Source organism: Helicobacter equorum, from assembly GCF_900198655.1.
Classification (GTDB): Bacteria; Campylobacterota; Campylobacteria; order Campylobacterales; family Helicobacteraceae; genus Helicobacter_F; species Helicobacter_F equorum.
On record NZ_FZPO01000001.1, the window covers coordinates 1 to 57,671 of the forward strand.

Below are 57,671 nucleotides of genomic sequence, written 5' to 3' on the forward strand. Positions count from 1 at the left end.
CGCTTATCGGCATTCATATTTACTTCTTCGGGAAACCAAGTATTTGCAAGCATTTTCTTCCATAATGTATATGCCCATTGATATTTGATTTTGTTAAGATCAAACATACTTGTTGGGTTACCACCAAAGATTTTACGATCATTGACACTTTCTATACTATCGGGATTATAAATCTTTTTGCGAAAAACTTCTTTTTCCATTGTAACTTCCTATATATCTTCTTGAGTATCCTTAATACTTTCAAGCACCAATAATAAAAGTGATACGGCATTTGCCACCACTGCGCCAAGCACTATAGCATATGCTAAATGTAAAGATTCAAACACTTGCAAGATTATAAACCCTGCTACAAGATGCATCACACCAACAAGCAATGTCGCTAGAATCTCTGCTGATAATGAGTGTTTTACCCCAATTCGTAAAGTCACACAGACAAAATTTACAGAAGTTGCCAAAAACAAAATTACCACATTATTTTCATACAAAAACGCCACACTAAGCGTCAAACCTAGCATACTAAAAAAAACAGAAAATACTCTACCCCAATTCATATAAGCCTCCTTTTATACTACACCTTTCTCATACATAGCGCGTAGGCGTTTTTTATTCTCTTGTTTTTTGAGTTTTTTCATTTCTTTTTGATAATACTCCTCGAGGTTAAAGCCAAATATCAAAGCTAAGCGTGGTGCAACAAACATAGAGCTATATGTGCCTATTATCACACCAGCGAGCATAGGCAAAGAAAATCCTCTAATGATTTCACCACCAAAGAGATATAATGTCAAAACCACAAAAAACACAGTAAGTGAAGTAAGCAAGGTGCGCGATAATGTGCGTGAGAGCGCCTCATTAATAACATATTTCATATCATTCACGCGTTTTGCAAGCATTTGTTCTCGGATTCTATCAAAAATAATAATTGTATCATTGATCGAATAACCTATTAATGTCAAAAGCGCTGCTAATACTTCGAGATTAAAATCAATATCAGCAAGAATCACGACAGCTGATGCCAAAATCACATCATGCATTAACGCCACAATTCCAGCCAAAGCAAAACGCCATTCATAGCGGAATGAAATATATATCATCATTGCAATAAAAGCAAGTGTAAGCGATAAGATTCCTTTGTATTTGAATTCATCGCCAACCTTAGCACCTATCTCATCATTACGCCGTATGCTAAACTCCCCTGTGGATTTAAGTATCTCTTGCACTATCTGCGAGGCAGAAGCTTTAGGATTCTCTACAAGAGGCAATTTTATCAGCACTTCATTGGGTGTACCAAACTCACTCACTTGAAAGCCCTTAAACTCTTCGTGTTGTGAGAGAATCTCTCGAATCTGTGGCAATGGTGCTTGGGAGATATTATTATATTGAATCTGCACAATGCTACCACCGGCAAAATCAATACCAAGCTTAAAATCTTTTGTGACTATCAAAACTACTGATCCCAAACATAAAATAGTAGAGATAATAAGCCCATAAAAGCTATATCTTGTAAAGTCATAAATTTTTGTCGTTTGAAAGACTTCCATAACGCTCCCCCTACTTTTTTGTGTGATTATTTTGTGGCTGTTTTGGATCTATACTACCATTTTTGATACCAAACCACAAAAAAGTATTATTTGTTTTAGCAAGCTTGGGTAAAAGAGCAACATAAATACCATGCGTACCAATAATTGCAGTAAGAATGGAGGCTATAATCCCCAAACTTAGGGTAATAGCAAAACCTTGTATTGCTCCTGTAGCATTTGCATACAGCAAAATTGCTATCAAAAATGTCGTAATATTTGAATCAAAGATAGCACGAGAAGCATTTGTATAACCTATCTCTATGGACTTTATGACATTATTGCCAAGTCTTAGAGCCTCTCTAATACGCTCATTAATAATGATATTTGCATCAACTGCCATACCCACGGTAAGCACGATCCCTGCCATACCCGGTAATGTAAGAGTTGCACCAAATAAAGACATAACAGCTACAATCAGCACAATGTTCACTAATAATGCACTCACAGCGATGATTCCAGCTATATTGTAATACAATACCATAAAAATGACTACCATTACAAAGCCACTCACAAGAGCAATAAGTGAAGCGCGAATACTATCTGATCCCAAACTTGGACCCACACCGCGCTTTTCTATCACTTCCATAGATGCAGGAAGAGCGCCACTTTTAAGTGTGATAGATAAATCAGCGGCACTATTTTTATCAAAATTTCCACTAATTTGCCCACTATCACTAATTCTAGCACGTACCACAGGTGCAGAATATACCTTATCATCAAGAACTATTGCCAATCTTTTGCCTATATTTTTAGCAGTAAAATTGCCAAATTGTTGTGCTCCATCAGAGTTAAGCATAAAATTTACAACATATTTGCCATTGTTGTCGCGCGCAGGGGAAGCGCTAGAAATTGAAGAACCATCTAAAATAGGAACTTTTTTGACAAGTAATAATGCACCTTCACCCTCATTAAAATCTTGAGCAAATGGCAAGATCACATCACCATAACTTTGTGCTTCACTCTCATTCATAAGATTCACTCTTGCATTGCGATCCTCATCTACTGCCATAAATTGTAAATGCGATGGCTTAGAAATAAGTTTGCGCAAACGCTCTTCTTCATCTGGCGTATTCTTGCCGGGCACTTCCACAAGGATATTATTCTTACCTCGCTTGGTTACGCTTGGTTCTTGCAAACCAAAAATATCCAAGCGTTTTCTAATAGTGCTTATGGCTTGATTGAGTGCATCTTCTTCAATCTTTGGAATTTCTTCTTGTGTGAAAGCAATGCTAAAAGTATTATTATCTTCTATAACGCTTATTCCATCAAATTTTGCTAGAATCTGATCTATTTGAAGTTTTTCTTTTCTATCAAACATCTCAAATATAATGTGATCATCTACAATCCTTACAGAATCTATCAAAATCTTTTTTTCATTGCTTTCATATGCAATGCTTGAAGCCAAAGAAGAAAGACGTGCCTTAATCGCTTCTTGGGTCTTAACCTCTAGTAAAAGATTAAGTCCTCCTTGCAAATCCAATCCCAAAGCAACCTTACGCCCTTGGATACCAAAAATGGAGGGAAGACTAAGAATAACTCCCAAAACCGCGACAAAAATAAATACCCATAAGCGATAATTAAAAGCCTTTTTCATCTAACAACTTTTACTTTGTCTCTTGCTCATCAAGCTTGTATGCAACAAACTCTTTAGAGAGTTTTACAATCGTGTCATCATTAAGTTTTACACTAAAAAAATTCTCCTCTGGCTTAACTACCTCAACTATTAAACCACCCGTTGTAATAATCTTATCTCCCTTTTTGAGATTAGTAATCATCTCTTGGTGTTTTTTACGTCTTGAGTTTTGCGGGCGAACAATAAGAAGATAAATCAGTGCAATAAAAAATAAAATTGGCGCCAATCCTATGAGTGTATCTTGCAAGCCACCTGCTTGTTGTGTTATTTGTCCTTGTTGTTCCATGACTATCCTTTATGTAGAATTTAAATTTTGAATATACTTGCACTTTATAGCTAAGTATTAGCCTGACGCTTCACAAATCCCAAAAAAGCCGCCCCCAAAATTCCTGCTACACTGGAGGCAAGCAAAATAGAAATTTTTGCGACATCTTGAGATTGTGCACTCTCAAATGCTAAATTAGAGACAAAAATAGACATCGTAAAACCTATGCCCCCTAGCATACCAGCACCCAAAATATGTCCCCAACTCACGCCTTGAGGTCTCGCTGCGATACCGATCTTTTCACACACAAAGGTAAAAAGTAATATCCCTAGAGGTTTTCCAACAACAAGCCCCAAAAATACGCCAAGCATAATATGATCGATACTCATATGTATCTCACCGCGTATATCCACACCGGCATTAGCAAATGCAAAAAGTGGCATTATCATATATGCACAAATTGGTTGCAAAGCATGTTCTAGACGCAAAAGCGGGTTTTGGACATCAAGCGAATCTTTTGCCAAAGTGCTTACAAGATGCACTTGTTCATTTGTAAGTAATGCATTTGTGCGATGATTCGTATCAAGATTTTTAAAATTCTGTGGTAATGCCTCAAGCAATGTAATAAAATCTTTGCTCTGAATCTTTGGCTGAATGGGAATACAAAATGCCAAAGCAACTGCAGCAATAGTCGCATGAATGCCACTATGATGCACACAAAACCACAATACCATACCAACGGCAAGATAGATTCCAAGGTGGCGCACACCTGTTTTATTGAGCACAATTAATACCCCTATAACACACGCAGCCCCAAGCAACCAACTCAAATGCAACCCATCTGCTGAAGGATATGCGGTTGCAATCACCACGATAGCTCCTAAATCATCTGCAACTGCAAGTGTTACCAAAAATACTTTTAAAGCCATTGGGACACGCTTACCTAGAAGCAAAATAACACCAAGTGCAAACGCAATATCTGTCGCCATAGGGATACCAAATCCATGCCAAGAAGCAGTGCCAACATTAAGAGCAAAGTATATAAGAGCTGGTACCACCATACCACCTAGTGCACCTATGACTGGAAACGCTGCTTTTTTAAATCCTGATAAATCCCCAAAAAGCACTTCACGCTTAATTTCTAAACCAACCATAAGAAAGAATATTGCCATTAGCACATCATTGATCCAATCATGAATCCTAAATCCATAAAAATGTGTACCAAAACTAAAGCCTAGATTCTCATGCCATAGCCAAAAATACCACTCTGATAATGGAGAGTTTGCAACTACCATTGCACATACAGCACAAAAAAACAACAAAATTCCACTAAAAGATTCTGCCTTGATAAATGTGGCAAAAACTTCCCTAAAACTATGCTTGGTAATGTCTTGGATATACTGATTTTGTGTATTCATGTGTTATTGACCTTAAACCACAACATACTTCAATGCTAAACAAGCAGGGATAGATTCCAATTCATGTAAGACTTCTTGAGACACATCATCATCTACAACTACCACTGCTAAAGCTTCTTTATCCTTGCGTGCTAAACGAAAATCTGCAATGTTAATTTTATGCTTAGCTAATGTATTTCCTACCATACCAATCACGCCAGGCACATCCGTGTTTCTAAAGAATATCATTTTGCCTCTTGGTTCAATATCAAGCACAAAACCATTAATCGTTGTAATACGCAAATATTTATCTTCAAAAACAGCGCCTTCAATACTAAAAGTGTCTTGTTGTGTGCTAAGTGTGATTTTTATATGGTTTTTATATGTGTAAGAAAGTTCTCGTCCCACAAATTTCACATCTAAGCCTCTCTCTTGAGCGACAAATGGTGCATTCACATAATTAATGTGATCTCCCAAACTCGCACTTAATGCACCAACTAGTGCAAAGGTTTTTAGTGAATCTCCATATCCACTTACCTCACCATAAGCAGTGATTTCTAGCGATTTAAAAACACCTTTATTGGCTTGTGCGCAAATAAAAGACAATTTTTGTGTAAGCTCAAGATATGGCTTAATGCTCGATGGTAAATCTACCTCTTTTATAGGGAGGTTTAGTGCGTTAGGGTAGCTAGATCCTCGTGCAGATTCTATGGCAGCTCGGGCAGCCTCTATGGCAATTTTTTCTTGGGATTCTAGAGTGTTGGCGCCTATATGCGGCGTTACATATACATTTGGAAGATCAAGGAGTTTATTATCAGTCGCTGGCTCCTTATTAAATACATCAATGCCAGCCCAGCGAATCTTGCCACTTCGTAATCCATCATACAAATCATCTTCGTTATACAATCCACCACGCGCGCAATTTATGAGGATCACACCATCTTTCATTTTAGCAATTTCTTTGGCAGTAATCATATTTTTGGTTTCGTTGTTTTTGGGAGTGTGAATCGTGATAATATCACATTGTAAAATATCCTCAAAATTTGTAGTATAACGCACCCCTGCATCAATCGCTTTAGATACATCGATATAAGGATCATAGGTGACAACATCCATCTCAAATGCCTTAGCTCTCTTGCCTACTCTACTTCCTATATTACCAAAACCAATAATTCCTAACGTCTTGTCTTTAAGCTCCGTGCCATACCAATCCTCACGCTTCCATTTACGATCATGCTTTAATTGTTGGTTTGCTCCGGGAAAATTTCTCACACTGCTCATAAGGTGTGTCATTGTAAGCTCAACTGCCGCAATAGTATTAGCAGTAGGAACATTCATCACAACAACACCTTTTTTACTACAAGCTGGGATATCAACATTATCAACACCAACACCCGCACGCACTATGCTCTTTAGATTTGGTGCATACTCCAAAAAAGTTTCATCAACATCGGTTGAACTTCGTGTAATCACCACATCCGCATCACCAAGAGATTGGCACAATACATCTTTCGGTAAGGATGCTAGATTCTCAAACATTATGTCATTTTGAGCTTGCAATAAATCTAAGCCACTCTGATGAATATGATCACATACCACAATCTTTAAAGCCATCTCACACTCCTTAAAAGAAAAATTGCGTTATTATATTATATAGTAACCTAGTTAAGAGTATACTGGATTCTATAGTATTGTAAATCTTGGAGAAATTTTTGCAATACTAATTCATCATCAATAAACACCATAAGATGTAACACCTCTCCACTTTTGTAATATGTGCTTTCAAGTTTATTTTGTTTTAAAACCTGCGCGATACAAAAATATTTATACTCATCTAAATCTTTAACTTCAATACTATGAACGATATTATCACGAGTATCTTTTCTAAAATCAAACTTAACAAAAAGCTCCGTTGTAGGATACTGAAAAGCATCACTTGATGATGTGGAAAGATCCCTAAGCCACATATCATCTTGCTTAATCTCTGTAGTTTGCATATTTTCTACCGCACTAGGAATACCGAAGGGTATTTGTGAAAGATCTCCGCTCTTTAAAACCCTCAATGCCACAATCACCAATATCCCAACAATAACGATAAAAATAAATATTGCGAGGAGTTTTTTCATAGCTCCCTATTCCTTCAGATACGATTTTGAACCTTGTCTCCTAGCGTCATTCTCTGCTCACTTGCCTCATTAAAGGCACGCAGACTCTCTTTTTCTTGTTGTTTTTGTAAACGTCTAATAGAAGCACGGATTCTATTAGCTCTCTCATCGATAGAAAAGACTACGCATTTCACACTATCCCCAACTTTTAGACTTTCTTTCATCTCTTGAGGAATATCTTCATTTTTGATCAGCACCTCATAACTATCTACTTTGATAAAGATTCCAAAGTCTTTAATTTCTGAAATCACACCCTCAACAATTTTATCTACATGATGTATCTTAGCAAAACCTGCTGCTGGTGAATCACTTAAAAGTTTTTTATTTAGTGAAATACGCTCATTTTGTGCGTCAATCTTAAGAATCTTGACTTCTACTTCATCGCCAACTTTAAAGACATCTTTGCACTTCACGCCCCTATCCCAAGCAATATCTTCATTATGCAACAATCCATCAACGACACCAAGATTCACAAAAGCACCAAAATCTGTAAGTGTAACGACCTTGCCTTTTAGCACATCGCCTTCTTTATGTACCTTGGTAAAAGCCACGAAAGGTTTATGTGTCAATTTCTTCAGTGAAACACGCAAACGACGATTTTTGCTATCAATCTCTATAATCTCTACATCAAGCTCTTGACCTACCTGCAGATAGTCGTTAGGGTGTTTGATATTTTTGTCCCAAGAAATCTCTGAAATATGCAAAAAGCCCTCTATGTCATTCCCCAGATCCACAAATGCGCCATATTCCTCTATATTACTCACTATCACTTTGATAGTATAACCCACTTCTAGCTCTTTTTCTACTTCTTTCCATGGATCCTCACTAAGCGCCTTAATAGACAAAGACAATCTATGTTTTTGTTCATCGTAACTTAAAACTTTTACTTTTATATGATCTCCAACCTTAAAGTTTTTTTGTGGATTCACCATGCCTCTGTGACTAATCTCTGTATGATGAACAAGTCCCTCAACACCATCAATATCCGTAAATATTCCAAATGTCGTAACTTTTTTGACTACGGCATCATAGATTCCACTACTAGCAAGGATTTTTTCTACGACTTCTTTTCTTGTACTTTTATCAATGTCAAAAAACCTCTTACGAGAAACAATGATTGTATTGTTTTGGGGATTGATATGTGTGATAGCGACCTTATAGGTTTTACCCTCCACTTTCAAACCCTCTTTGAAGGCAGATTCTCGGCGTGGCAAAAAAACATCGACGCCATCATAATCCATCACATAACCACCCTTATTTTTTCTGATAACCTTGGCATCAACAATCTTATCTTGGAAATTCCCGTGTAATTCCTCAATTTTTTGTCGAATCTTTTTCTCTCTTTGTGCTCTTGTATAAGAAACATTTGGTCGATTATCACTTCCGCTCGCATAAAGCTCAATATCATCACCTACGCTAAAAAGAAGCTTTCCCTCTTCATCTCTAATTTCACCCAAAGAGAGTATACTCTCAAACTTGCTATAAGGCAATGCTATCATCGCTAGATCCCTATCTTGATCTATTTGTATAATTTTTCCTATTTGCAAGCTACCACTTGTGCTATTTCTCTCACTTGCATCTAAGAGTTGTGCGAAATTTTCCTCTTCGCCAAAGTCCATATTGTCAAGATTCACTCTCATTCCAAAACACCCTTCTTTCTATTTTTAATTCCTGTATTGTAAGTTAGAAATGCTTAATTTTTCATAGCATAATGCTTAAAATCTTCTCTAAATGGAAAAATTATCTTTTTATACACACGCAAAAGTGCGATAAATAATGCCGTAATGATTGGTCCTAACACAATACCCCAAAATCCAAATGCACTCAAACCTGCCAAAATCGCAAAGAAAATAAGCATTTCATTAATCTGCAAAGAAGCTTTTAAAATTTTTGTTGTCATAAATTTAATAATAAGTGGCTTGATAAGATTATCAATAACAAAAGCGATAAAAATCATGCTATAAAGCGCGATAAACAACGCAACATTATATTCACCCAAATACAATTCATAACAAGCAAGTGGAAGCCAAACTAATGTCCCGCCTACAACTGGGATAAGCGAACAAAATCCATACAAGACTCCAAAAAAAAGACCATCGTAGCCAAAAAATGCAATTGCTACTCCAAAACTAAAACCTTGCAAAACAACATTTAAAACCGATGTATAACATACAACCTTTAGCACGCCAAGCACTTCATCAAAAATGCTTTGAACTTGCTGCTTCTCAAATGGAATAAGTGAAAGTATGTAATTATATAAACGCACCCCATAAAAATAAAAGAAAAACAAAAATACTACAATAAAGCCCGTATCAATGATGAATTCTAAACTTCTTCTCCCTACAATCGAGCTAAAATTTAAGATATACGAAAAAATTTCAGAACCAGAAATTTTACCTAATGCATCTTTAAGACGTGGTTGTAGATCAGGTATAGCACTACTCCACTCTAAAAGCTCATTTTTTAATGTATCGATAATGGTATTAAACCCTGCCAAATCTGCACCTTGTATGAGTGCAATGAGGGAATTAAACACAAATACAACAGGAACAATCAAAATTAACACCAAAATCACGGTGCTAAAAAACGCTGCTAACACTTCATATTTAAGATATTTTAAGAGCATATTTTTAAGTCCAAATGTTGCCATGCAAAGCAAAAGTGCAACCAAGAGATTCATCAAAAAAGCATTATAAAGATAGTAAATCCAATACAATGTAACACAAAATACCAACCAAAAAAAATAAATCCCCTTCATTATATTTCACACCACCCTATCCTCAAAAATTAGTTTGGAAAAACACCCTACCTAGCAGATAATTTTTTCCATCACTTGCAAAAATATAATCATCAAGTGTAATATTCGCATTATTTAGCATACCTATGAAACCACCGCCTAACCATACATCTGGTGCCAAGCTTAATTTAGCATTGGCTTCCCAATTTAAGATCTGCTTTGAGCCTATACTTGTATAGCGTACCGCAGATTCTAACACGACATGATTAGGAAATGTATATTCTAGCAAACCATAAAATGTATTGGCATCTGCATAAAATAAACCTTCTCTACGCTCAAAAACCGTGCTTTGTCCAAAGGCATCGATACCACTTGCGCCCTTTTCAGACACACTAATAATGCCTCCACCAAATTTAACACCTGCCCACTTAACGCCTCCCTCAACCCATATAAAGCCGCCATCGCCATCAGTGCGAGTTTGTTCAACAAATTGATTTCTACCCAAATAAGACATTAGATGAATATTTGCATAAAGCACAGAATCTGCTATAGATGGCTTTTCTACTTGAATCTTAACCCCAAAAGCACTAAATCGATTGGGTGCCATATAAAAATAAGGAAAAATTTTCATAGGAGATTGTGGAAGTATAACATTCAAGGATCCAAAAAACACACCCCATCTATTAAAAGGGTTGCGATAATCAGACATACGATAATGTGTCACATACGCATTTTTATTAACCCACATAAGATTAGCAAAGACACTAGATGAGAGTGCATAATCTACTCTTATCCCTTGATTATAATATTTAATCCATTCGGTATTCGCATAAAATCTTCCAGCTTCTAATCTCAGGCGATCGCTATTATTATAACGCACATAACCCTCTGTCCAAATGAAATTATCTTTTGTGGTATTAAAATCCCCCCTAGAATACTCATACATACGTGCAGCAAGCCAAAACGACCCGCCAAAACTAATACCGCTTCTACTCGTTGGTGTATCGTATCCTATCGATGCGTTAATATCAGCAAAATTTGATGTTCTGTGTGTCATGTTTTGAAAATACGATCCTAAATGTCCACGAGGTTTACCCATCAGAAAATATTCTTCTAATGTTACCGCCCATATATTCCCAATAAATACGACGCAGACCGCTATACACAATCTCAAACCAAATCCTTTTGTGTTTTTTCTTAGCTAGATTCAGCAAAAACGATTCCACTCTTAGATATATCACGATTTTGTTAGAATATTGTTAGTGTATATTACGCACCAAACCCCTTGCATAATCACATTTTTGGCATTTTGAATGATATGCTATACCTTGTCTAAATCCCTCTGTGATGGCATGATATAGCGGTGAATCTAAAATTTCCCTAAGGCTTTGTGTGTGCAAATCTCCAAGTTTAATCTCCCCAAAACAATCCATACAACAAGGCACAACCACACCATTACTCAAAATTCCTATCTGCTTTAAGCCACCATAGCAAAAAAGCCTTGTAAGAGATTCTATCCCTCCCTTAGAATCTTCTCTCCAGCGGTGATAGCGTGTGAATGTGCAAAAAACCTTATACCAAAGGCGATGTGCCTTGTGATTTCTAGTATCAAGCTCCTTGGCAAGATTTTTCATTATCTCATTGCCATTTTGCAAATATGTGATAAGCGTATGTTTATCTCTCTCTTGAGTGCGCAAATGCACAAATGTCTCGCTTTGAATCTGTCTGTGATACATGCAAAACTCCAAGATTCGCTCAATATGGTTTGTGTGAAATTTTTGTGGCGAATCTAAAAACGCACTCAAAGAAAATGCGATCTGATGCACAGGAGGCTTAAGTAGCAAATCCCAATTCCTAGAATCTAAAAATTTCCCGCTTGTAACAAGATCAACCAAAAGATTATAATGTACCAAAAGCTCAAGATATACATCAAGATTTTTTATGGCTAGTGGATCACCCAAAATATGCAAATGCACAAGTTTTGTCAAGGGTTTTGGTGTGGTGAGTTGCTGCAAAATTTCTCTAAAACACTCTACACTCATTATCCCTCGATAACTTGCTTGTTGACTATGAGGACAAAAACTACAACTAAGCCCACAAATATCGCTAAGCTCTATATATACCCTATCAAATTTCATAAAAACTTATACAAGCACAAGTGCTTTGTGTCCGGAACGCACAGCACTTTCTACAAATTTTGCTTTGTCATCTCTCACAAGTTTATTGGCAAGAGTTTTAAAATTTTTCTTACTCATAGACAAAAGTGAAATAATCTCTTGGGGAGAACTTTTAAAATCCAGTTCAACTCGCCCATTATGCGCTATCAATGCCTCAAGTAGTACAGATTCACTCTGTGCTACCGCGCTAAGATCAATCTTGCCATCTTGACGGATATTTTTGATATACACACTCACATTTTCACCTATATGAAGCGTATAAGCCACCTCATTTGCATACAAAAGTCCATAATGCAATACTTTTTGTCCAGAATCTAGCGCACCTACATCTACTGCACAGCCAAAGCCTAGCGGTGTGCGTTCAAAAACAAGTCCCGTAGCCTCGCTTCGTAGCAATCGCTTATCGCGACACGGACGCAAATACTCCCTCACACCAAGCTTACCTATCAACCTACCTTGCTTATCAAGCGTGAGAATTACGACAAGCTTTTTTCCTATCATCGTGCGTTTGGGAGCTTTGTGTGGGATAAAAAGATGCTTATCTATACCTAAATCTCCAAAATAACCATACTGATTGCTATCAACTATTTCTAACGCCCCAACCTCGCCAAGCAAAAGTTTTGGAATCTGTGTCGTAGCAACAATCCTATCTTCTGAATCAAATGCGACAAACACATGCACCCTATCGCCCACACACATCGCAGAATCCACAAATTTTTTGGGCAACAAAATCTCTGTGTCATTTCCCTGTAAAAATACACCGTATGGACTAAGGCGTGTGATGCTTAGATTCTGTAATGTCCCAACCATAGAGTGTTATACAATCTCCCTACCATTAATAATCATTCGCTTTGCTTCCTTGGCGTGCAAGATACACTGCAAGGCTTCTTGGCAAGAATGCTCAATATTTGGAATCTCAAACACAACCATATCTGCATTATATCCACGCTCTAAGATTCCACATTGTATGCCAAGCGCTTTTGCACCATTGCGCGTTGCCATTTGTAAAATCTGTGTGGCTAAGACATTGAGCTCTATATGCGGATAAGCAAAAAGCATAAAACGCATTTCTTCAAGAATATTTACATCAGCATTAGAACTCTTGCCATCTGTGCCTAAGGCAATATTTGGAAGAGTATGCGTTTGTGGCATTGTCTTTGTATCCATTTGAAGTGGAAAATATGTATTATTTAATAATCTATTAGAACGCGGACAAGTTACGACATTATAGGCATTCTCTCGCATTATCTCTAGCACATTTTTATCCGCAAAAAGACAATGTGTCAAAAGCACATGCCCCATATCTACAAATTGCTCCAAAAAGCTCTGGATTGTATAAAATGGCTTAGGGTTTGGGACACCAAATGTGTGTGCAAAAAAATTATAAAAATATCCGCTACCATTACACAGCCATTCCCACTCATGTTGAGATTCTAAAAAATGAGCACTGATTGGCGTTTGAAATTTTTTTGCCTCTTGTAAAACATATTTTGCATAGACATGATGCAAAGAGTATGGCGAATGCAATGCCACAGCCGGTATAAACCTTGTGTTTTTGTATTCCATACTTTGATACAAGCGTGCCTTAAAATTACTAAAAAGTGCATCAATAGCACTAGGATTACTTCCCATTGCTTCGCAAAAATACACCACGCGCAATGCAGACTTACTCAACGTTTCCATATCATAGCCATAGCTACTAATCGCCCCCACAAGCCCAACTCCACTGCGAAGTTGTAAATCTATGGCTTGGGATACGCTTTTAGTAATATCACTAAGCACATCATCGCGCTTTGCAATTACAGAATCTAGCCACTGCCCAAAATCCCCATACGCAAAGTTTGTCGTATTATTACTAAATTCAAAGTGTATATGTGCATTCACAAATGTAGGAAGCAACACACCATTATGCCAAAATTCCTTTTGTGCATTAGGATAGGTGCGTGTTAGATTCTCATAATCTCCTACTGCCAAAATTTTTGCACTCTGCAAATCTCCACTTTGTACACAATCTAGGTTTTCATACAACACACCGCCATCTTTGAGGATACAAAACCCCTCATCACAGATAAAAACCCTACTTGCTCCAATAATTTTTTGACTACGCACCATTATCCTTTAGATTCTGTTTAATCTTATCCGCAAAGGCTTTGAATACATTGTAATTTGTTTGTTCTTCTTGTATTGGTTTATTTTGAGAAATATTACGAGGAGCTATCGCATCAGTCTCCACATACACAATACTATCGTGCGAATCTTGCTTTGGTGTATTTTGAGCTTCAAAAACATTTACATCAAGCTTATTAAATGGAATCTCTATCCCATTAGATTCTAAATTGACCTTTAATGCCTCTAAAATATAGGCTTTTGTCTCAACAAGTCCATAATTTATATCCACCCAAAAACGCAATAAAAAATCTAATGAACTTGAACCCATATCTTGCATACCTACAAAATACCCGCGTCCCAAATCCACACACGCATTATGCTCTAACACATTAATAGCAATCATTTTGACGGTGTTTATATCGCTCCCGTATCCGACACCAAACACAATATCAACACGCCTTTGAGAAATATCAGTATGATTAATGACATTTGCTTGAGATATATTGCTATTAGGAAGTATGGCAAGCTTGCCATCTGGTAGGCGAATGGTAGTATTAAAGAGATTGATAGCCTCTACTTTACCAAGCAATGACCCAACCTCGATAGTATCACCATGCACAAAGGGACGTAAAATAATGAGAATAATCCCACTTGCTACAGAAGAAAGCGAATCTTTTAAGCCTAATGCGATAGCTATACCAGCTGTCCCAAGCACGGCAATAATCGAATGCGTTTGCACTCCGGCTGTCCCAAGTGCAGCAATAATAATAGCAACATTAATACCGATAAATGCTACTTGGGATAAAAAATTTGCCAACATTTTATCTTTAAGCTCTAAGGCTTTTTTAATCTTTTTTGCAACAAATCGCGAGAGATAATATCCCACTACAAGTAATATAAGAATCTTTAATGCAATAAGCCCAAAACTCTTCATAAAAGGTAATGTTTTATCCCAAAGCTCTATGATATCTTGCCACATACACTACTCTCCCCTTGCTTTGTGTGCGTTATGAAATCTCATATAATTGTGAATCTTTATACATCATAACAACTTTAGATTCTAAATCCACACCATAATATGGTGAGAAACTATCGCTAATGTGCGTATGCTGATCCAAATCCACAATCAAAAAATCCGCCCTCTTACCAACTTCAAGGCTACCACTATCCAACCCCAAAATCTGTGCTGGATTATAACTACAAAGTTTAGAAAGCATACTAAGACTAAGGTTATAAGGCTTAAAAATTTTGTCATAAGCAAGTGCAAAGCCATACGCCACACTATCAATCCCAAAACTTGCAAGCTCAAACACTTGATCTTTTTGGGAATTAAAGTTCGCACACTGCAAGCTTGTCAAAACATCAATATATCCCTCACATAGCAATTTTGCAAGTTCTTGGCGCATAGATTCACTAAGCAAAGGAGGATTGAGTTTTCCAGCCGTGTTATAATCATCACAAATTGTTTCATTAAGAATAAGATGATGTAAACTTACTTCAGTATAGGCTCTAAGCCCTTGTTGTTTATAAGTATGAATAATCTCAAGACAACGTGGCGATCCTATAGCACTAAAAAGCACATCAACATCTTGGGCTAAAAGCATTTCGCACATCTTTGCTACTTCAATGCTTTGAGCCTTATGATGCATTGTTGGCAATCCAAGTTTTGTGGCAAAAGCTCCTTGATTGATAACCCCTTGTGCCAAAGAGGTATTTTGTGCAAAACAAATAAGAGGAGTCTTAAGCATTTTGGCATATTGTGCAATACGCAAGATAAGATTCCCCTCAATATCGCTTTGAAAGTAAATTCCACGCGCCTTATTATCATAGAGCTTACCGATATCTGTGAGTTTTAATGTATCCTTATCCCAAAATACTGGCTTAATACTTGGTAGGATATGCACTTCAAGATCTGTATCAACACTCCTAACAAGCTCCACAATCGCCTCACTATCAATCACAGGCGCTGTATCAGGTAAAAGTAAAAGAGTGCCATAACCACCTCTTAGGGCTTTTTGGGATAGTGAAGTAAGTGTTTTTCTCGAAAGAACTCGCCCCTTAGGATAAACATTACAATCTATAAAACTTGGCATAAGCAACTTAAAATCTATATCAATAACCTCATGTGAATCCACATCACTCATCGCACACAAATCATCTGTAATTTGGGTTATAAAACCATTTTCGACCTTGATGCACATTAGGGTATGTTGTGTATAATCACACCCCATCGCATTAGCAAAAATCATCATCTACCTCCTAATTACAACACTATGTCTAGCTTCCCTTGCATAATCAACACGCCAACGCCAATTAGCAAAATACCACAACCAATCTCTATACCACGCATACATTTTTTTAGTTTCCTTAATACTTCAAACGCATGCTCAATAACCAAGCTTGTAAGCAAAAATGCCAAGCCTAAACCACTCGCATAACTTAGCATATACCACAAAGCCATATCACTTTTTAGTACACCAAGTGCCAAAATCGAACCCAGAATCGGTCCTGCGCAAGGCGTCCAACATGCGCTAAAGCTTACACCTAGCAAAAATGGTGCTAAAAATGCCCAAAATGGTGATAAAAAAGGCATAGATTCTAAATAACCAAAAGATAACTTTGGGGAGACTTTATACAGAAATTGTATCCGAAAAATCCCCAAAAAATGTAACCCAAATACAACCACAATGCCACCAGCGATATAACTAAACGCATCGCTTTTTAACCATTGTCCAAGCACACTACCAAAAAAAAGTCCCAAAATCACAAAAACACTACAAAACCCTAAAATAAAACTCAAAGTTTTTAGCACGATCTTGACACGATGACACATAAGAGTTTCTGACATATCCTCAAGTGCGATGCCACTTATATAAGAAATATAAGCCGGGATAAGTGGCAAAATACAAGGACTTAAAAATGTCAGAATCCCTGCCAAAAAACTTGCAACCAGTGGAGCAGAAGTAAAAATTGTGTTATAAAGTGTCTCTTCCATACGCATACGCCTAAACTTATGTCTTTTTGAGAATCTACAATACCTTGTTGGCAAATCAAGCAAAAATCAATCGAGGCATTATAATACACAATCACAAAATTAAGAGGTGTTTTTAGCGAATTTTGCTACAATAGCACGCATTATCTAACTTTTAAAGGCTTATGATGCAAACACAAGATGCCTCTATCAACACACAAGAAACAGCACAATCTCCACAAACCACGGAAGACTTTGAATCCTTTGGGTTGCGTCCATATCTTTTGCGTGGTATCAAAGAACTTGGCTTTAACACTCCTTCCCCTATTCAAGCCCAAAGTATTCCAATTGTGCTAAAGGGTAAAGATCTCATCGCCCAAGCCCAAACAGGCACAGGAAAAACAGCAGCCTTTGCGATCCCTATTCTTAACAAGATTCAACGCAATGATAAAATTGAAGCCCTCATCATCACACCCACACGAGAGCTTGCAATGCAAATTAGCGAGGAATTCCTCAAACTTGGTCGCTTTGCACGTATAAAAACGATTTGTATGTATGGCGGACAAAGTATCAAGCGCCAATGTGATTTACTCAAAAACAAACCAAAAATCATGATAGCTACACCAGGAAGATTGCTTGATCACTTGATGAATGGGCGTCTTAATGATTTTGCACCAAGAGTCGTGGTTTTAGATGAAAGTGATGAAATGCTTGATATGGGGTTTTTAGATGATATAGAATCTATTTTTACCTATCTACCAAACAATATTCAAACATTGCTTTTCTCCGCCACTATGCCTCAAGCTATTAAAGATTTAGCTATGCGAATCTTACACAATCCAGAATCTATCAAAATATCACCTATAGATATCACCAATCAAGACATTGATCAAAAATACTACATTATCAACGAAAATGAACGCGATGAAGCAATTTTGCGCCTCTTGGAAACAGAAAACCCCACAAAAAGCATTATATTCACACGCACCAAAAAAGAAGCCGGTATCCTCGCACAAAAACTCGCAAAGGCTAATTTTAACGCCGCTGCGCTACATGGTGATATGGAGCAACGAGATAGGCGTGATGTAATGGTGAGATTCCGTCAAAATACTATTGAAATTCTTGTAGCCACTGATGTTGCTTCTCGTGGGCTTGATATTAGTGATGTAACTCATGTATTTAACTACCATATACCGCTAAACCCAGAAAGCTATGTGCATCGCATAGGACGAACTGGTAGGGCGGGTAAAAAAGGGGTAGCTATCACGCTTGCTACACCTTTAGAGTTTAAAGAGATTCACAAAATCAAACAAAGTACCAAAGCCACGCTTGAGCTTTGCCATATAGAGGGTGAAGCGGACATAGATTCTGATACACTCTTAAGCAAGATAGCCACATTACAAACCACACAATTTGGACTTGAATATTTTGAGAATCTAAAAGAACACATAGATCCTACACAGCTTTGCATAAAACTACTTAGCCATTTTATTCAAACACAATGCACCAAAACCATAGGCTTAAGCAAAGAAGAAATTGCAAACCTACAAACACACCAAAATACAGAATCTCACACCAAACATCCGCGACAAAAGCAAAGCAACAACAAAAAACGATCCCCTAAATCACGATACAACAATGATAGCATCACGGATAATATTTGGGGTTAGCTTTTAAGCATGTAATTAATCTTTAAGCGATACAATACCACCCTAATTGTCGCGAGACAAAATCTTTAGCACTTGGAGTTAGGTATAATGAAGAAAGTTGTTTTTATCACAATGTTAGCGTGTGCATTTTCTCTAGCACTACTTGAGGCAAAAACGTATGCAACAGTCAATGGAAATCCAATCACAGAAAAAGATCTTGAGCCACTTAAACAAGCAAACCCTAGTCTGGATTTTGACAAACTTCCTGAGACAGAACGAGAGATGATTCTTAATGAACTTATTACACAAAAACTTATCCTTGATGCAGCAAAGGCAGAAAAGCTTGATACCACAAAAGAATACACAAGCACACTCGAAGCTTTTAAGAAAGATTTGCTTTTACGTGCTTGGCAACAAAAACAAATGCAAAGTGTCCAAATGCCAAATATCAGTGAAGAACAGATTCGGCAAATCTACCAACAAAATAAAGATAATTTCATCGACCAAGAAGGTAAAGCTCGCCATATTTTAGTCAACACCGAAGATGAAGCAAAAGCAATTATCTCTGAGCTCAATAAAGTGAAAGGTCGCGTAGAACCAAAATTTGTCGATCTAGCAAATCAAAAAACTATCGATCCAGCTAGCAAACAACAACAAAATGGTGGTGATTTGGGGACTTTTCATCGCTTTGCTATGATGCCAGAATTTTCTAAGGCTGCTTTTGATCTAAAACCCGGAACTTACACAAAAACTCCAGTAAAAACACAATTTGGCTACCATGTCATCTATCTTGAAAGCAAAACAGAACCAAAGGCTATTAGCTACGATCAAGCAAAACAAATGATTGCACAAAATATGCAAATGGAAGCTGTAAGACAAGCCATAGGATCAAAAGTCCAAGAATTACGCCAAAAAGCTAAGATACAAATTAACAAGTAAGGAAAAAGCATGCTAGTAAGCGGGAGTGAGATTTTATTAAAAGCCCATAAAGAGGGTTATGGTGTTGGGGCGTTTAATTTTGTGAATTTTGAAATGCTAAATGCGATCTTTAATGCGGCCAATGAAGCGCAAGCACCTATCATCGTGCAAGCAAGCGAAGGTGCTATCAAATATATGGGAATTGACATGGCAGTAGGACTTGTCAAAATCCTAAGTGCACGATATCCTCACATACCTGTCGCACTCAACCTTGATCATGGCACAAGTTTTGAATCTTGCAAAAAGGCTATAGATTCAGGATTTACATCAGTCATGATTGATGCTTCACATCATTGTTTTGAGGAAAATGTCACAATCACTAAAGAAGTAGTGGCATATGCCCATAGCAAAGGTGTGAGTGTGGAGGCAGAGCTTGGAAGACTTATGGGGATTGAAGACAATATTTCTGTGAGTGAGCAAGATGCAGTGCTTGTGAATCCCGATGAAGCACAAGAATTTGTCAAACAAACACAAGTAGATTATTTAGCACCAGCCATTGGCACAAGTCATGGTGCATTTAAATTCAAAGGTGAGCCAAAACTAGATTTTGCCAGACTACAAGAGGTAAAAAGACGCACAAATATTCCTCTCGTACTTCATGGCGCAAGTGCAATCCCTGAATATGTGCGCGAGAGTTTCTTAAGCACAAGTGGCGATCTCAAGGGTAGCAAAGGTGTACCATTTGAATTTTTACAAGAAGCTATAAAGGGTGGTATTAATAAAGTCAATACCGATACGGATTTGCGCATTGCATTTATGGCAGAAGTGCGCAAAATTGTTAACACCGATCCTACGCAATTTGACTTGCGCAAATTTTTCACTCCAGGTATGGAGGCCATGCAAAGAGTCATGGTTGAGCGTATGAAGATTCTAGGATCTGCACACAGAATCTAACCAACACTACAATATTCTTTAAGGAGTTGCAATGGCAATAAGCATGAGTGAATTAAAAAAGGGTTTAAAAATCGAGATTGATAAAATCCCATATCGAATTGTCGAATACCAACATGTAAAGCCCGGCAAAGGTGCGGCATTTGTGCGTGCAAAAATAAAATCATTTCTTGATGGTAAGGTTATAGAAAAAACTTTTCACGCGGGTGACAAATGCGATGAACCAAATCTTCAAGAAAAAACAATGCAATTCCTCTATCAAGATGGAGATTTGTTTCAATTTATGGACAATGAGACATATGAGCAAATCGCACTTACCCAAGATCAAGTAGGCGATGCAACAAAATGGATTATTGATGGCACAATTGTGCAAGTGCTTTTTCACAATGACAAGGCGATTTCTGTAGATGCACCACAAGTTGTTGAATTAAAAATCATTGAAACAGCACCTAACTTCAAAGGTGATACTTCAAGTGCTGGAAAAAAACCTGCTACACTTGAAACTGGTGCTGTCGTGCAAATACCCTTCCATGTGCTTGAGGGTGAGAGTATCCGTGTCAATACTGAAACCGGTGAATATGTAGAAAAAGCCAAATAACAAGGCAACGTCCTAGAATCTGAAAATAAGATTCTACAATATGGTTACTAATCTCACTATGAAGCTGTAGTCGTAGTCTATATATTAGGCATATCATCTATTTGCTTTGTATGCTCTTTATAATGTAATCTCATGAGTGGTTTTAAGTTTTATTGTTGGAAGTAATGCTTCTTTGCTTTAACTCAAACTTTTCTTTTTTCATTGAAACCACCTCTTAATCTATCTTAATAAAATAGTGTGAAATATAAAACATAGCAATTCAATGACATATTCCTAATATAAATCCAAGGTATGCGGTAATGATAGCAGGTTCTTCATTCTTGTTAAATTCTTTTAACTTTTTTTTAGAATCCTCATCTTATGTAAATTGTCGTTAAAAAATAATGCAAAAGAATGGGCATATCCTATCATCATATCTTTCAAAATTGTATAAGAAATGTCCCATACCATTAACTTTTGCATTTGCCGAATGTATTCCAATCTAAGCTATCTAAATCCGTATCAAAATACCTTAACACTTTATTATAATATTCCTCATCTATCTTACCACCACTAGCTTGATAAATCTCTTGGTCTAGCTGACATATTTCTTTAAACTTATAAAAGCTAGGCTCTAAGCTATGAGGCACAAACCATCTCCAAGCCCCGCATCCACTAAATACCACGCCTACAAATAAAACAGATATGCTTACATAAAGTATCTCATATTACCTCCTTAGATTTTATCTTGGAACAAACGATAAAAGCTTTGAATCTGCTTGTTATGTGTTAGCAAAGCTTTAGAGGATAGAATAATATAAAAACAATAAAACCGCACTAATGTTTATCCAAGAATATTTAGGGTTATGAGTAAGTACGCGATACTATATAATCTAAAATGTAGCAGCATGCAAAATATCAATTCAAAAAATCCTTATATTCCCCATTATGCACCATACCAACCGCTTAACTTTCCTTGATTTTGCAAAGAAATACAGAGATTTTCATAACTCATATTAGCTTGTTGTAAAATCCCTTTTAGGAGTTTGTATGAAGATTCCATACCGCCTTGTTTTTCTGCCTCTATGAGTTGCTTATACACACTATCTAATACTCTTACCCCCTCTTTGCTCGGACATCGTCTCACAGAATAATATCCCACCATTTTTCCATTTGGATCATATGAGGGCGTGATATTTGCAAAAACCCAATATGTTTGATTGTATCTACTTAGATTCTTCACAAATGCAAAAAATTCTCCCCCACTTTGAATCGTATCCCACAACAATTTAAAAGCTATACGAGGCATATCAGGATGTCGGATCAAGCTATGAGGTTTATATAAAAATTCCTTTTCGCTATATCCACTAAAGTACACAAAGTCATCATTTCCATAAATGATCTTGCCACTTAAATCTGTCTTAGAAGTAATTAATGAATCTACAGCCAAAAAAATCTCTGTCATACAATACCCCCAAATATGTAACAAAGTTTATAGCCTTATACAAGGTGTATCATTCCCCCACTGGTAACTCCAATATACTCTGAAGCGAATGTAAAGACTCCATATCCTTACCTTGATGCCACAAATTTAGAAAAATCTCTTTGCACATCGGACAAAAACGCAAAGGTGTATCTGTATACCAACCCACCACGCTATTCCCTCGATACACGCTAAACTCAAAAGCATTCCTCTTAGGAGCGATTAGCAACAAATGTGGGTTATGAGCATTATACAATCTTTGAAACTCTTCACACGCACAAAAATGCAACAATGGCGCACCATTGATACTAAAAGTATCATATGGAATGCAATTAAGATATGCTAGAGATTGCAAAAGTGCGCCATCTGGAAAGCATACATAATTCACGCCTGATTTTTGTTCTATGACACTTGTGTTTGCATAGATTCCTTGGGTTTGAAACATTTTCTTCAATTCACTAGCAAAGTCCTTAAATCTTAATAGACTCTTGATTGTTTGTTCAAACACGACACAAGCCAATATGCTATATTATTCATCACCTCCGCATTCACGCTCTACAATATCACAAAGTGCGTGTATCACGAGAATATGTATTTCTTGAATCCTTGCTGTATCATTACTTGGCACAATCATATTGACATCGCACAATGTCTTCATTGATCCGCCATCACGACCGCTTAGTGCGATAGTTGAGCAACCTAAAGATTTTGCGACATTTAATGCGTTAATAACATTTTTGGAATTTCCACTAGTTGAGATTCCAAAGACTACATCGCCCTTATGTGCAAGTGCCTCAACTTGACGAGAAAATGTAAATTCATATCCATAGTCATTGCCAATAGCTGTAAGCGCAGAGGTATCCACACTTAATGCAATAGCACCCAATGCTTTTCGCTCACGCTTATATCTACCAGTAAGTTCCGCAGCAAAATGCTGTGAATCTGCCGCACTTCCACCATTGCCACAAATAAGCACTTTATTGCCATTTTTGAGACACTCTGTGAGCATATGAGCACCTTGGACAATAGAATCTAGCATACATTTAAGCGCATGAGAACTCACTTCTATATGATTCAAAAACTCCGCTTGTATAAAATCTTTCATCGCATACTCCTTATTTTTTCCATAATGTTAGTGCTTGACTTACCTTCTACAAAATCTATAAGTCGCACATCTTTGACAAACTCACTCCCTACAATTTCCTTGCCCTCATAATCTGCACCCTTAACAAGCACATCTGGAGCAAGAAATGCGATAAGATCTCTAGGAGTATCCTCATCAAATATCACGACATAATCCACACACTCAAGCCCTGAAAGTAAAAAAGCCCTATCCTCTTGTGTATTAACCGGTCGCCCCTCACCTTTTAATCGCGTGATAGAATCATCACTATTAAGCCCTACAATCAAGATATCGCCCAATGCTCTTGCTTGGTTTAGATACTGCACATGTCCTCTATGCAAAATATCAAAACACCCATTTGTAAAGACAATACGCACCTTTTGGCTATTGTGACGCAAAGATTCTATCATATCACGCATTTGTATCTTGTCCAAAAGCTTACCGCTTCCGACATCTTGCCCATGTGTATGGATATGGCGATCTATCTCAATATGCGTTGCACTCGCACTTCCCACCTTTGCAACCACTACTGCTGCGGCACTATTGGCAAATTCACTTGCCTTATAAATATCTAACCCTGCACTAAGCGCAAAACCAAGGGCTGCTATCACGGTATCTCCAGCACCTGTTACATCATAAACTTCTTGTGCAAAAGTTGGTATCTTTTTACACACACAATCATCAAAGATTCCTATGCCATCTTCACTTAGTGTGATAAGAGAAATCTCTAATGCACACATTTCTTTTAATTTTTTGGCAGCTTGGAGTAATGTCTTATCATCATTAATTTCAATCCCTGTAGCGAGTGTTGCCTCTTTTTTGTTAGGTGTAAGCAGTGTCGCACCTTTATACTTGCTATAATCACAACCTTTAGGATCACAAAGGACAAATTTACGCTCACTACGCGCCAAAGAAATAATTTCTTGAGTAAAGGTATCACTCAAAAGCCCCTTGCCATAATCAGAGATAATCACACAATCCACTTGCGTAATCAATGCATTTAGATTTTCATAAATCTTTTGCAAAAGTTTAGAATCTACGCGCACCCTGCTCTCTCTATCTACGCGCAAAACTTGTTGATTAGAAATGACAACGCGACTTTTTTTTGTGCTAGGACGACTAGAATCTACAAAAATATATGTAATATCTGCACCCAATTCTTGTAAAGCACCAACAAGCCATCTCCCATCGGCATCATCACCCACCACACCACACACATATACTTGCGCGCCTAGTGCGAGGAGATTATTTGCGACATTGCACGCACCACCTAATCTATTGCTTTCACTTTTTACTTCCACAACCTGCACGGGAGCTTCAGGCGAAATTCTATTACAATCCCCCCAAATATAATGATCTATCATCAAATCCCCAATAACAAGAATCTTGGGAGATTTTTGCTCCAAACCAAACATAAGCTATACCTTTTTGTGCATTTGTGCGTTAAAAATACTTAAAATCTCTGGTATATAAGATTTAATCCCTTGCTCTAAGCTAAATCGTGGTGTATAAGAAAGAAACTCCTGACTTAGGGCAATATCTGCTTGTGTATGGTTTTGATAAAATGTATAAGGATTATCAATATATTCCACCTCAAAATCTCCAAGATGTCTCTTAAGCTCATTAATAATGTCATTAAAACTTCTTGCCCTACCAGAACCAACATTATACACTCCACTTGCACTAGCCTCAATAGCCTTGACATTTGCTTGAATCACATCTTTGATATATACAAAATCACGCAATTGCTCACCATATTTAAAAAGTCGCACTTTTTTATGCTCTAACGCTTGAAGCCCTAGCTGTAAAATCATTGATGCGGTTTTGCCTTTATAAAACTCTCGCTCACCATATACATTAAAATATCGCAATCCAATAAGCGGAATCTCTGAATCTTGCGCTAAAACTTGGCGCGTGAAAATGTCCATTTGGAGTTTAGAGTATCCATAAATATTCTCTGGCACTTCACCCACACCCACAATATTTGGTGCTGGAGAATTACCATAAGTCCCTGCCGATGAAGCATAAATAAGCATAGCGCCACTTTGTTTGGCGATCTCATAAAGCTTAACAAAAGCTTCAAAATTTGTCTCTAGCATAAGTTTTTGATCCATAGCCGTCGTATCAGAAATAGCCGCTTGATGAAAGATATAATCAAAATCACGACCCTTAAGCTTATCGAGATCTTTTATCAAATCCCCTACTATAACCTCTCCACGGAAATCAAGCAGATTCTTAAAATGCCCAAGGCTTGTAGGATTACCGCTTGGAAAATATGTGTCATCACGAAACTTATCAAACACACACACATTTGCCCTCGGATGATGTTTTTGAAAATACAATGCAAGATTACTACCAATAAACCCAGCACCACCAGTGATAAGAATATTTTTATCTACCAAATCATCATAAATGTATTTCATACTAGCTCCTTTCTTGATGTATGCTACAAGACCCTACAAACTCTCACATATTTCTTGAATCTGAGCAAGAGTTTGCACCTTATGCACAACACTTTGCACCAAATCCTGTGGTAAAGCATCATCGCATTGCAATAAAAACTTCTGCCCCACATTTGCATTATAAGCACATTGCACATCTGTAATTTTATCCCCTATAAAAAGAGAATTAGGCACATCTATGATAAAATCCTTACAAGCTTGTGTAATCATACCAATTTGTGGCTTACGACATTGACAATTGTCTTGTGGTGCATGCGGACAAAAATAAATCTTATCAAACTCAAAACCCACATACAATCGTAATTGCTCCTGCATAAAATCATGTAATATTGCAAGATCTTGCTGTGTGTAATATCCACGCGCAATTCCTGATTGATTGGTAACTACAACAAGTAAAAAATCACGGCGTTTAAAAAAACTCAAAAGCTCAAAAATACCATCATTAAACACAAAATCTTCTTGTTTATATACATAGCCATAATCGCGATTAATAACGCCATCGCGATCAAAAAACACACATTTTCTAGGCTTTGTCACCATCTATATCCTGTGATAATTTGGTAATCTTTAGCATTTTGATACGCGTATTATCCATTTGCACCACCTCAAATTCGCAATGAGAATGTGAATCTATGTATCTATCACCCACTTCTGGTAATCTACCCAAAAGCCCAAAAACATAACCACCGATTGTTACATGATCGTTAGTTTCCTCAATCACAATGCCCAGCATATCCTCGATACTCTCAATATCTATCTTGCCATCGACTTCATAAGAAGTTTCAGAAATCTGTCGGCAATCCACAATCTTAAGATCATGCTCATCATCAATATCGCCCATTACTTCCTCGATGATGTCCTCCATTGTAAGCAATCCTGCTGTGCCACCATATTCATCTACCACCAATGCAGTATGCACTTGCTGTTTTTTCATGGTAATAAGAATCTCGGATATATGCGCACTCTCTGGAACAATAATCATCTTACGCACAAGCTTTAGCATATCTTTTTGGCTATTATCTGTCGCATTTTTGAGTAAATCTCGAATATGCACCATTCCGATAATATTATCTTTAGAATCTCTGTAATACGGATAGCGTGTGTGATTTGTTTCAAGCACAATTTTCATATTTTCTTCATAACTATCCTCGGCACACAGACACACCATATCTTTTCGTGGAGTCATAATCTCTTTTGCCAAGATGTCAGAAAAATCCACCGCATTTTTTATAATCTCACCCTCTATAGAATCTATATAGCCTTCCTTGAGACTCTCTCCTACAATAATCTTTAATTCCTCATCAGAGTGTACTAATTCACTTTCTTTTGCAGGTTGAATCTTAATTAATCGTAAAAAAAATGCTGCAAGTAAATCAAAAAGATGAATAAAAGGATAAAAAGTAAGCCAAAAATAATGCAATGGTTTAGCAACCGCAAGCGCCATAGTCTCTGTTTTAGCTATCGCAACAGATTTTGGCACAAGCTCACCCAAGACCACATGCAAAAGCGTTACCACGACAAAAGCAATGATTGTAGAAATAATGGATACAAGTGTGTATTGATTACCAAAAATAGATTCAAATGCGTATAAAATCAAATGCCCAACACCATCTTTAGAAACCCAACCAAGAGCGAGAGAAGCAAGTGTAATCCCAAGTTGTGTAGCGCTTAAATATGTATCAAGAGATTGCGTAATTTTGAGTGCGAGATCTGCGTTTTTGACACCATTTTTGGAGAGTTCTTCAAGTTTTGTTCTCCTAACCTTAACAATCGCAAATTCACTAACCACAAAAAAAGCGTTCAAAAACACTAAAACTAACGCCAAGAGAAAGAAAAAACCCGAGTGATAAGGATCCAAAAACACTCCTTTAATTTTATTGAATTATTATTGTAGCAGGGCTTGTTTAAAAATTCCTAAAGCTCAAACCCTATCCACATAATCGCAGAATACGAAAGCGCCCCAAGCAATGCAGATGCAGGCACGGTAATAATCCATGAAGCAATGATGCGATTTATTGCACTCCGCTTGACAAGTTCATTTTTATAAGCCTTTTTAAGTGTCTTTTTTTCTTTTTTACTGAAATTGATGTTATCTTTAATTTCATTTCGTTTAAGAGATTCTAGAATCTGCCCCTTGCGTTTTATGCTTGCTTTGTTAAATTGCTCCAAAAATCTCTCTACTTCTACAGAATCTTTCCCTCTGTGCGCTTGAATGATTGTTTGTTGCATCTCATAATAGCGTCGTTTGAGATACTCTCGCAAAAACCCTACACCAAAAATCGCACCTATAGTTACGTGCGTAGAGCTTACAGGAAGTCCTAATTGTGAAGCTACAAGCACGGTTATTGCTGCACTCATTGCCACACAAAATGCGCGTATTTTGTCTAAATCTGTAATTTCATTGCCTACGGTGCGAATTAATCTAGGTCCATACAACGCCAAACCAATGGAGATTCCAAGCCCACCAATAAGCAAAATCCAAAATGGGACACCTGCTTTATTGCTAAGCACTTGATCGCTCATACTCACCAAAGTCTGATTAATAGCTGCCAATGGTCCCACGGCATTAGAGACATCATTCGCTCCATGTGCAAAACTTAGCATTGCAGCAGCAAAAATAAGAGGAATTGTAAAAAGTGTGCCTATATCTTCTTTGGTATTAGCAAGGCTTTGTGCCTTACGCACGATGAGTGGGCGAGTTACAAAAAATATCACTGCTGCTATAAGAAGTGAGACAATACAAGCGACACTAAAATTCATAGGAACAATACGCTTTAGCCCTTTAATGATGAGATATAATGTAAATGCCCATGACATCAAAAAAACCAAAAATGGCACAACAATTTTTGCAGCAGCGTTTTTATTTTCTTTATACGTGATAGTGCGTTTAATCACCACAAGAAAAATCACAGCAAAAAGCCCACCCATTACAGGTGATATAACCCAACTTGAGACAATTTTAGCTAATTCCATCCATTTGACTACTTCCATGCCACCTGCCACAACTCCAGCCCCTAGCACACCGCCTACAAGAGAATGTGTCGTAGAAACAGGTGCGCCTAGCAATGTAGCCAAATGCAACCATATCGCCGAAGACAGCAAAGCACCAAGCATAAGCACTACAAATACTTGAGAATCTCGCACGCTTTGAGGATCAATAATACCAGATTTAATTGTATCTACCACATCTGCTCCAGCCACAATAGCACCAAACGCCTCAAAAAAAGCAGCAATAAGTATCGCACCCAAAAGTGTAATAGCATTAGAACCAACTGCGGGACCAACATTGTTTGCCACATCATTAGCACCTATATTCATCGCCATATATGCCCCAATCACTGTCGCAAATGCCAAAAGCGTAATATGTTGCGTTGCACCAAAAACACTTGCTATGATACATACAACAATAAAAAACACAAGCACAATTGTAATCTTTAAACTATCTCTGATATTTCTTTGTGTAGCTTTTTCTATATGTTTTATGGTTTTTATATCCATGAATAAATAACCCCTTTTTGTGACTTGTAGCAATTTATAATCAAACAAAAAGCTACATCCGATTCTACAGAATTTTTTCAGAATCTACACTATAAAATACTAAGATACACTAAAGAGTAAAAATAAAAGTAACCTTTTGTAATATTATTTTATTTAGTTGCAAAATTTTTAGCAAAGTTTTAAAAAAATTTACTATATAATTGCGAGTACAAAGCTTTGAGCTATTCAAGCTTATATCGTAAATGACCACAACCCTTAACAAATCTTTAAGAAAGGACATACCCTAATGAAAGCACAAATCGTCAGCGATGAATTGTTACAAAAAGCACAAGAGCGACTCGAATATCTACAATCTCTCCCTGCTCATAACCAAGATAGAAATCTTATCCAAGAACTAGAATCTAAAGGATTCTCAAGAAGAGATTTTATGAAATGGGCAGGAATGATGACCGCAGCTCTCTCCTTACCAGCAAGCTTTACGCCACTAGCAGCAAAAGCCGCAGAAGTTGCCAACAGAATCCCTGTGGTATGGTTACATATGGCAGAATGCACCGGCTGTAGTGAAAGTCTTTTGCGAAGCGATGCACCAAGCATAGATTCTCTAATCTTTGATTATATTAGTCTTGATTATCACGAAACCGTGATGGCAGCAGCAGGACATCAAGCTAGTAAATCATTACATGATGCTGTGCATAAGGGTGGCTACATTCTTATGGTAGAAGGTGGCATACCTGAAGGGAAAAGTGAGTTTTATCTCACAATAGGAGCACAAGCTACAACAGGTGCGCAAGAGGCTAGAGAAGCAGCACAAAACGCAGTAGCAATTTTTGCCATTGGCACATGCTCTAGCTTTGGTGGTGTGCAAGCTGCATATCCAAATCCTACAAATGCCCAACCACTCTCAAAAATCACTAATAAACCTGTGATTAATGTCCCTGGTTGCCCACCGAGTGAAAAAAATATCGTGGGTAATGTTTTACATTATATTCTCTTTGGCACACTCCCAAGCCTTGATGCGTATAATCGCCCAACATGGGCTTATGGACTTAGAATCCATGACTTATGTGAAAGACGCGGACGATTTGATGCTGGACAATTTGTAGAATCTTTTGGCGATGAAGGTGCTCAAAAAGGTTATTGTTTGTATAAAGTGGGATGCAAAGGTCCTTATACATTCAATAACTGCTCCAAACTTCGCTTTAATCAGCACACAAGTTGGCCTATTCAAGCAGGACATGGTTGTATAGGTTGTAGTGAGCCAAATTTCTGGGATACAATGCGCCCATTTGAAGAGCCTATCGGTAATAGACTCTATGCTACGAGTTTTGATGGACTAGGAGCTGATAAAACAGCTAATAATATTGGTGGTGTAATCCTTGGTGTGGCGGCTGTAGGTATAGCTGCTCATGCTGTAGTTAGTGCCATAAAGAAAAAACAAGATTAATCTTTAGGAGAGAATGATGACAAAACGAATTGTAGTTGATCCAATCACAAGAATCGAAGGACACTTGAGAATAGAAGTCATTGTCGATGAAAACAATGTTATAAAAGATGCGTTTTCTAGCTCGACACTTTGGCGTGGGCTAGAAACAATCGTAAGAAATCGCGATCCAAGAGATGCTGGTTTTTTAATGCAAAGAATCTGCGGAGTTTGCACTTTCTCACATTATAAAGCTGGAATTGTTGCGGTAGAAAAAGCATTGGGTATCACACCTCCACTTAATGCTATTCTCACACGAACACTTATGAATATAGCACTCTTTTTGCACGATCATGCTGTGCATTTTTACACCCTACATGGATTGGATTGGTGTGACATTACATCAGCTCTCACAGCTAATGAAAAAAAGGCTTCAGAACTTGCTTTTAAATACACAAAAAATCCAATTTATACTGGGGAAGATGAACTAAAAGCCGTAAAAGAGCGCGTGAGCAATTTTGTCAAACAGGGTAGCTTAGGACCATTTGCGAATGCGTACTGGGGACACAAAACCTATAGATTCACACCAGAGCAAAACCTCATTGTGCTTTCGCACTATTTACGACTTTTGGAAGTCCAACGCGTAATCGCTCAAATGATGGCAATCTTTGGTGCTAAAAATCCACATCCACAAAGTCTCACCGTTGGTGGAGTAACTTGTATTATGGATATTACTGATCCATCTAGACTTGGTGAATGGCTCACAAAATATAAAGAGGTAGCGGATTTTGTTAATCGTGCTTATTGGGCAGACATCATTATGGCAGCAGAAGCCTACAAGGGTGAAGATTCTGTGCTTAAAGGTTGTGGTCTCACAAACTTCCTAAGCTTCCAAGAGATTCAAGTAGGACATGATGAGTGGCTACTAAGTAGCGGTATTGTCAAAAATGGCGATCTTAGCAAAGTTTATGAAGTAGATACTGACAAAATTACTGAGGATGCTACACACTCTTGGTATAAAGATAATGGTCCATTGCACCCATATGATGGTGAAACAAATCCGAGCTACACAGGATTTGTCGATGGCGTATCTATAGGAATTGATGGCAAAGAAATCAAAACTCCACTCATCAATGAAAATGGGAAATATTCTTGGATTAAATCTCCTCGCTATGATGGCGAACCTATGGAAGTGGGACCTCTAGCAAGCGTGGTTGTAGGATATGCAAAGAAAAATCCTTACATTACAGCTGTTGTTGATGAATTTCTAGCAAAAACTGGGCTTACTCCAGCTCATCTATTTAGCACATTAGGACGCACTGCCGCAAGAGCAATTGAATGCAAGGTTATTGCAGATTATGGTATTAAGGCATTTAATGCGCTTGTTGAAAATCTAAAAACCGATAAAAATACTTGTGCGCCTTATAGCATTGACAAAGAAAAAAGCTACAAAGGGCATTTTATTGGTAATGTTCCACGCGGTATGTTAAGCCACTGGGTAAGAATAGAAAATGGCGTGATCAAAAACTATCAAGCGGTAGTCCCAAGCACTTGGAATGCTGGACCAATCGATCAAAATGGTAAAAAAGGACCTTATGAGATGAGTCTTATTGGCACCAAGATTCAAGATCTTACGCAACCATTGGAAATTATTCGCCATATCCATTCATTTGACCCATGTATTGCATGTGCAGTGCATGTTATGGATACCAAAGGCAATAAACTTAGCGAGTACAAAGTTCAGCCTTCTGCTTCAGGATTGCGCTAGAAAGGAGACACTATGCTAGATACTATTTCTTTTGAAAAAAAAGAGTTTCATGTCCATAAAGAATTCTCGGGACTTGCGAGAATCTTTCATTGGATTAGAGCCTTTAGTATATTTTTACTCATTGCAACCGGGTTTTATATCGCATATCCATTTTTACATGCAGTGGGATCATATGAGGTGGTTACTATTGGTGATCCAGAAGTTGCATCAAATAATGTCAATGCATTTGTAGGCTATCTCAACGCTTATATGCGAAGTTTCCATATCATTTTGGGATTTTGTTTGATTGCTATCTCATTTTTTAGGGTGTATTTGTTTTTCTTTGACAAAGAATCTAAGCCTGAACGCACATCATTTCGACAGGCTATATCACCAAAATGTTGGATTGAGCAAATTAAAGTCTATCTTTTTATCGGTAAGCATCCTCATATTGATGGCGCATATAATCCTTTGCAATTTGCCACATATTTCTTACTCGCAATCCTTGTATTACTTATATCACTAAGTGGCGTGGTGTTGTTTTATAACTCCTATGATGACGGATTGGGCGCAGTATGCAAAATACTTTTTATGTGGTTTGAGAAAATGTGTGGAGGCTTATCAAATGTGCGTAACCTCCACCATATCCTTACTTGGGCATTTATGATATTTATTCCTATCCATATTTATATGGCGGTTTGGAATTCAATCAAATATCCGAATGGTGGTGTAGATGCGATTGTAAGTGGTATGCGTTATACCGATGATGTGAAAGTGTGAAAACTTGAAAATTCTCATACTTGGCATTGGTAATATTTTGTTTGGAGATGAAGGTATTGGCGTTCATCTCTCCAACTATCTAAAGGTGAATTATACCTTTACCCCTAGCGATCCATCTAACCCAGTAGAAGTAGAAATTGTCGATGGTGGGACTTTGGCACAGATGCTTATTCCACTTATTACCTCATATGATAAAGTCCTTATTCTTGATTGTGTAAGTGTAGATGGTGCGGAAATTGGGGATGTCTATGCCTTTGACTTTGATGATGTCCCAAATATCATTACTTGGGCAGGAAGCGCACACGAAGTCGAAATGCTCCAAACACTACGCCTCGTAGAAATCAATGGGGATTTGCCACCTGTTCATATCATTGGTATTGTGCCTGAAGTCATAGGTGAGGATACCGCCTTTGATCTAAGCCCCAATGTCAAAGAGGGTGCTAAACTTATGGAATCTCAAGCCATTGCTTATCTTGCAAAAAATGGAGTATGTGCTACCAAAACAAATCATCGTGATCTCCAAGAAATCGCTAACCTTTCTTTCCGCGGATTCTAAACTCTAAAACATTCTAGTAAGGTTATGTATGACACAATATTATGATTTCTCTTTTTCTTTACAACCACCTGTGTTTTCTCCTACACAAATCTTTTTTACACAAATTTTATCTACACAAGCACAGATTATCGCTCGCCAACATCTCGCAGATACAAGCCATACGCAATCCATAAATAAAGACACTACACAATCTCCTGAAAAAATCTATGCGTATGGATTTTATGCAAATCCAGATTTTACAAAAGATCCAAAACCAACATTACATTTTATCATACACACCAACCAAACACAAGCCCTCCTTGATTTTGCAGAATCTATTGCCACAACTCTACCACTTTCGCTTAGTTTTTCATTTATTGACTTGCAAGTGTGTGATTCACTGCAATCACACCAACCAATCACAATCCCAGAATATGAAGCACAAACACATTTTTACACCGCCACACAAACACAAGATTTCCTCTCCAGTGAGCATTTTGGGGACTTTGATCTTTTTACCTTTGCCAAACCCCTTATGCACACACAAGACATTTCTTCCTACCTCACGACTATATTTCATAATCTCAAATCCAACAAAAGCGTAGTGCTTGACACAGCTAGAGGTTTTAAGGAATGCTCCCTCACGCCATTTAAAGACACGGCACAATCACTTTGTGTGATGTGTGATATATCTAGTCTCAAAACATTTTTTAAAATCCATACAGCACAAATTGATATCCTCGCTTCGTTTGAAAAGCCATTTGTGTCCCTAGCACCAAAAGAGGTTTTTGCAGATAAATTCCCCTTAGATTCTCGTGGGCTTATGCTCACTGCTTTGCCTTATGATGCGGTTTTGCAGCTTATGAGTGCTTTATTGCTACGTGAAGAGATCACACACTTTTTTTTACGCGATACAGATATGACCCCTACGCGTGTATTTTCACACACGCCTAGAAATTTACACACGCTTTGTGTGAGCGAAAGTGGCTTATTTATCGATACAGCACAAACTCAATGTGATTTTAAAACTCTTTTACATACCAATCTTGCTCATCACATACACCAACCACACGATGATTCTAAACCTACTTCAAGTGTGGTATTTTACATAAGTTCTAAACACCCAAGTGCGATTTTACTTCGGACTGGAGAAAACTTTAAACAACTTTTAGATACAACTTTTGAAGCAAATCCACAATGTCTTATAGAATCTATTCGCACTCATTACAAAAATGGATTAGAATTAGTAGAAAACTTTACAAAAAAACTCAATACTCCACTTTTTGCAGACTTCACAACCACCTCCATACGCACAGATAATCTCACGCATATTTTTGGTATCGCTGCCCTGCTTTTGGGTATGCACCCAAACACTACGCTTAATGAAGAGACATTGTTGCAGACTTTGCCCCATGCCTATGATTCACTCCTTGCGTGTGCCAATCAATTTTTACGATCCAAGGGACCAAGGATTGATTACATTCTCTTACGCGATACAGATAATACGCTCACGCTAGACTACCCTAGAATCTTCCGATCTTCGATGAGTTTTAAATGTGCAGATATGGAAAATGTCATCTTAGCCTATGGCTTTATCGATAGTTTTTGTGAGTTTCTTGCTACGCTTGTGCGTGATGTGCAAACAAATTATGCCTTTGGCGAAAATCTTGAGGTTTTATTGTGTGGTGATGTATTTGGGCAAAGCATATTTTTGGAGCGAATCTTGGGATTTCTACCAAAAAATATCACACTCACTCTCCCACAAGATGGCTTTTTGGATTATGACTGATAATTATAAAAATTTTCGTAATGTAGGTATATGATAATACAAATGATACTTGCCTCTCATATACTGCACATAAGGTTTAAGCTCTTGTTTAGAAATACCATTCCCATACCCACCGCTTACGCACAAAAGCTCAAAGATTCGCTTAAAACACCATTTTATATTGCGTGCATAAAATTCCTGTAAAACGACAAGATCTTGTGTATTATGATTGTGTGTTGTATCTTGCTTTTTACTTTCCTCGAGATACATGATAAAAAATTGCAAGATCCTTATCCAGCTTTCAAAAGATTTTCGTCTCTTGTTTGCATCCATCGCTCCTCGAGTTGTCGAAGTAGGCGAAAGAAAATAATAATACCACGGCACAAAACTTACATACACATTTTGTGCAAAAAGTATGCTTTGTGTGCAAAATGGCACATCTTCATACAATATACTCTCGATAAATCGCAAACGATGTTTGCATAAAAATGGTGCTCTATATACAAACATACATGCAGTCGTTACAAAACCTCTAGGATTATGTTGCATAAGTTCGGTTGGAATATACACTCTAGATTCGCGTATGCGTGAAAAAATCTTATAATCATGGACTATAGCCTCTGTAGATTCTTGTGCAACATAATGATTGTTATACACACATATATCTACATCATTATGCTCAAAGTCTGTGATAATTATCTCTAAAGCATTGGGCGAAATATAATCATCAGAATCTACAAACATCACATAATCCACTACTGGAATATTTAGAAGCTGTGTATACATCACATCTTGCAATGTAGCTTGCACTTCTTCTACCAAAGCACCGCCTCTGTCTAAAATATCAAGTGCTTTATTGCGGACACTAGCCTGACCATTGTTAAAAACCGCATCGACAAAAATAATCCTCTTATCTTTTGATTGATATGTAAGACATATTTCACGGCTAGAATCTGTGCTTGCGTCATTAACAAGCACAATCACAAAATTTTCATAGCTTTGAGCAATAATAGAATCTAAACATCGTATGAGATAGGACTCCACATTATACACAGGCACGACTATTCCGATACATTGTTGCTTATTTTCTGACATAGGTTGCGTATGTTGTTTGCCTCCTAGCATTTCTTCCCATAAAGATGTGATGGCTTCCTTGCTAAAATATTCTTGCACTCTCTTTTTGGCATACAATCCAAATGTGCTCCGTAAATTCTCATCACACATAAGCTTGTGAAGTTTATGTGCATAATCTTGCACATCATTATCCGCCACAAGATAGCCCGTGCGAGAATCCACGATAATATCACTAGGACCAGTAGCGACATCAAAGGCTATGGCAGCTAAGCCATATGATCCAGATTCTATAAGCACCATACCAAAACCTTCATAATGACTACTCATCACATAAATACTTGCACTAAGATACATAGATTCTATATCTGTTGTAAAAGGACATAAAACAATGCCCTGTTCTAAATTTTTGGCTTGTATTTTGGCTTGTATTTGCTCTTTTATAGCACCATCACCAACGATATAAAGCTTCCACCCACTTGCACCATCCATTTGTGATACTTGCTCCCAAATATCTATAAGACGCAAAAATCCCTTTTGATCACCATTATCCATTCTGCCTACACTTAGGACAATTTTTTGCGAATAGTCCGTGCATTGTATGGGAGTTGTAGGAAGAAAATTAGGAATAACCTTGATATGCTTATGAAAAGAACGATATAGAGCAATTTCAGCATAAGAGAGCAACACAAGTGTGTCAAAGTAATTGTTACGTTTATTATATCTTGTAAAATTCGTATGCAAAATCTTAATATACTTAGTGTTTTTATGCTTTAAAAATGGCGTATATGTCCAATCATTAGCAATCACATAATCCACACGATGACACCACCACACACGCATACTTAGCACAAACTTAAAAATATTTTTGATATAGAATCTCTTAAGTGCATTTGTATCTTTGAGCCTCCCCTCACTTAGTGGATAAAAAAACCTAACACGCACCCTCTCATCTATCGTATAAGGTAAAACAGGGTTTGCTCGAAAAAAACTCACAATCTCCACGCTATGTCCTAATTGCACAAACAAATTGGCGAGATTCACCACCACGCGTTCGGCACCACCAATAATGCTAATATCACCAATAGTAAGCAAAATACTAGAATGTGTAGTAGGGGGAGTTTGAAAAATATTTTGTGAATTTCTACAATTTAGGTGTATAGACACTTTGGCACGACAAAACCCCACAACAGCACCCAAAAAAATAAACAATACTTCTAAAATGTTGGGATACAAGACATCAAAAAAACCTTGTGTGCATATCCCTACAAGACATACAAAAGCCCATAATGGCACAAAGTCTCTTGTGCTATCTTTGGCATTACTAGCTAATTGTTTATAACATGTATAAAAAACAAATCCCAAAAAAACCAAAATCGCTACAAATCCTATGATTCCATAGCAAAATAACATACTCACAGCAAAGTTATGAGGGCTATTATATCCATTGTGTTTTGGATTATCAACAGACACATACATTCTATTTGCTTGTTTATCTGTATGCACTTCGTAGTATTGCCAGAGATATTCTCCTATTTGAAACACCCCCACAATGCGTGGTGTAAATGGCGAATCTAAAAATGCTTCAAAAGTAGATTTACTCATTGCTATGCGTGAAAGTGATGAGTGCTCCCAAAAAAACTCTGCCTCACCATTTTTAGTGCTTTGAGGATTACACGCAAAAAACCCATTAAAGCACAACTTATCATATTTACCCATTTCCACAACAGGTGTCTGAATCACTTCCCAAAAATTATCAATCATATGTGCAAAATTATACCGATCAGGAAGCGTTTTTGTCTGCGTATAGATTCCACCCAAAGCCAAAACCCCAACAATAAAAACCAAAGGTAAAATCTTGCCCTTATGCCTATAACGCCACACCACAAATGGCACAAACATCATCACAAGCGAGGCGACCAAAAAACTCCGCTCACCATTAGCAAACATAGCTCCTAATGTGAGGATAACCCCAAGCACACACAATATCTTTAAGACCTTATGCTTACAAGCTACCACCCCGCTAATACACAATGCCATAGGAGCCAAAAGCCAAATATTGTATGTAAAGACCGCCTTAAAACCAAATGGCACACGATGAGTTCTAAAGTCATATCGCCAAAACTCTACCAAACTCGCAACAACATTTACCATACACAACAACCCAAAAATACCAAACAAAATTAACACATTGCGTCGCTTCGCATAGCGGACATACAAAAACACTATCACAAATAACACAAGATACTTGATAATATGCGTATTTACAGATCCAAAAACCTTGCCAAAACTTCGAGGCATAATCTCATCAAAATAACTAAGAAGTCCCAAAACAATCACCACACCAAAGCTTATAAGTGGTATGCCTAATAAGCGCAAATCATCTCTCAACGCAAAACGCTTATAAGCAAAAATAATATACAAAAGTCCGCCTATTTGAAAAAATCCCTGTGTTTTAAAATTTACACCCAAATCAAGCCCAAAACCATACAAGCAAAGCCCTATACCAAACAACACAAGCACAAATTCTTCATAATAACGAGACATAAAAGAAAAAACCTTATTTCTCACAATACTTTGCATTTTTTGCATACGCATAACTACCTCAAAACCAAAATTTAAAGCTAAAATTCTATCTAAAAAATCCTTAGGAGCATACTATGCACTCTATCTTATTTGTTTGTTTAGGTAACATCTGCCGATCGCCACTTGCAGAGGGGATCGCGCGTGAAATGATTAAGCAAAAAAATCTCGCTATCAAAGTAGATTCTGCTGGGACAAGTGGGTGGCATATCGATGAAGCACCTTGTGAAGGATCGCGATTGGTAGCCAAAAAACACGGCTTTAGTATCGATGATTTACGTAGCAGACGCCTAAGCGTGTATGCTGATGATTGTTTTGATCTCATCATTGCTCTAGATTCTCAAAATTATCGCGACATTCTCGCACTAGGCTTTGATACATCAAAAGTTCGCAAGTTAGGGGATTATGGATTGGGAGGTGCTGATGTACCCGATCCTTATACATACAAAGATATGGAAGGCTTTGAAGCGGTGTATGCGATGATAGCTAAAGGTGTGGGTAATATTTTGACAAATATCTAAGCCTCATTTAATCCACGCTGAAGTAAAATCGCCACCAAAAAAGCTAAATGTATTAAAGGGATATAATGCAATTATTCTCACATATCAGAATAACAACACGCTGTATATATATAAATCTGTGCTTTCTTGCTTGTATGCATACGAGTTTGGCTCTAGGGTTTGGCTCTATGGGACAAGTTTCTAGCTCCATAGGCGGTGCAGGTGTAGCACTCAAAAACTCTGCGTGGGGTATCTACTACAATCCTGCACTTCTTGGTGCAGACAGACGCACCAAAATCGGTTATAGCTTTGGCGCACAACTAAAAGAACAAAATATTTTAGAAATCGCAACCAATATCAGTGGATTATCAAAGATTGGTAGCACACTTGGTGATAAACTCTTAGGTGGTGCGGTGGCTGGTGGTGCAGTGAGTATCAATGGACAATCTGTGGGCGGGGTGTTTGGTGATACATTGCAAAACCTCTTTGGTGGATCAACAACGATTGATTCAACTGCTATTAGTAAGCTTGGTAGTTCTATAGGACTCAGTAGCAGTACTTACAATGACTTAGAAGCACTTGGCACAGCTCTAAAGGGCAATAGTGATGCAGCAGGAAAACTCAAAAATGAACTTTTAGATGCCGCAAATAAGGCTGGTGCACCATCACTGCTCACTGGAATCTTATCAAGTATCGATCCAGGTAATATTGGCGAACTTCTAACTTCTATCAAAAGTGGCAATGTTAATTTTGAGGATATTATAAAAAACACAGGGGGAATCACTATACCAAAAGGTGCAGATTCAGATATGGATCAGCTCATTTCTGCGTTTGAAACAATGAAAAAGGCGATAGAAGGCAATGAAATAAGCATAACCTCACAAAATGGCTTAGTGCTACAAATCGGTGGTAGGCAACCCACAAGAAAACTAGAAGCCGATGGCATAGGTGAAGTAAGCGTGCAAGAAAGCGATAATGGACGCGGTGCAGTGGCTATAGGTATCTTGCCCCAAGTTTTTGCAAGTATTTCCGCACAAATCGATCCAAATCATAGGCGATTAATCGTAGGTATCGGCTCTGGATGTGATCCTAAAACCGGTGCTAACTGCACCTTTATAGAAGCGACACCTGGAGGGAATGGTGTGTCACTAAAAGTTTTGGGAACTGCTCAACCCCCTCCACCAAGTGGGCTTGATGACTACAACAAGAGCTCTATCCTCACAGGCAACCATACACCCTATGGAGTTGTGTTAGGACTTGTAGAAATACCCATAGCCTATGGACATACTTTTTATACCCGCTCAGGTGATATCAATGTCGGGATTGCACCCAAATTTATCCTCGCTTCTGCCTATCGCTACAATACACCCATTAGCTTCACTGATCCAAAACTTGATGTCAAGTTTGATACAAATACAATCCAAATGACACAAACCTTTGGACTTGATTTAGGTGTGCTCTATACCCCTGCCTTTTTGCCTAATCTCAACATAGGCTTAGTCGCTAAGAATCTCAATGCGCCAAAAATCAATCTAAGTGGAAGTGATGGGTATGTGCGATTGACCCAACAAGTGCGCGCAGGTGTAAGCTATGAAATGCTAAACTTCCTAACTCTAGCGCTTGATGTGGATGTATTGCCTAATGACACGCTCTCAATCGTAAATCCAAAAAGCCAAATGCTTGGCGGTGGTATCCTCGCGGATTTTGCATTTATTGATTTTCGTATCGGTGCTATGCGTGATCTCTATAGCAAGGCAGGAGAAGGCACGATCCTTACAACGGGTGTGAATCTCTTTGGATTCCTTGATGTGAGCGTGCAATATGGACTAGGCAAAAATGTTACACTCTATGGCTTTAATGTTTCAAACTATATGGCATTTCGTGTGGGTGGGCAGTTTAGCTTCTAAATTATGAAAGGAAACCCTATGCAACAATCTTTAGAATCTAACCCTACACTTAACCCAAAAAGTGTCGCGGTAGCTAAACGCATACTCTCAGCAAATGACAAAAAAGCCAATGAATTACGAGAGTTTTATAAAGAGCATAATCTCTATGTGCTAAATTTTATGAGTTCTCCGGGTAGTGGCAAAACGACATTTTTAGAATCCCTAAGTGCATGTGAGGATTTTAGATTCTGTGTGTTAGAGGGAGATTTGCAAACAAATCGCGATGCGCAACGCTTAGAGCAAAAAGGGGTGAGTGCCTATCAGATCACCACTGGCGAGGCGTGTCATCTCGAAGCAGTGATGGTAGAGCAAGGCTTAATAGAGCTTGCGAAGCGTTGTGATGTGCAGACATATGATTTTTTGGTAATCGAAAATGTAGGCAATCTCGTGTGTCCAGCAAGCTATGATTTAGGTGCAGCGCTTAATGTGGTCTTTCTCTCGACACCAGAGGGTGATGATAAGATTCTCAAATATCCAAGTATGTTTTTGTGTGCGGATGTCGTAGTGGTTTCTAAAGCGGATTTGTGTGAGGTGTTTGGATTTAATATAGAGCGTGTGAGAGAGGATCTCGCACGATTAAAAAAAGATGTGCCACTCTTTTTACTTGATAGCCGAGATAGTGCAAGTGTAAGCACACTCAAGGACTTTTTTATCCAATGCAAAAATAAGGGGCTATATAGTAAGCATATTTTTTGATAGCTTAGCCTCTGTCTAAAACTTCTTAAAGTGCGTGAGGCAAAAGAGAAATTTATAAACTTGCAACCCAAAACGCGAAATTTCACGCGTGATTTTTGTCAATCCTTTGGCTTTGATGTCAGCCCTATCAGTAATATCTGTTGATGTTTTATCTTCTGCTAACAAATAGGGCATACTTACCAAAATCCAAACTTTATGAATATAAAACATATCCATATAATCATCTACAGGAAATACCCATTTTCGAGCATATGCAAGAAATTTTTTTGCACCAGAAGGCGTGAGATAATATCCTTGCGCACCGGAGCAAATGTGTGTAGTTGAAACGATATGAGGCATACTTGTAGATTTATATGATTTGAGTGTGTATAGCGTCATAAGTCGCACATACTCATAATTACTTTGCATAATCTCCAACACGCCTTGTGCAAAATATTCACTAAAACATACATCATCTTCTAGAATAATACAAGGTTTATCTTCTTGCACACATTTGTGCCAAAGTGTATAATGCGATGCAAAACACGCCAATTCACCCTCGCTAAGCACCTTGCCTCGTAGCAATATACACAAGCGATGATTGTAGTGCTTTTCAAATCGTTTATGTTCTTTGGCTTTTGCATCGATTGCCTCAAAAAATTCAAACTCTAACACCTCACGCAAATGAGGATGAGTAGCTAGCAATGTAGCTATTCTTGAATGCATTGCCCTATAGCGATCCTTGGATCGTTTGAGATTGATGATGAAAATTTTTAGCATATACTCTCTTATTGTGAATTTCACTTAGCGGTTAGCTTCTTGTAATTCTCGCTCTTCTTCTTGCATAGATTCTATAATCTCTTCATAAAGCTTGAGACTTTCATATGCGGCTTGTTCATCTATTTTGTTCATCACAAAGCCAATATGCAACAACACCCAATCTCCAACCGCTAATTCTCCATCAAACAAATCCAATCGTGCCTCACGCTTGACACCTAGTGTATCGACCATAGCGACATTAGCAACTCTATCTATTGAATCTACTTTAGAAGGTATAGCAAGACACATTATGTATTCCTTGTATCAAAAATAATGCTGGATTCTAACACAACTTTATTTGATTTTTTGTAAACCTATATGAAAAGAAGAAAAGTTACAAAAATATATACAAGCAAATAGATTCATCATAGTGAATCTATTTGCAAAAAGTCTAAAGCATAGACACACTAAAATGTATGTGTTGCATAGAAAAATATATGGCTACGATCATCGGTGCGGTTTTCCTCCAATGGACTCCCTACACCTACACCAGCAAATGGATTATATCCTGCTTTTGTTGTATCACTAAACCACTCGATCTTGCCACCGACTTGAAAATCCTCGCGAATTTCATAGCCTAAATTTAGTGCTACACTCTGCTCTGCGCTTCGAAGAGAGTTCGTCCCTCGTGCTAATACTTGCCAATTATATGCGCCATAAGTTGCACCCACATACCCATAGCCTGTGAAAGCATCTTTGGCAACCATATCTGAAAGGCTTTGTCCTATATCATATGCTCCAGCTGTCCAAAAATCTACGACCGAAAGCACAGGGTTACCATAACGTCCGATAAGTTCATTAGCATTGCCAAAATTTTTGTAAATCCCTACACCAAAGTTGAAGGTATTCACATCAAAGTGTTGATTAATCCAAAGTGTCGCTGAACTTGCATTAATCACGCCCCAATCACGCCCTGACATACCGCCATCAAAGCTACTCAATGCCTGCGGGAAAAGCGTGCGCACACGAGTTAATGATCTAAAACCAAAAAGCTGAAAATCTGTATTTGTATCATATGTGAGACTAACGCCCGGTGCAATTACCTTGCTATCAACATAATATGAAAATACCGAGGTTTTAAATCCACCAAAGCTAAGATCAATCCCTGTAGCAAAAATATCTTTTTTTAGTCCATGCACACGATAAAAATCTAAAAACCATTGATTGTACGCAAACGCTCTTCCATTAGACCAAAAACCCCATAGCTTAAATGCACCTGATTGGATATACCCTTCAGCACCTTGATTATATCCACTAAAGTACTCACCTACTTTGCCAGACTGATAACGACCTGCCTTGAGGTAAAGATGTGTGCTTTCATAGCTTAGGTAAGCATTTTGAATCATATAATTTTGCACTCTATTTTTATCCCAGCTATACCCAAAATATGAAGCCTGCACCGGAGAAGCATTAAAGCTATAACCATCATCTGCAAACCCTTGTGTAGAATCAAATACCAAACCTGCCAAACTTCCACCTAATCCAAATGCAAATCCAGATCCAAGGTCTGTCTTGAGATTGAGTTGAGAAAATAGCGTCGTGAAACTATCTGTAGGAGCTCTTCCTATAGCTACATTTGGCACACCATTATCAAAACCCCATTTTGTAAAAGTCTCTGCTGACCCACTTACCACATAATCAAAGGCTTGCGCACTCCCACATACCAACACCAAACCAAACAAACTTTTTTTCATTCGTACCTTCCTCGCTGTGATCGTTGTTGTAAAAAATCACGGAAATTTCATTATAACATAAACCCTCGTGAAATGTAGATTCTGTTTGCGCAATAGGGATTTGTGTATATGGATCGATAGAAATTGCACTACGCGATAAGAAAATCAAGTGCTGCCATACGCACACATACACCATTTGTTACTTGCTCAAGCACCTTGGATCGAGAATCTTTAAGCACCTCATCATCAATATCAATATTGCGATGCACAGGTCCAGGGTGGAGAATGATACAAGGATTATCGCCTAGAATCTCTTTAGTAACACAAAAGCGTGATGCATAATCTTTTAGCGACCCATAAATAACCTGATCGTGACGCTCTGTTTGGGTGCGTAGGCTCATAATAACATCAACTTCTTGTGCTATGGCTTTGAGATTATGACTTGTGCGTAGCGGAGTCTGAGGCAAAAAATGTGGTGGTGCTACAAGAACTACTTCCATACCAAAACGCGTAAGTAATTCGATATTGCTATTTGCCACGCGAGAATTTATTACATCACCAACAATCGCTATTTTTTTACCTTTTATAGAATCTAGTGGTGCAAAAGAAGCGATAGTATCTGCATTTTTAAGAGTTTGTAATTCGTCTAAACCAAAATGTTCAATAATAGTCAAAAGATCCAAAAGTGCTTGAGTAGGGTGAGAATGCGCTCCATCACCTCCACTAATGATAGGACAATTTACATGCGCACTAAGATAATATCCTGCTCCTGCATTTTTGTGGCGTATGATAATCGCATCTGGATTCATTGCATTGAGATTAGCTGCAGTATCTGAAATCGTCTCACCCTTAGAAGTCGAGCTACGCGATACATCAAGGCGCAAAATATCACCGCCAAGGTTTTTTACCGCTAATTCAAAGCTTGAGAGGGTGCGCGTGGAGTTTTCAAAAAAAATGGTGATAATATTTTTGTGTTTTAATGGTTGGTGTGTGGGAGTTTTTGACATAAGGCGTTGCTTGTAATGCAAGGCATTATGAAAAAGAGTGATAATCTCTTGTGTGCTAAAATCGCTCGTGCGGATTAGGTGGCGTATGTTAGACATACAAACTCCTTTTAGATTCACTATTTGTAAGATTTACTTTCGGACTTAAACTCTGAAAATAAAATCGCATTATACTCTTTTTGGATTGCTTTATAATTTGGTAAAAGTGTGTCATTGAGTTTGCTAAATGGATATAGGTGGACATTTTTACCTTGTGTAGAATGTGTATAGATGAGTTCAGATTCTATATTGTCAAAAATAATCTTGCCTTCTTTGGTTTTATGAAGACTAAGCCCAATGAGAGCTCCAATATTTTTTGCCAAACCCTTTTGTCCGGAAATAAAGTTCCCCAAACTATATACAACAAATGTATTATCCATAATTTCAATAGGTTGGATAACATGAGGATGATTGCCGATGATAATATCTACACCATTGTTAGCAAGTAAGCGTGCAAACTCGCGTTGCTCTTTGCTAGGAGTTGTTTCATACTCTATCCCCCAGTGCATAGATACAATAAGCACATCTACCTTATCACGCACCGCTTTAATATCTTCAAGAAGCATTTGTTTAGTATAAACATTAACAAGATATTCCTTACCCTCTGGCACAGGAATACCATTTGTCCCATAAGTATATGCAAGCATAGTATATGTGATGCCATTTTTGCGCATTATGCGGGGCGTAGCGCGTGATTGCTTACTTTCATAACTTCCTGCAGTAAGTAAATCACCGATACTATGCTCTTTTGTCCGCCAATACTCTAGCATAGCACGCACACCTTTTTCACCTCGATCAAGCGTATGATTATTTGCAAGACTTACAAGATTAAATCCCAAAGCCAACATTGCATCGCCAAATTCTTGTGGAGAATTAAAATTTGGATATGTGCTAAGCCCAAGTTGTGTGCCACCTAAAATTGTTTCTTGATTATAAAATCTTATATCATAGGATTCTACAAATGGTGCGATAGATTCTAACATTGGGGTAAAATCATAACGATCTTGCTTTAAAGCATCATCATATACGCTCTTATGCAAGAGTGCATCACCAACCATAACAATCTTTAGTGAATCTGATGCCACTAGATGTATAACGCAACACACAACTAAAAAAAAGATCTTTTTCATCACTATCCTTACAATCTCAATAATGCTATAATGCTTACAATTATAACACACTAAAGACCAAAGCTTTACTTTTTGGAAACACCGCATAGAAGTTTAATAGAAGTTTAAAAATATTTTAACTTCTATTTAGAAAAATATGTAAGACTAGGTAATGTTACACTTAAATCACCTAAGGAGGCAATTATGGGAACAATCACTCTCACTAACAACCAAACAAACGAAAGTTTTGAATTTGAGCTTATTGATTGTAATCGCGGACCCCAAGCAGTAGATTTTTCTAAGCTTTTTGAGCGCACAAACATTTTTAGCTACGACCCTGGTTATGGTAGCACAGCAGGATGCAAAAGCACAATAAGCTATATTGATGGTAAAAATAGCCAATTGCTTTACAAAGGCATCCCTATCGAAGATATTGTAGAAAAATATCGCTTTACTGATGTGTGCAAATTGCTTCTCACAGATTCACTACCAAAAGACAAAACGCAATCTGATGAATTTGATTTAGAGTTGCGCCATAGAGCATTTTTGCACGAAGGACTTGTGAATATATTCCAAGCTTTCCCAGATAACGCACATCCTATGGCAAACCTAAGCTCTGCAGTCGCAGCGCTATCGACTTTTTATTTTGAGCATAGAGATATGCACAAAGAAGAAGATTATCAAATAATGGCACGCCGTATCATTGCTAAAATCACAACACTTGTAGCATTTTCTTATCGTAATTCAATCGGCGCACCTTTTATTTATCCAGACATTAATCGCTCATATGTTGAGAATTTCCTCTATATGCTTCGCGCATACCCATATGGCAAACTTAAACACACACTCAAAGGTGAGCAAGAAATCACGCCATTAGAAATTGAAGCACTTGATAAAATCTTTAGTCTACATGCAGATCACGGACAAAATGCCTCTACAACCACTGTGCGTAATGTTGCCTCAACAGGTGCACACCCATATGCAGCAATTTCAGCAGGAATAAACGCACTATGGGGAGCGGCACATGGAGGCGCAAATGAAAAAGTGCTTATCCAACTCAATGAAATAGGAGATGTCAAAAATGTGGCAAAATTCGTAGAACGAGCTAAAGATAAAAATGATCCATTTAGACTTATGGGCTTTGGACATAGGGTCTATAAAAGCTACGATCCACGCGCAAAAACTATCAAAAATCTCAAAAATGAGCTAGATAAAAAAGGTATCAAAATGGATCATCGCCTAAGCGACATAGCCGAAAAACTTGAAGAAGTCGCACTAAGTGATGATTATTTTAAAGCTAGAGGTTTATATCCAAATGTGGATTTTTATAGTGGTATTATCCTTACGGCACTCAGAATTCCTGTGCCTCTTTTCACGCCTATTTTTGTTATAGGTAGAATGCCAGGTTGGTGTGCGCAGCTCATTGAGCATGTCAAAGATCCTACTACGCGTATCACACGCCCACGACAAGTGTATGTAGGCAAATAATATCCAACTCTGCGTGAAAATAGCAGAATCAATAAACCCTTATTTGGAGCGCTTAGATGCGCTCCAAAGCTTGAAGCGCACTCTCTAAAATATAAATCTCAAATTTTAGAAGCATTATACAAAGATCTCCACAAACGCCCAACCGAAGCTTTTCTTACTGAAATTTTTTAAGTCTATGAAGAATTAGAATTTATGATCACAAACCTACCAAAACCTATGTATCCCAAAAAAGAGCCAAAACACCACTTACATATTTTGGCTCTTTATGTGCAAAGCTATGGATTAGCCCTTATCATTAGGTGAAGCGTTCCAAGAAACATTTGATTTAATATCTTTTACCGGTAGTGTGAATATAGAGTGTATCATTAGTGTAAGACATTTCGCTCGAATACAAGCTCTTATGTAACAAAGCATACAATCTAACACTACTCAACACAAAGTCCTTGGTGGTGAGCTGTATTCATAATCCTTAGTTGTTTTTAGATTCCCTACAATCTCTTGTCTCCTAATATAAGAGAAATCTCACAAAAACTAGAGAATTTAGCTACAATTACACCTTAAAGCTACAATCAAACATTTAAGGATATCCTTGATTCACTTACGACTTTTTTTTATCGCCGTGTTGTTCTCCACTATAGGCGTGGTAATATGCTATTCGTTATCCGTATATCCGGTTGAATTTTTTGGCTATGGGGAGTTTCATTTTTTTATACGACAATTTTTTGTCGCATGTGTAGGAATATTGCTTATGTGGGCTATTGCCCAACTCAATCCAGATTCTAGTTTTAAAAAAATTGGTTGGTTTTTATTCTTTGCATCTCTTGTGCTTATGATTGGTATGCATTTTTTACCAAGTTCTTTAGTAAGTTCTGCAGGAGGAGCAAAACGATGGATAAAGCTTCCTAGCTTTTCGCTTGCCCCATCGGAATTCTTTAAAATTGGCTTTGTGTATTTTTTGGCATGGAGCTTTTCTCGTAAGTTTGGTATGCACACGCCTCTTAGCCTCAAAGATGAGATTAAGCTCTTTATTCCTTATTTTATTTTGTTTTTGGTAGCGGTGGTGCTTATTGCTGTGTTACAAAATGATTTGGGGCAAGTAATTGTCCTTGCGCTAACACTTGGTTTTATGCTACTTTTTGCTGGCGGTAGTTTGCGATTTTTGGGATTATTGTTTCTTATTACAATCAGTGTAGGACTTATAGCTATTATTACAAGTCCTCACCGCATTATGCGTGTCAAGCTTTGGTGGGCAAATGCACAAGATTCTATCTTGGGTTTGCTCCCGCAAACTTGGGCGCAATCCTTGCGTATTGAGAATCTCCCCGAACCATATCAAATCTATAATGCCACCAATGCGATGTATAATGGAGGTTTCATAGGCAATGGCTTAGGCAATGGACTTATTAAACTAGGATTTTTGAGTGAAGTGCATACCGATATGGTCTTAGCTGGTATTGTTGAGGAATTAGGCTTTGTAGGATTATTTTGTATCGTCTTAGCCTTTAGTGTAATGATTTTTTGGATCTTTAAAATAGCTAATAGAATCCAAAACACAATGTATTATCTCTTTTGTGTGGGTGTTGGGTTGCTTTTGGCGTTTTCTTTTATCATCAATGCCTTTGGTATAGCTGGAATTACACCTATCAAAGGTATTGCTGTACCATTTTTGAGCTATGGTGGTAGCTCATTACTTGCAAGTTGTCTTAGTCTAGGGATCGTGCTAAGTATCGCGCGTAAAGCAAAAATCTAACACAATGTCTCAAAATCTTTAGTCTGTCGCAATGCCTCATACAACACCGCACCAACACAAGTAGCAAGATTCAAACTACGAGCTATAGGCACCATAGGCAATCTATAAGTTTGTGAAGAAAAAGTATGCAAGATATTTTCATCTAATCCGGCATCTTCACGCCCAAAATATACATAACAATCGCCCTCAAAGTTTGCCTCATAATGCATCTGTTTGGCTTTAGTGCTAAAGAAAAAATGATGTATTGAATCCACTGGATAGTTATCCCAAAAATGCGTGAGATTTTCCCATTCTCTAACTTCCAAATGCTGCCAATAATCAAGCCCTGCACGCTTTAACTCCTTTTGTGTCGTGCGAAAACCCAAAGGCTTTATAAGATGCAACATAGATGCGGTAGCGACACACAAACGCCCAATGTTACCTGTATTTTGTGGAATCTGTGGCTCAACAAGCACAATATGAATCATAAGCACACTCCTTGCTGTATAATAACTATTTAGCTTTTTATGCAAAAACCGATTTTACACACGCATAAATCGGAAGAGAATCTAAGGACATAAATGATAAAAAAATTTTTTTACTCTCTAATATATATAGGCTCTGCTCTAGCATATGACACAATCGATGAAGCTCTCCAAAATGGCATCTCAAATGGTGATGTCGTGCTATATGGCTCCAACACTAGTATAAGTGGTGTGGGACTTGTCCCAAATACTGGAAGTGATCTTAATAACAATGGCTATGTAGCAGGTAGTATAGGTTTGGCATATCGATCAGGATTCTATAAAACTTGGCGTTTTATGGTTAGTTTTCGTGCTGCACAAGCTTTTTTTGAGGCAAATGAAAACTCTGTATGGCTTAATGATAGCAATTCACCAAATCGGACAGGATCCGTAGGTGATGCGTCAAAAGATTTTTATTCTAACTATCGCGCTATGCTTGGGCAATCATATTTAGAATATTTTGATGGTGATACAAGTGTGCGAACAGGGAGAATTTTTGCTAAAAGTGAATGGGCAGATCGCCTTATTGATGGGGTTTATATCCGTAACAAATCCTTAGAAAACACCCTTATTGAAGTGTTTTGGGCAAAATCAAGTGGTTATGTGCAATACAACAAAATGACAGGTATGTATGCCATAAATCCATATACCAATACAGGTCTCACAAATGTAAGCATTCAGCACACGCTTTGGGATCTTTTATCTCTTAAAGTGTATGGAATCTTTACGCCATCTATATTCAATGCAGTTGGATTCAAAGCCTCACTCAAATATGAAGTTTCTAATTCCTATATGGGTGTAAGCACAAACTTTACAACAAGTTTTGAGGGATCAAGAAGCCTAGTTAACAAGATAGCAGGAAATGGATTTGTGTTTGATATACGAGCCTTTCTTGGTGTCAAGGATTTTATCGAAAATATGCGCAATGGTCTAGAAGTAAGTGGAGGCTACATAATGAGTGGCACAAATGGTATAGGTAGTCTTAATATCATTGGGAATAACGTCAGTCCATTTTTTATGTGGGGTGGTAAGGCATTTTTGCTAGGTAGTGATGTCGCACTTGCGTTTGGAAAAATAAATTTTAGCATTGATAGAATCTCTCTAGCACTTGTTTATGGTAGCACAAGATTCCATAATCCCTACTCAATGGCTTTATTGAATAGGATACAAGGATCTTATGATCGTGTCAATGAAGTAAATGTTTTATTAGAATTTGGCACAAGTGAACACTCTTCACTCTTGCTTAATGTCCTAAATACTCACGGCGGAGATACGATGTATTATCCACACACCACAGCAGTGAATCTAGGTGTAAAACTTGCATTCTAAAAATTATGGTATTTTTTGTGCCAAATCTCTAGCAAGCTCTATGCAACCATCGATACTCTGTGTGGGACTTACAAATGCCATAACTTCAGGATCAAACGCACTAAAAGTGGTCATACCAATGGCTACCGCTACATAATTTGGATCCCAACCAAAATTTTGCTTAAACGCCATAAATGAACTTGGGGCTGTAAATATTAAAATACTATTACTCTCTGGCTTAAGCGCAGAATCAAGTTGCAGTGGTTCATTAGCGTATGCAATGCACTCTTTAAGATCAATATATGCTTCTAGTAATATTTCATTAAGTTGTGAAACAATATGCTGTGCACGCATATAAAGTGGTGCTTTACCCTTTAGAAGTTGCACAAGATCTTTTGCAAAGTTTGATCCATGCGCATCACTTCCAATAAATGCAATATTTGCACCATATTTTTGCAATTCTTTTGCGCTACTGCCACCTATCACATAGCTTGGCATTTCTTGCCATTGTGCAAGTGCTGGGTTATCTTGAGTACATTGTGCAAGTGCTGCAATTGCATAACGAGAGGTAAAAATAAGGCTATCTCTCCCCACTAATACATCACTAGGAATCTCCTCAAAACGAATCCCACTTACAATTAAGCTCCTTACTTCTTTGCTAGGACGCGTCCCCACAAGCACAATCTCTCTCATGTTAGTTTGCCCTACCTAAAGCTTTTCCAGAATACCACACTTACTACACCACATACGATGAGTGTCAATCCTACAGCAAAACTCAATAAAAAGGCTAGAATTTCTGGGAATCGTATAAATATAAGTCCCAAAATCACGCAAATCACACCCAAAACCATCACGGAACTAAAGGCATTACGACTCATCGCACGCATCGTAAATGCAAGAATAATCCATATTATACCCTTAAAAAGCACCCAAAATGCGATCACTAAAGGAATAAAACTCTCCCCTATTTGTTCATTGCCAAAAAGTAAAATAAACGCCAAAACGATAGACACAATCCCATCAAAAAGCACCCAACGCGGTCTATAAAGGCTCTGAAAAAAATAATAAATAGACACAACTCCCATTGCACACATCAAAAGTGCAGCAAAATAACTTAGTGTAAGCATTGTCCTATCAGGGAAAATCATACATATCACCCCAAGCATAATCACACATATGCTACATAAAAGCCACAACATACTAATAATTTGTGTTCTCATTGTATTTCCTTGAATGTAAAACTAGATTTATTCTAGCAAAATTCTGTAGAGTTAAGACTTTTTTAAAGTAAAAAACTTTGCGTCATTACAAAATTGTAGAGTATTTTTACACGACTCAGCTTAAAAGCACAAACAACTTCTCAATAATTAAAATAATAATAATTCCTATATTATCTTTGTGTGCTATAATCCCCCACAAATTTTGTAAGGAAAGATATGCAAACACTCACCATTGCACTTGTGGGACAACCAAATGTTGGCAAAAGCTCGCTCATTAATACCATATCGGGTGCTAATCTTAAAGTAGGTAACTTTAGTGGAGTAACCATAGAAAAAACACAAACTACTATCACATACAAAGACTACACGCTACACTTTATTGATTTACCTGGTCTTTATAGTCTTAATGACTATTCTCTTGAAGAATCTATCACAACAAATTTTTTACACAATAGCCATTATGATCTTATCGTTAATGTGTTAGATTCTACAAATCTTGCACGTAACCTCGCTCTAAGTCTCCAACTTCTAACACTTAATCACAAAATGCTACTTGCTCTTAATATGAGTGATGAAGCACAAAGGGAAAATCTCACACTAGATACGCAACTCCTAAGCCAAAAACTTGGCATAGAATGTATCACAATAAGCGTTAAACACAAACACAATATCACAGAGCTTTTAGAAAGCATTATCCACACTTTTACGCGCGACCAATCTAACGACGCACAACGCACATTTGCGACATTAGATTCTCATCATGCAAGCACTCAAGCTCTAACTTTGGCAAAAGCTTGCACCACACAAAACACTACCACAAACTTCACCCAAAAGCTAGATTCTCTTTTGCTTCATAAAATCTTGGGGTTACCTATTTTTTTGGTATTTATGTGGTGTATTTTTCAGCTAACATTTAGTCTTGGTGAATATCCAAAAATATGGATTGAATCTAGTATAAATTTTCTCGCACAAACCCTTAAGGATTCTATACCTTATCCTGAATTTGGGTCATTGCTAGGTGATGGGATACTTTCAGGAGTGGGTGCGGTGCTAAGCTTTTTGCCACATATCCTTATACTTTTTTTGGGTATTGTATTTTTGGAGAGCACAGGTTATATGGCGCGTGTGTCCTATCTCCTTGATGGAATCTTGCGACACTTTGGTTTGCATGGTAAAAGCTTCATACCCCTTGTGAGTGGCTTTGGCTGTTCGGTCCCAGCGTTTATGGCAACTCGCACACTAAAAAACCCTATAGATAAGTTACTCACACTTTTTATTATCAATTTTATGAGTTGTAGTGCGAGATTACCCATTTACACGCTCTTTGTTGGTATATTTTTTAGTGCCAATGTCGCTGGGAGTGTGTTATTTGGTATTTATATTTTGGGAGCAATTATAGGACTTGTGAGCGCTAAAGTCTTGCGTCTTAGTATTTTTAAGGGCAAAAGTGAGCCATTTGTCATGGAAATCCCAAAATACCGACTCCCAAGCTTTAAGCTCGTAGCACTTAGTGTTCTAAACAAAGCAAAAATGTATCTCAAAAAAGCTGGTGGCTTCATCTTGATTGCATCGATACTGATTTGGTTTGGGACTAACTATCCAAAAGATTCTGCACTCATAGATTCGTATGAAGCACAAATCACACTCGCACATTCGCAAGAAATACAAGATTCACTACAAAAAGAACTCGAATCTAAGCTTTTGGAGCAAAGCTTTTTAGGAAAGATTGGTGAAGCAATCACGCCTATTTTTACACCTATGAATTTTGATTGGCGGTTATGCGTTAGTCTCCTAAATGGTTTGGCGGCAAAAGAAGTTGTTGTATCTTCTATGGGTGTGCTCTATGCATTGGGAGAAGGACTTGATGAAGAAAGCGCAAGCTTACAAGAAGCTATTAGGGCAAATGTGAGCTTTCCTAGCGCGATAGCCTTTATTTTGTTTGTGATGTTTTATAATCCATGCCTTGCTGCAACTATTGTCTTTACCAAGGAAGCGGGGGGGTGGCGCTATAGTGCAATGCTTTTTGTTTTTACAAGTATTGTGGCGTATGTGTGTGCGTTTATAGGATATTTCATAGCGTTGGCAGTAGGACTTTAACATTCCTTTAAAGCATTTAGTTTATAATTGCGATCTCATATAAGAATCTTAGACATTTAGGAGTGGCATGGCATTAAGAGTTTTGCACCTTAGCACAAGTGATAATGGCGGTGCTGGGAGAGCGTGTGTGCGTTTGCACACTGCATTACTACAAAATGGGGTAGATTCTATTTTGCTTGTGCAAAACAAAACAAGTGATTGTGTGCAAACTCTACGCTTAGCTAAAACTAAATTTCAAAAGATTATTGAAAAACTTCGACCTGCTCTTGCGTCATTACCGCTTATGTTGTATCCCAAACGCCACAAAGATATTTTTTCACCAAATCTTGCTTGTTTCCCACCACACAATAGACTATTGCTAAACACTATCATGAAGCTAAAACCTGATGTTATCCATCTACATTGGATAGAATCTGGTTTTATGAATGCTGATGATTTACTTGCTATCTCTAAGCTTAATATTCCGATGATATGGAGTTTGCATGATGCTAACCCCTATACAGGCGNNCGCCTGTATAGGGGTTAGCACTCATTGCAAAAAATGCCCACTTTTACACGCAACAAATCCCTACGACATTAGTTTTTTTACCTTTAAACACAAACATAATGCATACAAAAAAATCCAAAACTTGACAATCAATGGGCTTAGTCGCTGGATTGCTGATTGCGCCAAACAAAGTGTGCTTTTAGGTGATAAACCAATCATCAATTTACCAAATCCTATTGATACTGATACCTATGCACCTATCGCAAAACCTCTTGCTCGAGACTTATTGCATCTACAAAAACCTAAAAAGTTTATTGCCTTTGGTGCCATTGGTGCTACATCTACTCCTCGAAAAGGTTATAATGAGCTTAAAAATGCTCTAGACTCTATACCAAATAAACATTCTCTTGTTTTACTTGTCTTTGGAACAAGTGAAGGGGAAAAAATAGCAGGAATAGAAACACATTTTGTAGGATTTTTACACGATGACATATCATTGCGCCTTCTGTATAGTGCTTGTGATGTAATGGTTGTTCCAAGCCATGCAGAATCCTTTGGGCAAACTGCAAGTGAATCTCTTGCATGTGGCACACCGGTTGTGGCGTTTGATACTACAGGACTAAAGGATATTGTCACGCACAAACATAATGGGTATCTTGCAAAAGCCTTTGATACAGATGATCTCAAAAATGGAATTCAATGGGTTTTGGACTTAGATTCTGCAAGTTATACACAAATTTCACAAAATGCTAGAACTAGCATCGTGCAAAAATTTGATGCACCAAAAATCGCCAAAGATTATACACAAGCCTACTACAAACTACTAGGGGGGGGGGTAATAGGTGCGCATATTGCAAAACTATTCTTTACTACCAATTATTCGTATATTATAGGGTTTGGTGCGATTGGGGGCGATGCAGTAGATCGCAAAGGTTTTACTTATCTCAAAAAAGCTTTATCCATACTTCCAAAAACACTCAAAACAAATATACAAATTATTATATTTGGCAAATCCTCGCAAGAAAAAGAAATTGCCGGTATCAAAACACATTTTTTAGGTATGTTGCATGATGATACAACTCTAAACCTTGCCTATAATGCATGTGATGTTTTTATCACTCCTTCCTTAGCCGAAAATCTTAGTAATACTATTATGGAATCCCTTGCTTGTGGCACACCGGTTGTGGCGTTTGATATCGGTGGTAATTGTGATATGATACATCATAAATCTAATGGCTATCTTGCAAGATCTCATGACAGCAAGGATCTTGCACAAGGAATAGAATGGATACTAAATCTAGAATCCGATGACTATGCCTCTATTAGCTACAATGCACGGAAAAGCGTAGTGCGTGCATTTGCACAAGATCTTGTAAGCAAACAATATATCAAAACCTATATGTCTCTAATAGGGGGGGGGGGATAATGTAGAGCTTCTTCTATATCCATATCTTTTT

The 57,671-nt window shown here is 37.7% G+C and carries 53 protein-coding genes; 18 read left to right on the forward strand and 35 right to left on the reverse strand.

Annotated features, from left to right (window positions below; translation table 11 throughout):
* The 17 genes from C6H22_RS00005 to C6H22_RS00085 form a co-directional block, all read right to left on the reverse strand.
* A partial coding sequence (locus tag C6H22_RS00005) for a ribonucleotide-diphosphate reductase subunit beta (protein ID WP_324826059.1) occupies positions 1-200 on the reverse strand: 200 nt, incomplete at its 3' end.
* A gap of 9 nt (positions 201-209) precedes the next feature.
* The gene (locus tag C6H22_RS00010) at positions 210-551 is read right to left on the reverse strand and encodes a DUF6394 family protein (protein WP_104693310.1); all 342 of its coding nucleotides are present in this window, start codon (positions 549-551) and stop codon (positions 210-212) included.
* Positions 552-563: 12 nt separating this feature from the next.
* Positions 564-1,538, reverse strand: coding sequence for a protein translocase subunit SecF (gene secF / locus C6H22_RS00015; RefSeq protein WP_104693311.1), 975 nt, complete (start codon positions 1,536-1,538; stop codon positions 564-566).
* Positions 1,539-1,548: 10 nt separating this feature from the next.
* On the reverse strand, positions 1,549-3,171 hold the full coding sequence (gene secD, locus C6H22_RS00020; RefSeq protein WP_104693312.1) for a protein translocase subunit SecD: 1,623 nt from the start codon (positions 3,169-3,171) through the stop codon (positions 1,549-1,551).
* A 10-nt stretch (positions 3,172-3,181) separates the two neighbouring features.
* Complete coding sequence (gene yajC / locus C6H22_RS00025) at positions 3,182-3,496, reverse strand: preprotein translocase subunit YajC (RefSeq protein WP_104693313.1); 315 nt, start codon at positions 3,494-3,496, stop codon at positions 3,182-3,184.
* A gap of 50 nt (positions 3,497-3,546) precedes the next feature.
* Positions 3,547-4,893: a sodium/proton antiporter NhaA gene (gene nhaA, locus C6H22_RS00030; RefSeq protein WP_104693314.1), complete on the reverse strand. Its 1,347-nt coding sequence runs from the start codon at positions 4,891-4,893 to the stop codon at positions 3,547-3,549.
* A gap of 12 nt (positions 4,894-4,905) precedes the next feature.
* Positions 4,906-6,486, reverse strand: coding sequence for a phosphoglycerate dehydrogenase (gene serA, locus C6H22_RS00035; RefSeq protein WP_104693315.1), 1,581 nt, complete (start codon positions 6,484-6,486; stop codon positions 4,906-4,908).
* Positions 6,487-6,533: 47 nt separating this feature from the next.
* Positions 6,534-6,998 carry a hypothetical protein gene (locus C6H22_RS00040; protein ID WP_104693316.1) on the reverse strand — a complete coding sequence of 155 codons (465 nt, stop codon included), beginning with the start codon at positions 6,996-6,998 and terminating at the stop codon, positions 6,534-6,536.
* 14 nt (positions 6,999-7,012) lie between these two features.
* Positions 7,013-8,677, reverse strand: coding sequence for a 30S ribosomal protein S1 (locus C6H22_RS00045; protein WP_104693317.1), 1,665 nt, complete (start codon positions 8,675-8,677; stop codon positions 7,013-7,015).
* A 53-nt stretch (positions 8,678-8,730) separates the two neighbouring features.
* Positions 8,731-9,795 carry an AI-2E family transporter gene (locus tag C6H22_RS00050; RefSeq protein ID WP_104693318.1) on the reverse strand — a complete coding sequence of 355 codons (1,065 nt, stop codon included), beginning with the start codon at positions 9,793-9,795 and terminating at the stop codon, positions 8,731-8,733.
* Positions 9,796-9,817: 22 nt separating this feature from the next.
* Entirely contained in the window at positions 9,818-10,948 is a 1,131-nt protein-coding gene (locus tag C6H22_RS00055; protein ID WP_104693319.1) for an Opr family porin, read from the reverse strand.
* 85 nt (positions 10,949-11,033) lie between these two features.
* On the reverse strand, positions 11,034-11,912 hold the full coding sequence (locus C6H22_RS00060) for a radical SAM/SPASM domain-containing protein (protein WP_104693320.1): 879 nt from the start codon (positions 11,910-11,912) through the stop codon (positions 11,034-11,036).
* Between the two features lie 6 nt (positions 11,913-11,918).
* Positions 11,919-12,761 carry a S1-like domain-containing RNA-binding protein gene (locus C6H22_RS00065; RefSeq protein ID WP_104693321.1) on the reverse strand — a complete coding sequence of 281 codons (843 nt, stop codon included), beginning with the start codon at positions 12,759-12,761 and terminating at the stop codon, positions 11,919-11,921.
* Between the two features lie 6 nt (positions 12,762-12,767).
* Positions 12,768-14,063 (reverse strand): aminofutalosine deaminase family hydrolase, encoded by a 1,296-nt coding sequence (gene mqnF, locus C6H22_RS00070; protein ID WP_104693322.1) that lies wholly within the window; start codon positions 14,061-14,063, stop codon positions 12,768-12,770.
* A complete protein-coding gene (gene mscS / locus C6H22_RS00075; RefSeq protein WP_233706963.1) occupies positions 14,053-15,039 on the reverse strand; it encodes a small-conductance mechanosensitive channel MscS in 987 nt (328 codons plus the stop codon). The genes mqnF and mscS overlap by 11 nt, the downstream gene beginning before the upstream one ends.
* A 28-nt stretch (positions 15,040-15,067) precedes the next feature.
* Positions 15,068-16,312 carry an amidohydrolase family protein gene (locus C6H22_RS00080; RefSeq protein WP_104693323.1) on the reverse strand — a complete coding sequence of 415 codons (1,245 nt, stop codon included), beginning with the start codon at positions 16,310-16,312 and terminating at the stop codon, positions 15,068-15,070.
* A gap of 11 nt (positions 16,313-16,323) precedes the next feature.
* A complete protein-coding gene (locus tag C6H22_RS00085; RefSeq protein ID WP_233706964.1) occupies positions 16,324-17,055 on the reverse strand; it encodes a cytochrome c biogenesis protein CcdA in 732 nt (243 codons plus the stop codon).
* Positions 17,056-17,219: 164 nt separating this feature from the next.
* Between C6H22_RS00085 and C6H22_RS00090 the strand changes: the two genes are divergently transcribed.
* The 4 genes from C6H22_RS00090 (at position 17,220) to efp (ending at position 21,147) form a co-directional block, all read left to right on the forward strand.
* Entirely contained in the window at positions 17,220-18,701 is a 1,482-nt protein-coding gene (locus tag C6H22_RS00090) for a DEAD/DEAH box helicase (protein ID WP_104693325.1), read from the forward strand.
* 87 nt (positions 18,702-18,788) lie between these two features.
* A complete protein-coding gene (locus tag C6H22_RS00095) occupies positions 18,789-19,619 on the forward strand; it encodes a peptidylprolyl isomerase (protein ID WP_104693326.1) in 831 nt (276 codons plus the stop codon).
* Between the two features lie 9 nt (positions 19,620-19,628).
* On the forward strand, positions 19,629-20,552 hold the full coding sequence (locus C6H22_RS00100; RefSeq protein ID WP_104693327.1) for a class II fructose-bisphosphate aldolase: 924 nt from the start codon (positions 19,629-19,631) through the stop codon (positions 20,550-20,552).
* A 31-nt stretch (positions 20,553-20,583) separates the two neighbouring features.
* On the forward strand, positions 20,584-21,147 hold the full coding sequence (efp, locus tag C6H22_RS00105) for an elongation factor P (protein WP_104693328.1): 564 nt from the start codon (positions 20,584-20,586) through the stop codon (positions 21,145-21,147).
* A 449-nt stretch (positions 21,148-21,596) separates the two neighbouring features.
* Here efp and C6H22_RS00110 read toward each other — a convergent pair whose 3' ends face one another.
* The 9 genes from C6H22_RS00110 to C6H22_RS00150 form a co-directional block, all read right to left on the reverse strand.
* Positions 21,597-21,776 carry a hypothetical protein gene (locus tag C6H22_RS00110; RefSeq protein ID WP_104693329.1) on the reverse strand — a complete coding sequence of 60 codons (180 nt, stop codon included), beginning with the start codon at positions 21,774-21,776 and terminating at the stop codon, positions 21,597-21,599.
* Positions 21,777-22,072: 296 nt separating this feature from the next.
* Positions 22,073-22,591 (reverse strand): PAS domain-containing protein, encoded by a 519-nt coding sequence (locus tag C6H22_RS00115; protein WP_104693330.1) that lies wholly within the window; start codon positions 22,589-22,591, stop codon positions 22,073-22,075.
* A gap of 49 nt (positions 22,592-22,640) precedes the next feature.
* Positions 22,641-23,054, reverse strand: a complete 414-nt coding sequence (locus tag C6H22_RS00120; RefSeq protein WP_104693331.1) for a hypothetical protein — start codon at positions 23,052-23,054, stop codon at positions 22,641-22,643.
* An 84-nt stretch (positions 23,055-23,138) separates the two neighbouring features.
* Positions 23,139-23,714, reverse strand: coding sequence for a D-sedoheptulose 7-phosphate isomerase (gmhA, locus tag C6H22_RS00125; RefSeq protein WP_104693332.1), 576 nt, complete (start codon positions 23,712-23,714; stop codon positions 23,139-23,141).
* Positions 23,711-25,147, reverse strand: coding sequence for a D-glycero-beta-D-manno-heptose-7-phosphate kinase (gene rfaE1 / locus C6H22_RS00130; RefSeq protein WP_104693333.1), 1,437 nt, complete (start codon positions 25,145-25,147; stop codon positions 23,711-23,713). Before rfaE1 ends, gmhA begins: the two co-directional genes overlap by 4 nt.
* Before the next feature lie 3 nt (positions 25,148-25,150).
* A complete protein-coding gene (rfaD, locus tag C6H22_RS00135; protein WP_104693334.1) occupies positions 25,151-26,155 on the reverse strand; it encodes an ADP-glyceromanno-heptose 6-epimerase in 1,005 nt (334 codons plus the stop codon).
* A gap of 33 nt (positions 26,156-26,188) precedes the next feature.
* A complete protein-coding gene (locus C6H22_RS00140) occupies positions 26,189-26,734 on the reverse strand; it encodes a D-glycero-alpha-D-manno-heptose-1,7-bisphosphate 7-phosphatase (protein ID WP_104693335.1) in 546 nt (181 codons plus the stop codon).
* Positions 26,718-28,052, reverse strand: a complete 1,335-nt coding sequence (locus C6H22_RS00145; protein WP_104693336.1) for a hemolysin family protein — start codon at positions 28,050-28,052, stop codon at positions 26,718-26,720. The genes C6H22_RS00140 and C6H22_RS00145 overlap by 17 nt, the downstream gene beginning before the upstream one ends.
* 56 nt (positions 28,053-28,108) lie before the next feature.
* Positions 28,109-29,692 carry an inorganic phosphate transporter gene (locus C6H22_RS00150; RefSeq protein WP_104693337.1) on the reverse strand — a complete coding sequence of 528 codons (1,584 nt, stop codon included), beginning with the start codon at positions 29,690-29,692 and terminating at the stop codon, positions 28,109-28,111.
* 286 nt (positions 29,693-29,978) lie between these two features.
* On the opposite strand from C6H22_RS00150, the gene C6H22_RS00155 reads away from it, so the two are divergent.
* The 5 genes from C6H22_RS00155 to C6H22_RS00175 are packed head-to-tail and all read left to right on the forward strand — an operon-like array spanning position 29,979 to position 35,963.
* Positions 29,979-31,136 (forward strand): hydrogenase small subunit, encoded by a 1,158-nt coding sequence (locus C6H22_RS00155; RefSeq protein WP_104693338.1) that lies wholly within the window; start codon positions 29,979-29,981, stop codon positions 31,134-31,136.
* A gap of 16 nt (positions 31,137-31,152) precedes the next feature.
* A complete protein-coding gene (locus C6H22_RS00160) occupies positions 31,153-32,880 on the forward strand; it encodes a nickel-dependent hydrogenase large subunit (RefSeq protein WP_104693339.1) in 1,728 nt (575 codons plus the stop codon).
* Positions 32,881-32,892: 12 nt separating this feature from the next.
* Positions 32,893-33,639, forward strand: coding sequence for a Ni/Fe-hydrogenase, b-type cytochrome subunit (cybH, locus tag C6H22_RS00165; RefSeq protein WP_104693340.1), 747 nt, complete (start codon positions 32,893-32,895; stop codon positions 33,637-33,639).
* A 4-nt stretch (positions 33,640-33,643) separates the two neighbouring features.
* Positions 33,644-34,195 (forward strand): HyaD/HybD family hydrogenase maturation endopeptidase, encoded by a 552-nt coding sequence (locus tag C6H22_RS00170; RefSeq protein WP_104693341.1) that lies wholly within the window; start codon positions 33,644-33,646, stop codon positions 34,193-34,195.
* Between the two features lie 28 nt (positions 34,196-34,223).
* Complete coding sequence (locus C6H22_RS00175) at positions 34,224-35,963, forward strand: hypothetical protein (protein WP_104693342.1); 1,740 nt, start codon at positions 34,224-34,226, stop codon at positions 35,961-35,963.
* Between the two features lie 3 nt (positions 35,964-35,966).
* On the opposite strand, the gene C6H22_RS00180 is transcribed toward C6H22_RS00175, so the two are convergent.
* Positions 35,967-39,605 carry a glycosyltransferase gene (locus C6H22_RS00180; RefSeq protein ID WP_158654573.1) on the reverse strand — a complete coding sequence of 1,213 codons (3,639 nt, stop codon included), beginning with the start codon at positions 39,603-39,605 and terminating at the stop codon, positions 35,967-35,969.
* Between the two features lie 68 nt (positions 39,606-39,673).
* On the opposite strand from C6H22_RS00180, the gene C6H22_RS00185 reads away from it, so the two are divergent.
* The 3 genes from C6H22_RS00185 to hypB all read left to right on the forward strand — a co-directional run bounded on the left by C6H22_RS00185 (position 39,674) and on the right by hypB (position 42,738).
* Positions 39,674-40,117, forward strand: a complete 444-nt coding sequence (locus C6H22_RS00185; protein WP_104693344.1) for a low molecular weight protein-tyrosine-phosphatase — start codon at positions 39,674-39,676, stop codon at positions 40,115-40,117.
* 65 nt (positions 40,118-40,182) lie between these two features.
* Positions 40,183-42,003, forward strand: a complete 1,821-nt coding sequence (gene traF / locus C6H22_RS00190) for a conjugal transfer protein TraF (protein ID WP_158654574.1) — start codon at positions 40,183-40,185, stop codon at positions 42,001-42,003.
* A gap of 18 nt (positions 42,004-42,021) precedes the next feature.
* Complete coding sequence (gene hypB, locus C6H22_RS00195) at positions 42,022-42,738, forward strand: hydrogenase nickel incorporation protein HypB (RefSeq protein WP_104693346.1); 717 nt, start codon at positions 42,022-42,024, stop codon at positions 42,736-42,738.
* Positions 42,739-42,753: 15 nt separating this feature from the next.
* Here the strand turns inward: hypB and C6H22_RS00200 are convergent, their stop codons facing one another.
* The 5 genes from C6H22_RS00200 to C6H22_RS00220 form a co-directional block, all read right to left on the reverse strand.
* Positions 42,754-43,497 (reverse strand): glycosyltransferase family 25 protein, encoded by a 744-nt coding sequence (locus C6H22_RS00200; RefSeq protein WP_104693347.1) that lies wholly within the window; start codon positions 43,495-43,497, stop codon positions 42,754-42,756.
* A gap of 24 nt (positions 43,498-43,521) precedes the next feature.
* Complete coding sequence (locus C6H22_RS00205; RefSeq protein ID WP_104693348.1) at positions 43,522-43,785, reverse strand: HypC/HybG/HupF family hydrogenase formation chaperone; 264 nt, start codon at positions 43,783-43,785, stop codon at positions 43,522-43,524.
* Positions 43,786-43,943: 158 nt separating this feature from the next.
* Positions 43,944-45,230 (reverse strand): outer membrane family protein, encoded by a 1,287-nt coding sequence (locus C6H22_RS00210; protein ID WP_104693349.1) that lies wholly within the window; start codon positions 45,228-45,230, stop codon positions 43,944-43,946.
* A gap of 128 nt (positions 45,231-45,358) precedes the next feature.
* Positions 45,359-46,312: an aspartate carbamoyltransferase catalytic subunit gene (locus C6H22_RS00215; RefSeq protein ID WP_104693350.1), complete on the reverse strand. Its 954-nt coding sequence runs from the start codon at positions 46,310-46,312 to the stop codon at positions 45,359-45,361.
* Positions 46,313-46,332: 20 nt separating this feature from the next.
* A complete protein-coding gene (locus tag C6H22_RS00220; RefSeq protein ID WP_104693351.1) occupies positions 46,333-47,382 on the reverse strand; it encodes a CapA family protein in 1,050 nt (349 codons plus the stop codon).
* Positions 47,383-47,565: 183 nt separating this feature from the next.
* On the opposite strand from C6H22_RS00220, the gene C6H22_RS00225 reads away from it, so the two are divergent.
* Both C6H22_RS00225 and C6H22_RS00230 read left to right on the forward strand, forming a co-directional pair.
* Positions 47,566-48,849: a citrate synthase gene (locus C6H22_RS00225; RefSeq protein ID WP_104693352.1), complete on the forward strand. Its 1,284-nt coding sequence runs from the start codon at positions 47,566-47,568 to the stop codon at positions 48,847-48,849.
* A 589-nt stretch (positions 48,850-49,438) separates the two neighbouring features.
* Positions 49,439-50,599 carry an FtsW/RodA/SpoVE family cell cycle protein gene (locus tag C6H22_RS00230; RefSeq protein ID WP_104693353.1) on the forward strand — a complete coding sequence of 387 codons (1,161 nt, stop codon included), beginning with the start codon at positions 49,439-49,441 and terminating at the stop codon, positions 50,597-50,599.
* On the opposite strand, the gene C6H22_RS00235 is transcribed toward C6H22_RS00230, so the two are convergent.
* Positions 50,596-51,066, reverse strand: coding sequence for a tRNA (cytidine(34)-2'-O)-methyltransferase (locus C6H22_RS00235; protein ID WP_199769776.1), 471 nt, complete (start codon positions 51,064-51,066; stop codon positions 50,596-50,598). The genes C6H22_RS00230 and C6H22_RS00235 overlap by 4 nt on opposite strands.
* 93 nt (positions 51,067-51,159) lie before the next feature.
* Here C6H22_RS00235 and C6H22_RS00240 point away from each other — a divergent pair, with 93 nt between their 5' ends.
* Positions 51,160-52,431, forward strand: coding sequence for a hypothetical protein (locus C6H22_RS00240; protein WP_104693355.1), 1,272 nt, complete (start codon positions 51,160-51,162; stop codon positions 52,429-52,431).
* A gap of 3 nt (positions 52,432-52,434) precedes the next feature.
* Here the strand turns inward: C6H22_RS00240 and C6H22_RS00245 are convergent, their stop codons facing one another.
* Complete coding sequence (locus tag C6H22_RS00245; RefSeq protein WP_104693356.1) at positions 52,435-53,103, reverse strand: uroporphyrinogen-III synthase; 669 nt, start codon at positions 53,101-53,103, stop codon at positions 52,435-52,437.
* Between the two features lie 11 nt (positions 53,104-53,114).
* A complete protein-coding gene (locus tag C6H22_RS00250; RefSeq protein WP_104693357.1) occupies positions 53,115-53,630 on the reverse strand; it encodes an HdeD family acid-resistance protein in 516 nt (171 codons plus the stop codon).
* A gap of 216 nt (positions 53,631-53,846) precedes the next feature.
* Here C6H22_RS00250 and feoB point away from each other — a divergent pair, with 216 nt between their 5' ends.
* From feoB to C6H22_RS00260, 3 genes are all read left to right on the forward strand, one after another.
* Positions 53,847-55,727 carry a ferrous iron transport protein B gene (feoB, locus tag C6H22_RS00255; RefSeq protein ID WP_104693358.1) on the forward strand — a complete coding sequence of 627 codons (1,881 nt, stop codon included), beginning with the start codon at positions 53,847-53,849 and terminating at the stop codon, positions 55,725-55,727.
* A gap of 67 nt (positions 55,728-55,794) precedes the next feature.
* Positions 55,795-56,253 carry a glycosyltransferase gene (locus C6H22_RS08800; protein ID WP_233706965.1) on the forward strand — a complete coding sequence of 153 codons (459 nt, stop codon included), beginning with the start codon at positions 55,795-55,797 and terminating at the stop codon, positions 56,251-56,253.
* Entirely contained in the window at positions 56,213-57,640 is a 1,428-nt protein-coding gene (locus tag C6H22_RS00260) for a glycosyltransferase (RefSeq protein ID WP_459178036.1), read from the forward strand. The genes C6H22_RS08800 and C6H22_RS00260 overlap by 41 nt, the downstream gene beginning before the upstream one ends.
* Positions 57,641-57,671 lie beyond the last annotated feature (31 nt).

What these genes read in the sequence shown, in the direction of transcription:
- C6H22_RS00010 (WP_104693310.1), bottom strand. Translation starts at nt 551, where the DNA reads ATGAATTGGGGTAGAGTATTTTCTGTTTTTTTTAGTATGCTAGGTTTG.
- secF (WP_104693311.1), bottom strand. Translation starts at nt 1,538, where the DNA reads ATGGAAGTCTTTCAAACGACAAAAATTTATGACTTTACAAGATATAGC.
- secD (WP_104693312.1), bottom strand. Translation starts at nt 3,171, where the DNA reads ATGAAAAAGGCTTTTAATTATCGCTTATGGGTATTTATTTTTGTCGCG.
- yajC (WP_104693313.1), bottom strand. Translation starts at nt 3,496, where the DNA reads ATGGAACAACAAGGACAAATAACACAACAAGCAGGTGGCTTGCAAGAT.
- nhaA (WP_104693314.1), bottom strand. Translation starts at nt 4,893, where the DNA reads ATGAATACACAAAATCAGTATATCCAAGACATTACCAAGCATAGTTTT.
- serA (WP_104693315.1), bottom strand. Translation starts at nt 6,486, where the DNA reads ATGGCTTTAAAGATTGTGGTATGTGATCATATTCATCAGAGTGGCTTA.
- C6H22_RS00040 (WP_104693316.1), bottom strand. Translation starts at nt 6,998, where the DNA reads ATGAAAAAACTCCTCGCAATATTTATTTTTATCGTTATTGTTGGGATA.
- C6H22_RS00045 (WP_104693317.1), bottom strand. Translation starts at nt 8,677, where the DNA reads ATGAGAGTGAATCTTGACAATATGGACTTTGGCGAAGAGGAAAATTTC.
- C6H22_RS00050 (WP_104693318.1), bottom strand. Translation starts at nt 9,795, where the DNA reads ATGAAGGGGATTTATTTTTTTTGGTTGGTATTTTGTGTTACATTGTAT.
- C6H22_RS00060 (WP_104693320.1), bottom strand. Translation starts at nt 11,912, where the DNA reads ATGAAATTTGATAGGGTATATATAGAGCTTAGCGATATTTGTGGGCTT.
- C6H22_RS00065 (WP_104693321.1), bottom strand. Translation starts at nt 12,761, where the DNA reads ATGGTTGGGACATTACAGAATCTAAGCATCACACGCCTTAGTCCATAC.
- mqnF (WP_104693322.1), bottom strand. Translation starts at nt 14,063, where the DNA reads ATGGTGCGTAGTCAAAAAATTATTGGAGCAAGTAGGGTTTTTATCTGT.
- mscS (WP_233706963.1), bottom strand. Translation starts at nt 15,039, where the DNA reads ATGTGGCAAGATATCATAGAGCTTTGGGATAAAACATTACCTTTTATG.
- C6H22_RS00080 (WP_104693323.1), bottom strand. Translation starts at nt 16,312, where the DNA reads ATGATGATTTTTGCTAATGCGATGGGGTGTGATTATACACAACATACC.
- C6H22_RS00085 (WP_233706964.1), bottom strand. Translation starts at nt 17,055, where the DNA reads ATGGAAGAGACACTTTATAACACAATTTTTACTTCTGCTCCACTGGTT.
- C6H22_RS00090 (WP_104693325.1), top strand. Translation starts at nt 17,220, where the DNA reads ATGCAAACACAAGATGCCTCTATCAACACACAAGAAACAGCACAATCT.
- C6H22_RS00095 (WP_104693326.1), top strand. Translation starts at nt 18,789, where the DNA reads ATGAAGAAAGTTGTTTTTATCACAATGTTAGCGTGTGCATTTTCTCTA.
- C6H22_RS00100 (WP_104693327.1), top strand. Translation starts at nt 19,629, where the DNA reads ATGCTAGTAAGCGGGAGTGAGATTTTATTAAAAGCCCATAAAGAGGGT.
- efp (WP_104693328.1), top strand. Translation starts at nt 20,584, where the DNA reads ATGGCAATAAGCATGAGTGAATTAAAAAAGGGTTTAAAAATCGAGATT.
- C6H22_RS00115 (WP_104693330.1), bottom strand. Translation starts at nt 22,591, where the DNA reads ATGACAGAGATTTTTTTGGCTGTAGATTCATTAATTACTTCTAAGACA.
- C6H22_RS00120 (WP_104693331.1), bottom strand. Translation starts at nt 23,054, where the DNA reads ATGTTTCAAACCCAAGGAATCTATGCAAACACAAGTGTCATAGAACAA.
- gmhA (WP_104693332.1), bottom strand. Translation starts at nt 23,714, where the DNA reads ATGAAAGATTTTATACAAGCGGAGTTTTTGAATCATATAGAAGTGAGT.
- rfaE1 (WP_104693333.1), bottom strand. Translation starts at nt 25,147, where the DNA reads ATGTTTGGTTTGGAGCAAAAATCTCCCAAGATTCTTGTTATTGGGGAT.
- rfaD (WP_104693334.1), bottom strand. Translation starts at nt 26,155, where the DNA reads ATGAAATACATTTATGATGATTTGGTAGATAAAAATATTCTTATCACT.
- C6H22_RS00140 (WP_104693335.1), bottom strand. Translation starts at nt 26,734, where the DNA reads ATGGTGACAAAGCCTAGAAAATGTGTGTTTTTTGATCGCGATGGCGTT.
- C6H22_RS00150 (WP_104693337.1), bottom strand. Translation starts at nt 29,692, where the DNA reads ATGGATATAAAAACCATAAAACATATAGAAAAAGCTACACAAAGAAAT.
- C6H22_RS00155 (WP_104693338.1), top strand. Translation starts at nt 29,979, where the DNA reads ATGAAAGCACAAATCGTCAGCGATGAATTGTTACAAAAAGCACAAGAG.
- C6H22_RS00160 (WP_104693339.1), top strand. Translation starts at nt 31,153, where the DNA reads ATGACAAAACGAATTGTAGTTGATCCAATCACAAGAATCGAAGGACAC.
- cybH (WP_104693340.1), top strand. Translation starts at nt 32,893, where the DNA reads ATGCTAGATACTATTTCTTTTGAAAAAAAAGAGTTTCATGTCCATAAA.
- C6H22_RS00175 (WP_104693342.1), top strand. Translation starts at nt 34,224, where the DNA reads ATGACACAATATTATGATTTCTCTTTTTCTTTACAACCACCTGTGTTT.
- C6H22_RS00180 (WP_158654573.1), bottom strand. Translation starts at nt 39,605, where the DNA reads ATGCAAAAAATGCAAAGTATTGTGAGAAATAAGGTTTTTTCTTTTATG.
- C6H22_RS00185 (WP_104693344.1), top strand. Translation starts at nt 39,674, where the DNA reads ATGCACTCTATCTTATTTGTTTGTTTAGGTAACATCTGCCGATCGCCA.
- traF (WP_158654574.1), top strand. Translation starts at nt 40,183, where the DNA reads ATGCAATTATTCTCACATATCAGAATAACAACACGCTGTATATATATA.
- hypB (WP_104693346.1), top strand. Translation starts at nt 42,022, where the DNA reads ATGCAACAATCTTTAGAATCTAACCCTACACTTAACCCAAAAAGTGTC.
- C6H22_RS00200 (WP_104693347.1), bottom strand. Translation starts at nt 43,497, where the DNA reads ATGCTAAAAATTTTCATCATCAATCTCAAACGATCCAAGGATCGCTAT.
- C6H22_RS00205 (WP_104693348.1), bottom strand. Translation starts at nt 43,785, where the DNA reads ATGTGTCTTGCTATACCTTCTAAAGTAGATTCAATAGATAGAGTTGCT.
- C6H22_RS00210 (WP_104693349.1), bottom strand. Translation starts at nt 45,230, where the DNA reads ATGAAAAAAAGTTTGTTTGGTTTGGTGTTGGTATGTGGGAGTGCGCAA.
- C6H22_RS00215 (WP_104693350.1), bottom strand. Translation starts at nt 46,312, where the DNA reads ATGTCTAACATACGCCACCTAATCCGCACGAGCGATTTTAGCACACAA.
- C6H22_RS00220 (WP_104693351.1), bottom strand. Translation starts at nt 47,382, where the DNA reads ATGAAAAAGATCTTTTTTTTAGTTGTGTGTTGCGTTATACATCTAGTG.
- C6H22_RS00225 (WP_104693352.1), top strand. Translation starts at nt 47,566, where the DNA reads ATGGGAACAATCACTCTCACTAACAACCAAACAAACGAAAGTTTTGAA.
- C6H22_RS00235 (WP_199769776.1), bottom strand. Translation starts at nt 51,066, where the DNA reads ATGATTCATATTGTGCTTGTTGAGCCACAGATTCCACAAAATACAGGT.
- C6H22_RS00240 (WP_104693355.1), top strand. Translation starts at nt 51,160, where the DNA reads ATGATAAAAAAATTTTTTTACTCTCTAATATATATAGGCTCTGCTCTA.
- C6H22_RS00245 (WP_104693356.1), bottom strand. Translation starts at nt 53,103, where the DNA reads ATGAGAGAGATTGTGCTTGTGGGGACGCGTCCTAGCAAAGAAGTAAGG.
- C6H22_RS00250 (WP_104693357.1), bottom strand. Translation starts at nt 53,630, where the DNA reads ATGAGAACACAAATTATTAGTATGTTGTGGCTTTTATGTAGCATATGT.
- feoB (WP_104693358.1), top strand. Translation starts at nt 53,847, where the DNA reads ATGCAAACACTCACCATTGCACTTGTGGGACAACCAAATGTTGGCAAA.